Origin of the sequence: Rhizobium sp. CF142, from assembly GCF_000281145.1 — a bacterium.
Lineage (GTDB): Bacteria > Pseudomonadota > Alphaproteobacteria > Rhizobiales > Rhizobiaceae > Rhizobium.
In genome coordinates, this window is sequence record NZ_AJWE01000127.1 from 1 (window position 1) to 56,620 (window position 56,620).

Annotated in this window: 54 protein-coding genes (1 of these 54 cut by a window edge); 31 read left to right on the forward strand and 23 right to left on the reverse strand. The window is 59.6% G+C overall.

The genetic code is table 11. The features are described 5' to 3' along the window. The 4 genes from PMI11_RS31460 to PMI11_RS31475 form a co-directional block, all read left to right on the forward strand. A partial coding sequence (locus PMI11_RS31460) for a DUF763 domain-containing protein (protein ID WP_157179716.1) occupies positions 1 to 477 on the forward strand: 477 nt, incomplete at its 5' end. Positions 478 to 703: 226 nt separating this feature from the next. After that, positions 704 to 1,378 (forward strand): response regulator transcription factor, encoded by a 675-nt coding sequence (locus tag PMI11_RS31465; protein ID WP_007825569.1) that lies wholly within the window; start codon positions 704 to 706, stop codon positions 1,376 to 1,378. Beyond that, on the forward strand, positions 1,375 to 2,718 hold the full coding sequence (locus PMI11_RS31470) for a sensor histidine kinase (RefSeq protein ID WP_007825570.1): 1,344 nt from the start codon (positions 1,375 to 1,377) through the stop codon (positions 2,716 to 2,718). The genes PMI11_RS31465 and PMI11_RS31470 overlap by 4 nt, the downstream gene beginning before the upstream one ends. 298 nt (positions 2,719 to 3,016) lie before the next feature. Continuing rightward, on the forward strand, positions 3,017 to 3,583 hold the full coding sequence (locus PMI11_RS31475; RefSeq protein ID WP_085990575.1) for an outer membrane protein: 567 nt from the start codon (positions 3,017 to 3,019) through the stop codon (positions 3,581 to 3,583). Positions 3,584 to 3,825: 242 nt separating this feature from the next. On the opposite strand, the gene PMI11_RS31480 is transcribed toward PMI11_RS31475, so the two are convergent. Further along, entirely contained in the window at positions 3,826 to 4,383 is a 558-nt protein-coding gene (locus PMI11_RS31480; RefSeq protein WP_007825573.1) for a DsbA family protein, read from the reverse strand. A gap of 191 nt (positions 4,384 to 4,574) precedes the next feature. Between PMI11_RS31480 and PMI11_RS31485 the strand changes: the two genes are divergently transcribed. From PMI11_RS31485 to PMI11_RS31525, 9 genes are all read left to right on the forward strand, one after another. Next, positions 4,575 to 4,859 carry a hypothetical protein gene (locus tag PMI11_RS31485; protein WP_007825575.1) on the forward strand — a complete coding sequence of 95 codons (285 nt, stop codon included), beginning with the start codon at positions 4,575 to 4,577 and terminating at the stop codon, positions 4,857 to 4,859. Between the two features lie 150 nt (positions 4,860 to 5,009). Next, positions 5,010 to 5,651, forward strand: coding sequence for a Rieske 2Fe-2S domain-containing protein (locus tag PMI11_RS31490; RefSeq protein ID WP_007825578.1), 642 nt, complete (start codon positions 5,010 to 5,012; stop codon positions 5,649 to 5,651). Further along, positions 5,651 to 6,496: an aromatic ring-hydroxylating oxygenase subunit alpha gene (locus PMI11_RS31495; protein ID WP_037072561.1), complete on the forward strand. Its 846-nt coding sequence runs from the start codon at positions 5,651 to 5,653 to the stop codon at positions 6,494 to 6,496. The genes PMI11_RS31490 and PMI11_RS31495 overlap by 1 nt, the downstream gene beginning before the upstream one ends. Beyond that, positions 6,493 to 7,152 (forward strand): glutathione S-transferase family protein, encoded by a 660-nt coding sequence (locus PMI11_RS31500; protein ID WP_007825582.1) that lies wholly within the window; start codon positions 6,493 to 6,495, stop codon positions 7,150 to 7,152. The genes PMI11_RS31495 and PMI11_RS31500 overlap by 4 nt, the downstream gene beginning before the upstream one ends. 1 nt (position 7,153) lies before the next feature. Further along, entirely contained in the window at positions 7,154 to 8,533 is a 1,380-nt protein-coding gene (locus PMI11_RS31505; protein WP_007825584.1) for an amidohydrolase, read from the forward strand. A 23-nt stretch (positions 8,534 to 8,556) separates the two neighbouring features. Next, a complete protein-coding gene (locus tag PMI11_RS31510; RefSeq protein WP_007825586.1) occupies positions 8,557 to 9,657 on the forward strand; it encodes a BMP family ABC transporter substrate-binding protein in 1,101 nt (366 codons plus the stop codon). 3 nt (positions 9,658 to 9,660) lie between these two features. After that, the gene (locus PMI11_RS31515) at positions 9,661 to 11,184 is read left to right on the forward strand and encodes an ABC transporter ATP-binding protein (protein WP_007825590.1); all 1,524 of its coding nucleotides are present in this window, start codon (positions 9,661 to 9,663) and stop codon (positions 11,182 to 11,184) included. Continuing rightward, positions 11,181 to 12,281 (forward strand): ABC transporter permease, encoded by a 1,101-nt coding sequence (locus PMI11_RS31520; RefSeq protein ID WP_007825596.1) that lies wholly within the window; start codon positions 11,181 to 11,183, stop codon positions 12,279 to 12,281. The genes PMI11_RS31515 and PMI11_RS31520 overlap by 4 nt, the downstream gene beginning before the upstream one ends. Next, a complete protein-coding gene (locus tag PMI11_RS31525; protein WP_007825598.1) occupies positions 12,278 to 13,189 on the forward strand; it encodes an ABC transporter permease in 912 nt (303 codons plus the stop codon). Before PMI11_RS31520 ends, PMI11_RS31525 begins: the two co-directional genes overlap by 4 nt. Before the next feature lie 39 nt (positions 13,190 to 13,228). Here the strand turns inward: PMI11_RS31525 and PMI11_RS31530 are convergent, their stop codons facing one another. Together PMI11_RS31530 and PMI11_RS31535 are read right to left on the reverse strand one after the other, a co-directional pair. Next, complete coding sequence (locus PMI11_RS31530; protein ID WP_007825600.1) at positions 13,229 to 14,131, reverse strand: proline iminopeptidase-family hydrolase; 903 nt, start codon at positions 14,129 to 14,131, stop codon at positions 13,229 to 13,231. A 65-nt stretch (positions 14,132 to 14,196) separates the two neighbouring features. Further along, entirely contained in the window at positions 14,197 to 14,979 is a 783-nt protein-coding gene (locus PMI11_RS31535; RefSeq protein ID WP_007825602.1) for a helix-turn-helix transcriptional regulator, read from the reverse strand. Between the two features lie 125 nt (positions 14,980 to 15,104). Between PMI11_RS31535 and PMI11_RS31540 the strand changes: the two genes are divergently transcribed. The 5 genes from PMI11_RS31540 to PMI11_RS31560 are packed head-to-tail and all read left to right on the forward strand — an operon-like array spanning position 15,105 to position 21,073. Continuing rightward, the gene (locus PMI11_RS31540; RefSeq protein WP_007825604.1) at positions 15,105 to 15,995 is read left to right on the forward strand and encodes a proline iminopeptidase-family hydrolase; all 891 of its coding nucleotides are present in this window, start codon (positions 15,105 to 15,107) and stop codon (positions 15,993 to 15,995) included. 51 nt (positions 15,996 to 16,046) lie between these two features. Beyond that, a complete protein-coding gene (locus tag PMI11_RS31545; RefSeq protein ID WP_007825610.1) occupies positions 16,047 to 16,985 on the forward strand; it encodes an ABC transporter permease in 939 nt (312 codons plus the stop codon). Continuing rightward, positions 16,982 to 17,833, forward strand: a complete 852-nt coding sequence (locus tag PMI11_RS31550; protein ID WP_007825611.1) for an ABC transporter permease — start codon at positions 16,982 to 16,984, stop codon at positions 17,831 to 17,833. The genes PMI11_RS31545 and PMI11_RS31550 overlap by 4 nt, the downstream gene beginning before the upstream one ends. Next, positions 17,830 to 19,539 carry a dipeptide ABC transporter ATP-binding protein gene (locus PMI11_RS31555; protein ID WP_007825613.1) on the forward strand — a complete coding sequence of 570 codons (1,710 nt, stop codon included), beginning with the start codon at positions 17,830 to 17,832 and terminating at the stop codon, positions 19,537 to 19,539. Before PMI11_RS31550 ends, PMI11_RS31555 begins: the two co-directional genes overlap by 4 nt. A gap of 19 nt (positions 19,540 to 19,558) precedes the next feature. Beyond that, complete coding sequence (locus tag PMI11_RS31560; RefSeq protein WP_007825615.1) at positions 19,559 to 21,073, forward strand: ABC transporter substrate-binding protein; 1,515 nt, start codon at positions 19,559 to 19,561, stop codon at positions 21,071 to 21,073. 149 nt (positions 21,074 to 21,222) lie between these two features. On the opposite strand, the gene PMI11_RS31565 is transcribed toward PMI11_RS31560, so the two are convergent. The 9 genes from PMI11_RS31565 to PMI11_RS31605 form a co-directional block, all read right to left on the reverse strand. Next, entirely contained in the window at positions 21,223 to 21,753 is a 531-nt protein-coding gene (locus PMI11_RS31565; protein ID WP_007825617.1) for a winged helix DNA-binding protein, read from the reverse strand. A 24-nt stretch (positions 21,754 to 21,777) separates the two neighbouring features. Further along, the gene (locus tag PMI11_RS31570; RefSeq protein WP_007825620.1) at positions 21,778 to 25,404 is read right to left on the reverse strand and encodes a hydantoinase B/oxoprolinase family protein; all 3,627 of its coding nucleotides are present in this window, start codon (positions 25,402 to 25,404) and stop codon (positions 21,778 to 21,780) included. A 228-nt stretch (positions 25,405 to 25,632) separates the two neighbouring features. After that, a complete protein-coding gene (locus tag PMI11_RS31575; RefSeq protein WP_007825621.1) occupies positions 25,633 to 26,427 on the reverse strand; it encodes a transporter substrate-binding domain-containing protein in 795 nt (264 codons plus the stop codon). 110 nt (positions 26,428 to 26,537) lie between these two features. Next, positions 26,538 to 27,266 carry an amino acid ABC transporter ATP-binding protein gene (locus PMI11_RS31580; RefSeq protein ID WP_007825624.1) on the reverse strand — a complete coding sequence of 243 codons (729 nt, stop codon included), beginning with the start codon at positions 27,264 to 27,266 and terminating at the stop codon, positions 26,538 to 26,540. Next, positions 27,250 to 27,903 carry an amino acid ABC transporter permease gene (locus PMI11_RS31585; protein WP_007825626.1) on the reverse strand — a complete coding sequence of 218 codons (654 nt, stop codon included), beginning with the start codon at positions 27,901 to 27,903 and terminating at the stop codon, positions 27,250 to 27,252. The genes PMI11_RS31580 and PMI11_RS31585 overlap by 17 nt, the downstream gene beginning before the upstream one ends. 8 nt (positions 27,904 to 27,911) lie before the next feature. After that, a complete protein-coding gene (locus PMI11_RS31590) occupies positions 27,912 to 28,595 on the reverse strand; it encodes an amino acid ABC transporter permease (RefSeq protein WP_007825628.1) in 684 nt (227 codons plus the stop codon). Between the two features lie 87 nt (positions 28,596 to 28,682). After that, a complete protein-coding gene (gene kduD, locus PMI11_RS31595; RefSeq protein ID WP_007825630.1) occupies positions 28,683 to 29,438 on the reverse strand; it encodes a 2-dehydro-3-deoxy-D-gluconate 5-dehydrogenase KduD in 756 nt (251 codons plus the stop codon). 5 nt (positions 29,439 to 29,443) lie between these two features. Then, entirely contained in the window at positions 29,444 to 30,280 is an 837-nt protein-coding gene (gene kduI, locus PMI11_RS31600) for a 5-dehydro-4-deoxy-D-glucuronate isomerase (protein WP_007825633.1), read from the reverse strand. Continuing rightward, positions 30,270 to 31,058: a GntR family transcriptional regulator gene (locus PMI11_RS31605; protein WP_007825639.1), complete on the reverse strand. Its 789-nt coding sequence runs from the start codon at positions 31,056 to 31,058 to the stop codon at positions 30,270 to 30,272. The genes kduI and PMI11_RS31605 overlap by 11 nt, the downstream gene beginning before the upstream one ends. 490 nt (positions 31,059 to 31,548) lie before the next feature. Between PMI11_RS31605 and PMI11_RS31610 the strand changes: the two genes are divergently transcribed. The 4 genes from PMI11_RS31610 (at position 31,549) to PMI11_RS31625 (ending at position 34,894) form a co-directional block, all read left to right on the forward strand. Further along, positions 31,549 to 32,547 carry an ABC transporter substrate-binding protein gene (locus tag PMI11_RS31610; RefSeq protein ID WP_007825644.1) on the forward strand — a complete coding sequence of 333 codons (999 nt, stop codon included), beginning with the start codon at positions 31,549 to 31,551 and terminating at the stop codon, positions 32,545 to 32,547. Between the two features lie 105 nt (positions 32,548 to 32,652). Further along, a complete protein-coding gene (locus tag PMI11_RS31615; RefSeq protein ID WP_007825646.1) occupies positions 32,653 to 33,540 on the forward strand; it encodes an ABC transporter permease in 888 nt (295 codons plus the stop codon). After that, positions 33,533 to 34,552 carry a quaternary amine ABC transporter ATP-binding protein gene (locus tag PMI11_RS31620; RefSeq protein ID WP_007825648.1) on the forward strand — a complete coding sequence of 340 codons (1,020 nt, stop codon included), beginning with the start codon at positions 33,533 to 33,535 and terminating at the stop codon, positions 34,550 to 34,552. The genes PMI11_RS31615 and PMI11_RS31620 overlap by 8 nt, the downstream gene beginning before the upstream one ends. A 141-nt stretch (positions 34,553 to 34,693) precedes the next feature. Beyond that, on the forward strand, positions 34,694 to 34,894 hold the full coding sequence (locus PMI11_RS31625; RefSeq protein ID WP_007825650.1) for a hypothetical protein: 201 nt from the start codon (positions 34,694 to 34,696) through the stop codon (positions 34,892 to 34,894). Between the two features lie 25 nt (positions 34,895 to 34,919). On the opposite strand, the gene PMI11_RS31630 is transcribed toward PMI11_RS31625, so the two are convergent. After that, a complete protein-coding gene (locus PMI11_RS31630) occupies positions 34,920 to 36,725 on the reverse strand; it encodes a diguanylate cyclase (protein ID WP_007825651.1) in 1,806 nt (601 codons plus the stop codon). Positions 36,726 to 37,100: 375 nt separating this feature from the next. Further along, positions 37,101 to 39,284: a catalase/peroxidase HPI gene (katG, locus tag PMI11_RS31635; protein ID WP_007825653.1), complete on the reverse strand. Its 2,184-nt coding sequence runs from the start codon at positions 39,282 to 39,284 to the stop codon at positions 37,101 to 37,103. Between the two features lie 191 nt (positions 39,285 to 39,475). On the opposite strand from katG, the gene PMI11_RS31640 reads away from it, so the two are divergent. Further along, positions 39,476 to 40,390, forward strand: coding sequence for a hydrogen peroxide-inducible genes activator (locus tag PMI11_RS31640; RefSeq protein WP_037072564.1), 915 nt, complete (start codon positions 39,476 to 39,478; stop codon positions 40,388 to 40,390). A 128-nt stretch (positions 40,391 to 40,518) separates the two neighbouring features. Beyond that, entirely contained in the window at positions 40,519 to 40,821 is a 303-nt protein-coding gene (locus tag PMI11_RS38295; protein WP_037096958.1) for a hypothetical protein, read from the forward strand. Positions 40,822 to 40,930: 109 nt separating this feature from the next. Here the strand turns inward: PMI11_RS38295 and PMI11_RS31650 are convergent, their stop codons facing one another. From PMI11_RS31650 to PMI11_RS31660, 3 genes are all read right to left on the reverse strand, one after another. Beyond that, positions 40,931 to 41,410: a carboxymuconolactone decarboxylase family protein gene (locus PMI11_RS31650; protein WP_007825658.1), complete on the reverse strand. Its 480-nt coding sequence runs from the start codon at positions 41,408 to 41,410 to the stop codon at positions 40,931 to 40,933. A gap of 214 nt (positions 41,411 to 41,624) precedes the next feature. Further along, positions 41,625 to 42,521, reverse strand: coding sequence for a LysR family transcriptional regulator (locus PMI11_RS31655; RefSeq protein WP_007825660.1), 897 nt, complete (start codon positions 42,519 to 42,521; stop codon positions 41,625 to 41,627). Between the two features lie 68 nt (positions 42,522 to 42,589). Next, on the reverse strand, positions 42,590 to 43,876 hold the full coding sequence (locus PMI11_RS31660) for a cyclic nucleotide-binding domain-containing protein (protein WP_244430732.1): 1,287 nt from the start codon (positions 43,874 to 43,876) through the stop codon (positions 42,590 to 42,592). Positions 43,877 to 43,885: 9 nt separating this feature from the next. Here PMI11_RS31660 and PMI11_RS38300 point away from each other — a divergent pair, with 9 nt between their 5' ends. The 3 genes from PMI11_RS38300 (at position 43,886) to PMI11_RS31670 (ending at position 46,567) form a co-directional block, all read left to right on the forward strand. Then, entirely contained in the window at positions 43,886 to 44,290 is a 405-nt protein-coding gene (locus tag PMI11_RS38300; protein ID WP_244430734.1) for a hypothetical protein, read from the forward strand. Between the two features lie 581 nt (positions 44,291 to 44,871). After that, positions 44,872 to 45,243: a response regulator transcription factor gene (locus tag PMI11_RS31665; RefSeq protein ID WP_007825664.1), complete on the forward strand. Its 372-nt coding sequence runs from the start codon at positions 44,872 to 44,874 to the stop codon at positions 45,241 to 45,243. A gap of 142 nt (positions 45,244 to 45,385) precedes the next feature. After that, a complete protein-coding gene (locus tag PMI11_RS31670; RefSeq protein WP_007825666.1) occupies positions 45,386 to 46,567 on the forward strand; it encodes an adenylate/guanylate cyclase domain-containing protein in 1,182 nt (393 codons plus the stop codon). Between the two features lie 21 nt (positions 46,568 to 46,588). On the opposite strand, the gene PMI11_RS31675 is transcribed toward PMI11_RS31670, so the two are convergent. Then, complete coding sequence (locus PMI11_RS31675) at positions 46,589 to 47,314, reverse strand: winged helix-turn-helix domain-containing protein (protein ID WP_007825668.1); 726 nt, start codon at positions 47,312 to 47,314, stop codon at positions 46,589 to 46,591. Positions 47,315 to 47,818: 504 nt separating this feature from the next. Here PMI11_RS31675 and PMI11_RS31680 point away from each other — a divergent pair. Continuing rightward, a complete protein-coding gene (locus tag PMI11_RS31680) occupies positions 47,819 to 48,655 on the forward strand; it encodes an alpha/beta fold hydrolase (protein ID WP_037072574.1) in 837 nt (278 codons plus the stop codon). A 157-nt stretch (positions 48,656 to 48,812) separates the two neighbouring features. Here the strand turns inward: PMI11_RS31680 and PMI11_RS31685 are convergent, their stop codons facing one another. Both PMI11_RS31685 and PMI11_RS31690 read right to left on the reverse strand, forming a co-directional pair. Continuing rightward, positions 48,813 to 49,574: an SDR family oxidoreductase gene (locus tag PMI11_RS31685; RefSeq protein ID WP_007825672.1), complete on the reverse strand. Its 762-nt coding sequence runs from the start codon at positions 49,572 to 49,574 to the stop codon at positions 48,813 to 48,815. Positions 49,575 to 49,997: 423 nt separating this feature from the next. Continuing rightward, on the reverse strand, positions 49,998 to 50,636 hold the full coding sequence (locus PMI11_RS31690; RefSeq protein ID WP_007825674.1) for a response regulator transcription factor: 639 nt from the start codon (positions 50,634 to 50,636) through the stop codon (positions 49,998 to 50,000). Between the two features lie 546 nt (positions 50,637 to 51,182). Between PMI11_RS31690 and PMI11_RS31695 the strand changes: the two genes are divergently transcribed. Both PMI11_RS31695 and PMI11_RS31700 read left to right on the forward strand, forming a co-directional pair. After that, positions 51,183 to 51,557 (forward strand): hypothetical protein, encoded by a 375-nt coding sequence (locus PMI11_RS31695; protein WP_007825675.1) that lies wholly within the window; start codon positions 51,183 to 51,185, stop codon positions 51,555 to 51,557. Then, positions 51,554 to 52,309: an SDR family oxidoreductase gene (locus PMI11_RS31700; RefSeq protein WP_007825677.1), complete on the forward strand. Its 756-nt coding sequence runs from the start codon at positions 51,554 to 51,556 to the stop codon at positions 52,307 to 52,309. The genes PMI11_RS31695 and PMI11_RS31700 overlap by 4 nt, the downstream gene beginning before the upstream one ends. A gap of 84 nt (positions 52,310 to 52,393) precedes the next feature. Here the strand turns inward: PMI11_RS31700 and PMI11_RS31705 are convergent, their stop codons facing one another. From PMI11_RS31705 to PMI11_RS31715, 3 genes are all read right to left on the reverse strand, one after another. Then, complete coding sequence (locus tag PMI11_RS31705; protein ID WP_007825679.1) at positions 52,394 to 52,834, reverse strand: hypothetical protein; 441 nt, start codon at positions 52,832 to 52,834, stop codon at positions 52,394 to 52,396. 351 nt (positions 52,835 to 53,185) lie between these two features. Further along, positions 53,186 to 53,971: an alpha/beta fold hydrolase gene (locus PMI11_RS31710; protein WP_007825681.1), complete on the reverse strand. Its 786-nt coding sequence runs from the start codon at positions 53,969 to 53,971 to the stop codon at positions 53,186 to 53,188. Between the two features lie 308 nt (positions 53,972 to 54,279). After that, complete coding sequence (locus PMI11_RS31715; protein WP_007825683.1) at positions 54,280 to 55,026, reverse strand: SDR family NAD(P)-dependent oxidoreductase; 747 nt, start codon at positions 55,024 to 55,026, stop codon at positions 54,280 to 54,282. Positions 55,027 to 55,340: 314 nt separating this feature from the next. Here PMI11_RS31715 and PMI11_RS31720 point away from each other — a divergent pair, with 314 nt between their 5' ends. After that, positions 55,341 to 56,620, forward strand: partial view of a PAS domain-containing sensor histidine kinase gene (locus PMI11_RS31720; RefSeq protein WP_007825685.1) — the 5' portion only. It continues 256 nt past the right edge of the window; only the first 1,280 of its 1,536 coding nucleotides appear in the window; it begins with the start codon at positions 55,341 to 55,343; the stop codon falls past the right edge of the window.

Sequence of the window (56,620 nt, forward strand, 5' to 3'; positions counted from 1 at the left end):
CTGCACAGCAACCTTGCGGCAGCTGCCGATCGCGGACCCGTCGATTTCGAGGATCTGCTTCTCGTGCCTGGCGTCGGCGCCCGCACAGTCAAGGCGCTGGCGCTCGTTGCCGAAGTCGTGCATGGCGCGCCCTGCCGCTTTTCCGATCCCGCCCGCTTTTCGATCGCCCATGGCGGCAAGGACCGGCACCCCTTCCCCGTGCCGCTCAAGGTCTACGACGAAACGATCAATGTGATGAAATCGGCGGTCATGAAAGGCAAACTCGGCCGGGAAGAGGAGCTGCAGGCTCTGCGCCGGCTCGACGACCAGTCGCGCAGCATGGAGCGCTACGTCACCGGCCCCGACCTCAAGGAAATCGTCGCCGGCGAATTCCGGCGATCCTCGACCTTCGGCGGCCGAAGCGTCTTTGGCTGGGAGCCGCCAACGGAAGATATGCCAGTGGACGGAACAGCGCGACCCCCCACAAGCCGCCGCTGATTGCGAGCGTTCCCACCGGTATCGAGCATTTCGACGCGGTGGCCTTGCTCCCGCAGATTCATCTCGAAGCGATGAGGAGTTGCCGCGAGCGGAGCATTGCGGCTCCATTGGCCTCCTCTGAAATTGCGCTGCCGAGGGGATAGCAACCGACTTGCATGGACCGTAATGCTCACGCAACAGTCGCAATCAAGATGCTGGGGAGAGTATTGCCGAGGGGATCTTGATTATGCGCCTTCTTCTAGTGGAGGACGAACCGCAGATGGCGGACGCGCTGACGACGGCGCTTTCGCGTTACGACATTGTCATCGATCATGCCGCTACGCTCGATCTGGCGGAAAATGCCGTCGCGAACCGCGTCCACGATATCGTCGTTCTCGACCGGCAGCTGCCTGACGGGGACGGTCTGGCGCTCATCCCGTATCTGCGATCGCTTCGCTCTGCCATCCCGGTCATCGTGCTGACGGCGCGTGGCGCGCTTGCCGACCGCGTCAGCGGTCTCGACATCGGCGCCGACGACTATCTCGGCAAACCCTTTGCGGTCGAGGAATTGCTGGCGCGGATTCGCGCTCTGCTGCGACGACCGGCAACCATGGCACCGGTTTTCTCGCGGCTCGGCAAATTGGAATTCAGCCTCGACAACAGGCAGGCCCGCATCGCCGGTGTGCCTCTCGACCTGCCACGACGCGAGCTTCTGGTTTTAGAAGCATTGGTCAGGCGGCAGGGGCGAACCGTGCTGCGCTCGGCATTGGAAGAGGCCGTCTACGGTTTCGATGACGAGATACAGTCGAATGCGCTTGATTCACACGTCTCCCGACTTCGCAGGAAGCTGAGCGATGCAGACGCCGGGGTAGAGATCCACGGCATCAGGGGCATCGGATATCTCCTGAGACAGGCATCATGAAATCGCCCAAGCCGCGCTCATTGAAACGGCGGCTGATCACGCAGCTGCTGCTGTTCCAGGTTGGTATCCTCTTTCTCTTCGGCCTGTCCTTCGTCGCCTACCTCGTGCGCGCCGACGAAGGCGGCGTGTTCGTCGATCCCGAGGTCGCCAGAGTTGCCGCGCACGCCATCGAGCGGGATGCGGATGGCCGCCTAATCCTGAAGGAGACGGCAGAGCTCGCATCGCTACGGGCCGTCGTGCCGGATTTCTGGTTTGTCGCCCTGAACGATAGCGGCGAGAGCATCCAGAGCGGTATCGTCCCCGATGTCTACAAGCCGATTAGTCGAAATCTCGACCGGATCAGCTTCGCCGATATTCGCGATACGGTCCGGCCCTATCTCTATTCAGCGGTTATCCGCCGGGAATCCGGGCCGGCAGGCGATTTTACCGTGCTTGGCGAGGGGCGGCTGTTCAGCGCCACCTTTGTCGTTCTTTTCCTCTCCAATCTCTTGATGATCCCGATCCTCGCGCTGCTCGTCATCATCACGGTCATCGCTATTCCCCTAATCGTGAGGCGGGCGCTCTCAGGGCTTTCGGAAGTCGCAGACCAGGCCGAACATATCGATATCGGCAGGCGGGGATTCCGCCTTCCGGAGACGGGCATTCCGGGCGAAGTCCGGCCGCTCGTGAAGGCCGTCAACGGCGCGCTTCAACGGCTCGATGAGGGCTACGAGCGCCATCAGCGCTTCATCCTGGATGCCGCTCATGAATTGCGGACCCCGATTGCCATTCTGCAGACGCGCGTTGAAACAATCGAGCAGAGTCCGATCAGGGGCCGGCTGCTCGCCGACACCAGCCGAATTGCCGCGCTGGCGGAACAATTACTCGACCTCCAGCGGCTCGATCAGAGCGGTGCAACCTTTGTTCGCCTCGATCTGGTTGCCCTCTGCCGGCACGTGGTCGCCGATCTTGCGCCGCTTGCCATCGCGCAAGGCTATGAGATTTCCTTCGGGAGTACCCTGCCGAGCGAGCACGTATTAGGTGATGCCGCAGCACTCGAACGGGCGCTGATCAACATCATCCAAAACGCCATAGAGCATGGTGGTCGGAAAGGTGCGATTGCGGTCCACGCGGAGCGCGGCGGCGTCGTGGAAGTCTCCGACGAAGGGGCGGGCATTCCGCCACATGAGCGCGATCGCATCTTCGAGCCGTTCCATCGCCTCCAGCCGCGTGATCACGGTGCCGGGCTCGGGCTCAACCTCGTCAGGGAAATTCTCAATCGGCACGGCGGGCATGTGTCCGTCGTCGACTCCGTATCCGGTGGCGCCTGTTTCCGCATGACGCTGCCGACGGCTTCATAAAGTTAAAATAACCTTAAAGAGAATTCGGCAATCAATTGAAATTATGCCGTAAATTTCGCTCCCGCTCGAAAGCCGCAATGCGCCCGCAACCCTCGCATCAAGAATGACGCTCATCCCCGCAGCCAAAGTAATGGCAACGGGGCGATCCGGAAAATCCACGGACGACCGGAATCGGCATTCGGAAACCTTCCGCCGTCGGATCGTCCGGGACGGAAATGTTCAACGGAGTAAAAGAGTGATCATCGGAACGAAGAAATTCTGGCTGGCCCTCACGGCGGCATTCATCCCGGCAGCCGCAATGGCGGCTGACCTGACGCCTTACGCGCCGCCTCAGCCCGCTTACGAAGAACCGCCCGCCTTCAAATGGGACGGCGCCTATCTCGGCGCACATGGCGGGCTTTCGTCACGCCGACTGAACCCGTTCGCCAGCGGCAAGGGCCTCGCTGCCGGCGTTCAGGCCGGCTACAACTTCCAAGTCGGGCCGGGCATCGTCGGCGCGGAAATCGAGGGCTCTTATCTCGGCGACAGCGAGCAGCATGTCGAGGGCGGCAAACTTGAGGAAAAATGGCGTGCCGCTGCCAAGGCCAAGGCCGGGCTGAGCTTCGACCGCACGCTGGTTTACGGAACAGCGGGCGTCGCCCTGACCGATTTCGAAAAAGGCAAGAACGTCACGAGCGGCGGCGGCTGGAAGACCGGCTACCTCTTCGGCGGCGGGATCGAGCAGGGCTTTGGCGGCGGCCTTTCCGCGAAGGTCGAATATAATTACGTCCTGACACCCGATGTCAAAACGACAACATCTGCCGGCACCTCCAAGGACGACCTTGGCAGCCATGTGATCAAGGCCGGCCTCAACTTCCGCTTCTAGAGCAATTCCAGCAAAAGTGGGAACCGGTTTTGCGTCCGGAATTGCAGAGAAAACAATAAGCTAGAGCATTGAAGGCGACTCCGTTTTCGCCGGAAATGCTCTAGCGAAACGGACATGCTCCTCAGGATGGGGGCTAACAAACGAAGGTGCTCGTCGCCGACCCCATGACGCACCTTCGGGAGAGAGCGATTGACAGAAACGTCCCAGTCCTGAGGTCGCTCTCTCCACTTTTTCCGAAACGGCTAGCCGATCAGCAGCTTGACCCAGGCCTCAACATCATCGCCGCTGCTCATGTCAGGGCGTACCAACCCGTCGATCATGAATGTCGGCGAGACATGAATACCGTTCTGACGGGCATATTTGCAGTGCCATTTGATCTCCCGGTCGAGATCGGGAATGGCGAAGGCTTCCTTCAGTGCAACACCGCTATAGCGCTCGAGGCGCTCGATGATCTGATTCGGCGTCACATCCATGTTCGGGCCGCCGGCGTGCCGTTCGAACTCGAATTCCTCGCGATGGGCGGCAACGGCCGCCATGACCTTCTTCGCAGTCTCCTTGCCGCCTTCCAGCGTCGATGCCGCCAGAATAGAGCGTACGATCACGCCGGAGTAGAGATGCCATGGCTGCGACTGCAGCCGGATCTTCACTGTGATCTTGTCCGCACCGGCTTGCTCCAGAAGCGTATCCAGCTTCTTGAACGTCCTGACGGAGTACGGGCAGGTCGGCTCCAGAAAGGCCTCGAAAACCCGTGGTCCAGAACCCCAAACGAGCGGGTCTGCCTGCCAGGAAGTGGTCGTCATATTCATGTCCTCTTGTCCTGCTGAACGATCTTGCCGGCCACCATAATCAACGGTGTAGCCGGCGTCGCTGATGATAAGGTTGTTTCCCGTTCTATTTATTCACGGTGTCATGAAAGGCATAAGACCGTTTGGCCTGTCATGCCCCTTTCACAAATGCATCGAGCCGCTATGCTGTCGTCACGGATAAAATGATGGGTAAATCAGTGATGCAGGTATGTCAGGGCGAATTGCGCGAGCGAATGACGATCATCGGCGATATCAATGCCGCCTCGTTCATCCCGTGGATCCGCCGCCATGCCGACAAGCTTGGACTTTCCCAGGATTTTTTTCACACCGGCGCCGACCGAATCGAACTTGAGATCGCGGGGCCGGTAGAGCTGATCGACATGCTGGAAATGGGATGTTCGCTTGGCCCGATCGACGTCTGGGTGGATGAGATTCAGCGCAGGATTGTAGATCCCGCCGACACACCGTAGCGCAGGCCGCATTGATCCCCTGCCCTTTATTTAATCATTGTTGCCAATGCGATTTTTTTATGCAAGCCTCTGACAACTGAGGCTGCGAGTTCGGCAACAGTGCGCGGCCAACAGCGCTAAAGCCTTGGTAAAATTGGGGAATTATAGGTTATGCCATCTGCTACGGCCGGCTCCTGGACGCCTGTCGCCCTTTCTGCTGATCTGCCGCCGGCGACCGTGATGCCGGCCTGGACACCGGCAGGATCGATCGCTCTCTGGCGCAGTCAGTCCGGACACGCATCGGCATCGTCGGATCGCTGTCCCCATCGCGGGATGCGATTGTCCCATGGCTTCGTGCGCGGCGAGGCGCTCTCCTGTATCTACCATGGCTGGAGCTATTCTCCGGCGGGAGGATGCATTCGCATCCCCGCCCACCCCGATCTCGTGCCGCCGGAAACGATCCGTGTCGCGGTCCACAAGGTCGAGGAATCGAATGGTGTCATCTGGGTGGCTGTCGGAGAGCCGGCGGCCCAGCCACCACGCTTTGACGATCTCGTGCCGTTGCGCTCGCTGACTGTGGAGTCGAATATCGGAGCACTCGAAGACGCCGCTGGCGCCAAAGTCGATTCGGACGGGCTTATCCGCGTCGCCGAGCTTCCCTGGGTCCGGCTGCTGCCGGCTGAGCAGGTCGATCGCACGCTCATTCACGTCATGATCGAGAAGGATCGCAGACCATCAGATCCGGTTGCGGCATCGCGCATCGCCGAAGCCGTGCGCCGCCAGGCGGAAGCGCGGCGCAAGGAGGTCGCATGATGAAGGCTGGCGCGATGATCGACGAGTGGTATCCGGTCGGCCTCTTCTCCCAACTGACAGAGACAGGGACAAAAACCGCTCTGATGGGCGAGCCCATCGAAGTGGCGCGCACACCCGATGGCAATGCGCGGGTGATATCGTCCGATGGGCGCAGCCTTCCGGTTCGTGTCCGCTACGGCCATGTCTGGTCTTCCCTCGGCATCCCCGCCAAGGAGCTTTTTGCCATTCCCGAGGCGGATCAGCCCGGCCGCCGCTTCGTCGATGTCGGCGTGGTGCGGGTGCGCTGCTCGCCGCTACGGGCGGTCGAGAATTTTCTCGACATCGCCCATTTCCCTTTCGTCCACACCGATATTCTCGGCGCCGAGCCACATACGGAAGTCGAGAATTACAAGGTTGAGATCCGCGAAGACGAGGATGAGGTCTGGGCGACGCAGGTGAAATTCTACCAGCCGCAAGCCGCCAAATCGGCAAGCGGCGGAATCACCACCGAATATATGTACCGCGTGCCGGCACCGACCTGCTCGGTGCTCTACAAGACCTGCCCTCCCCGGCCGGGCGAATGGGATGTCATTACCCTCTTCGTCCAGCCACTTGCGGAAGACCTTTGCGACGTATGGCCATGGATGGCCCTCTTTGATGACGTGACACCCATGACAGACCTTATCCATTTTCAGCAGATGATCTTCCTGCAGGATCGGTCGATCCTTGAAAACCAGATCCCTTCCCTGCTGCCGCTCGATCCCGGCATGGAAATTCCGACCAGGGCCGATCTGACGTCAATCGCCTATCGGCGCTGGCTCAAGCGCCATAACTATACCTACGGCGCACAGTTGGTCGCGCAATGAAGCTCTACGACTACATTCTCTCGCCGAGCTGCTACAAGATCCGCCTGATGGCCGCGATGCTCGGCATCAAGCTGGACATCCGGCCGGTCGATTTCCACCCCGGCGGCGAGCATCGCGGACCGGAACTCCTGGCGCTCAATCCTGCAGGTTCTATCCCGATCCTCCAGGATGGCGATCTTGTGCTGACGGAATCCTCGGCCATTCTCGCCTATCTCGCCGCTAAAAGCGCACCGGAATGGCTGGGCACCAGCACGCCTGAGGAGACGGCGCGGGTTCAGCAGTGGCTCTCCTTCTCGCACCGGCTGACGGCGAACCTCGGCGGCGCGCGGCTACACGAGATGCTGCTGCGCCCAGGCAATATCGAGACCCTACAGACACAGGGGATCGCAGCATTGCGCGAGCTGGAAGCCGGTCTCTTCGAACAGCAGCTTCGTGGCATGCGCTTCCTGGCATCGAACCACGCCACAATCGCCGACATTGCCTGCTTCCCCTATGTGGCGCTGGCACCTGATGGCGGCATCTCGCTCGATCCCTACCCAACGATCCGGCTCTGGCTGCGTGCCATCCGCAGCATTAGCGGCTTCATCGAAATGCCCGGCATCCACCGACTGCACGAGCTAAAGCCCGATCCCCATCCTGCGAAGGAGGAGAGCTGATATGGCTGGCTACCTCCTGAAAAACTGCGAAGCTGTCATCGTCAACGAGGGCAATGGACCAGTCGTGCGCCGGAACGTGGACGTGCTGACCAATGGTTCGGCGATCCAGGCAATTGGCGCGAACCTGCCGCAGGAGCCCCTGCCTTCCGGCACGATCATCCAGGATGCCACTGGCTGGTTCGTCTATCCAGGCCTCATCAACACACATCATCATTTCTTCCAGTGCTTCGTACGCAATCGGGCCGATCTCGACTGGACGAAACTGTCGGTCATCGAATGGCTGGACCGGATCTACCCGATTTTCTCGCGGCTAAACGAGGATTGCTTCTACCATTCCTCCGTCACGGCCATGGCCGAGATGATCAAGCATGGCTGCACAACGGCATTCGACCATCAATACTGCTTCCCCCGCCATGCCGGAAAACGTCTCATCGACCGCCAGTTCGAAGCGGCCGAGCTTCTCGGCATGCGCTTCCATGCAGGCCGCGGCGGCAACACGCTGCCGAAATCCGAGGGGTCGACGATCCCGGATGCCATGCTGGAAACGACAGATGAATTCATCGCCGATTGCGCCCGGCTGATCGACAGTTACCACGATGGCGGTCCCTTCAGCATGCGGCAGGTGGTCATTGCTCCCTGCCAGCCGGTCAACTGCTACCGCGAGACTTTCGTTGAATCCGTAGCACTTGCCCGAGACCGTGGGGTGTTTCTGCATACGCATGTCGGCGAAGGCGAAAGCCCTGTCATCGAGGCGCGGCACGGCATGCGCACCGTCGATTACTGCGCTGAACTCGGCTTTGCCGGCCCCGACACTTTCTACGCTCATTGCTGGGAACTGACGCATGATGAATTGCGCAAGATGGCGGCAAGCGGCACCGGCGTCTCCCATTGCCCCGAGCCTGTCTATCTCGTCGGCGCCGAGGTCACCGACATTCCCGCAATGTCAGCCTTTGGCCTTCGCGTCGGGCTCGGCTGCGATGGGGCTGCCTCGAACGACAATTCCAACCTCATGCACTGCATTCACTCCGCCTATATGCTGCAATGCCTAGCGGCATCGACGCGTGCCCATCCGGTTCCGCCGCCGGTCGACTTCCTGAGCTACGCAACGACCGGCGGCGCAAACCTGCTTGGCCGCCGCGATATCGGCCGTCTTGCGCCGGGCATGGCGGCGGACCTTTTCGCGATCGATACGCGGCGGATGGATTATGTCGGCACGCGCCACGATCCGCTGAGCCTGATCGCCAAGGTCGGGATCGGCATGCCGACCGACCTCACCATGATCAACGGACGCATCGTCTGGCAGGCTGGCGAATTCACCGGCCTCGACGAATTCAAGCTTTTTGCCGACGCCGAAGCGGCGCTCGCGACAGTGGAATTTTGAAAAACCAAAAGAGGGGAACTGACATGTCCAACAATCTGACCCGCAGAACGCTCATGAAGAGCGCGGCCGCTGCCGGCCTCGCCACCGCCTTTGCCGGCCGCTCCGCACTGGCTGCCGACGAACCGCTCGGCATCGCCCTCGTCGTGCCCTCGCCGATCGGCGATGTCGGCTGGGGCCATGCACTTGCCGCCGGCATCGATCCGATCAAGGCCGCCTATGGCGACAAGGTGAAGGTCACCGTTATCGAGAACATCGCCGAAGGCCCGGATGCCGACCGCATCATGAACAAGACAGTCGCCGACGGTAACCATTTCCTGATCGCCGGCTCCTTCGGCTATCAGAATGGTGCGCTGCAGATCGCTCGCCGCAATCCCAAGGTGACCGTGTTGCATGCCTCGGGCTTCCAGGTCGCGCCGAACTTCTCACCCTTCGCCGCCAAATATTTCCAGGGCACCTATCTGCTCGGCATGGCGGCGGCGGCCGTTTCCAAGACCGGCAAACTCGGCTCGGTTTCGGCGTTTGCCATTCCCGAACTGATCACCTCCATCAATGCCTTCACGCTCGGCGCACAATCCGTCAAGCCTGACATCGAAGTCTCCGTTGTCTGGGTCAACTCGTGGTTCGATCCAGCCAAGGAGCAGGAGGCCGCCAAGGCGCTGATCTCGCAGGGCTGCGACGTCATCTTCTCGAATGCGCAGGATACGCCCTCGGTTATCTCGGCCTGCGAAGAGGCCGGCATCTATGCCTTCAACCTGAACTCCTCGATGAAGAAATATGCCGAAAAGACCTATCTCGGCTGCGTTGCTACCGACTGGTCGCCCTTCTTCAAGGCGTCTGTCGACGCCCATCTTGCCGGTACCTTCAAGGGTGCCAACACCTTCCTCGGCGTTGCCGACAAGGTGGTCGAAGTTGTCGATTGGAACCCGGCAATCCCGGCCGATACGATGAGCAAGATCAAGGCGATCGAGGCAAAGATCGCCGACGGCAGCTTCTCGCCCTTCACCGGTCCGATCACCAAGGCCGATGGCAGCGAAGGTGCTGCTTCGGGTGCGACGCTGACGGACGCGCAGATCGTCGCGATGGACTGGCACGTCAAGGGTGTCAAGACGCCACTGCCGAAGTAAGCCATGGTAAGCCCGCTCCTGTCGCTGCGCGGCATTTCCAAGAGCTACGGCCAGGTCCATGCCAACCAGCAGATCGACCTCGACGTCGCTCCCCGCTCGATCCACGCCATCCTCGGAGAAAACGGGGCCGGCAAATCGACCTTGATGAAGCTGATCTATGGCGTCGAGCAGCCGGTCAGCGGGACCGTTGCCTGGAACGGGCACCCCCTCAGCCTTGCCTCTCCAGCAGAGGCAAGGCGTGCCGGCATCGGCATGGTCTTTCAGCATTTCTCGCTATTCGAAAGCCTGACGGTGGTCGAGAACATCAGGCTTATCGTGGCCGGCAAAAAGCTCGAGCTGGCTGAGCGCATCCGCAAGCTCGGGCACGAGTTCGGCCTCGAGGTCGATCCGATCGCCGATGTGCATTCGCTCTCCGTCGGCGAGCGGCAGCGGGTGGAGATCATCCGCTGCCTGATGACCGATCCGAAACTTTTGATCCTCGACGAGCCGACATCGGTCCTGCCGCCGCAGGCCGTGGAGAAGCTGTTTGAGACCTTGCGCCGACTGCGAGACGGCGGCGTTTCCATCCTTTTCATTTCCCACAAGCTGGAGGAGATCCAGTCGCTCTGTGACCGTGCGACGATCCTGCGCGGTGGGCGCGTGACCGGCCATGTCGATCCGCGCGAGCATGACGCCCATGACCTTGCCCGCATGATGATCGGTCGCGACATGCCGGAACCCATGCCGGCGCTGCCGCTTGCCGAAGGCGAGAAACGGCTGGAATTGATCGGCCTTGATTACAGGCCGGACGATCCTTTCGCAGTGCCGCTCTCCCAGGTCAGCCTGGCCGTGCGTGCCGGCGAGATCCTCGGCATCGCCGGTATTTCTGGCAATGGCCAGAGCGAGCTTGCCGCGCTGATCTCCGGCGAGACGATCCTGCCGCGGGAACAACGCGATCAGGTCTTCATGATGGGCAAGGATGTCGGCGCGCTCGACCCGGCGGCCCGCCGGCAGCTCGGATTTGCCTTCGTACCGGAGGATCGGCTTGGCCGGGGCGCCGTCCCCGAAATGTCGCTCACCCTCAACAGTCTGCTCACTGCCCATCCCTTGAACCTCGTCAGACGCGGCCTGCTCGACAAGGCGCAGGCGACCGCCTTCACTAATGAGTGCATCCGCGACTACGACGTGCGCACGCGCGGCCCCGAGGCCGAAGCCGGCTCACTCTCCGGCGGTAATTTGCAAAAGTTCATCGTCGGCCGAGAAATCATGCTGGCGCCGAAACTGCTCTTCCTTGCCCAGCCCACGTGGGGCGTCGATATCGGCGCAGCCGCGGCAATCCGCAAGCGGCTGATCACGCTGCGCAACGAAGGCATGGCGATCCTTGTCATCTCCGAGGAGCTGGAAGAATTGTTCGAACTTAGCGACTTCATCCAGGTCCTGCACCACGGCACGCTGAGCCCGCCGCTCGTCACGCGCGACACCAAACCCGAAGAGATCGGCCGATACATGATCGGCGTCCAGTCGCAGCGCGAGAAAGCGACCGCATGAGCAGACCCTTGTTTGCCGCCCTGCCAACCCTCGTCCGCCGGGAGCGCGCCTCGCTTGCCGCCACCCTGCTTGCCCCGCCCATCGCGCTTGTCATCACGATCATCCTCAATCTCGGCCTTTATGTCGTCATGGGGCGTGATCCGGCTGCGGTCATCTATGCAATGCTGATCGAGCCTTTCTACTCCTGGGCATCCTTCTCCGAAGTGCTCCTGAAGACCGGACCGCTGCTGCTGATCGCGCAGGGGTTGGCGATCGGCTTCCGCGCCAAGGTGTTCAACATCGGTGCCGAAGGGCAATTCGTGCTCGGTGCAATCTTTGCCTCCGCCATTCCGATCTGGTGGCCCGATGCCACCGGCCAATGGATCTGGCCGGCAATGCTGCTGCTCGGCCTGATTGGCGGCGCGCTCTGGGCATCATTGACTGCCTTCTGGCGTGTCCGGCTGAACGCTAACGAAATCCTGGTCTCGCTGATGTTGAGTTTCGTTGCGGTGCAGCTTCTCAATTATCTGCTGCTCGGCCCCTGGAAAGATCCGAATGGCTTCAACTTCCCGCAGTCGGTCATGTTTCAGTATGACGCGATGGTGCCGGTCCTGATCGAGGGAACGCGCGTCAATGTCTCTCTGATCCTTGCCGTTCTGCTGTCCGTCGCTGCATGGATCTTCATGCAGAAGAGCTTCATCGGCTACAAATTGCAGGTCGGCGGACTGGCGCCAGGGGCCGCAAGCTATGCCGGCTTCAAAGAGGGCTGGGCAATTTGGCTGTCGCTCCTGATCGGTGGCGCAGCCGCCGGTCTTGCTGGCGCAGCCGAAGTTGCCGGCCCGCTCGGCCAGCTACAGCGCTCGATCTCGACCGGTTATGGCTATGCTGCCATCATCGTCGCCTATCTCGGCGGGCTGCATCCGATCGGCATCGTCATATCGTCGGTCGTCATGGCGGCCCTCTACATTGGCGGCGACAATGCCATGGTCTCCGCCAATTTGCCGATCGCAGCCGTCCGCGTTTTCCAGGGCAGCCTGCTGCTCGCCTATCTGATCGCCGTCGCCTTCGTCCGCTACCGCCTTGCCTGGCGCCCTGTCGCTATCAGGAGCCCATCATGAATGCCATCGAGTTTATCCTGGCCGGCATGCTGGCGGCAGCAACGCCCTTTTTGCTGGCGGCGCTTGGCGAGCTTGTGGTCGAGCGCGCGGGCGTGCTCAATCTCGGCGTCGAAGGGCTAATGGCGTTCGGCGCCGTCATCGCATTCATCGTCGTCTATCACGGCGGCGGCCACTTTCTTGCTTTTCTTGCAGCCGGCATCGGCGGCATCCTGCTCTCGCTTGTCTTTGCCGGGATCATCCTTGGCTTCAACGCAAACCAGGTCGCGACGGGGCTGGCCATCGGCATTCTCGGCCAGGGCCTGTCGGCGCTGTTCGGCAAGAGCTATGAGAGCCTCACCGTCAAGGCATTGCCGAAGATTACCATTCCCGGCCTTTCTGACATCCCTGTCATTGGCGGGTTGTTCACCCAGGATATCGTCGTTTGGCTTTCGCTTCTGGTGACACTCGCGATCTGGGCGGCGTTTGCCTATAGCAAGGTGGGTCTCGTCATTCGCGCCGTCGGCGAAAACCCGAAAGCCGCTCACGCCATCGGCTATTCCGTCATCGCCGTGCGCTTCGCCGCTGTCGCATTCGGCGGCATGATGGCGGGCTTTGCCGGCGCCTACGCGTCGACGATCTATACGCCGCTCTGGGCTGACGGCATGATCGCCGGCCGCGGCTGGATCGCCATTGCGCTCGTCGTCTTCGGAACCTGGCTGACGGGGCGGATCTTCCTCGGGGCTTGCCTCTTCGGTGCCGTATCGCTGATGGGGCTTGCCGCGCAGGCAACCGGGCTCGACGTGCCCTCGCAGCTTTTGGCTTGCCTGCCCTATCTCGTGACGATCATCGTGCTCGGCATCATCTCGGCAGACCGCCGCCTGCTGAAGCTCAATGGCGTCGCCTCGCTCGGCGAGCCATTCGAGCGATAGCAGAGCGGCCTGCACGACGGCGCAGGCCGCTGACTGAGATCAATCATGTCTGGTGAGAAAGGCTGAGACAACGTCGAGGCAAAGCTCTCTTTCCTCGACATGCGGCATGTGGCTGGAGTTCTCGAAGAGAACCCACTCGCAACCCTTCACACAATCGACATAGGGTTTGACGACGAGCGGGGTCGCCTCGTCATATTTGCCGGAGATCAAAAGCGTCGGCGCCTGAATGAGCGGCAGACGATCCTCGATCGTCCAGTCCTTCATCGTGCCGATGACGTGGAATTCGGTCGGGCCATTCATGTTGCGGTAGACGGTGTTGTCTTCGTCCATGATCGCGAAGGTGCGCGCAACTTCCGGCGGCCATGGGGAAACGCGGCAGACATGCCGGTCGTAGAAGACGCGCGAGGCCGCGATATAGTCCGGATCGGTGATCGTGCCAGCTTCCTCGTGCTTCAGCAGCGTATCCTGCACCTCCTGCGGCAGCTCTTCACGCAGTCGGTTTGCCTCAGCCACCCAAGTATGCATGTTGGCTGGCGAATTGGCGATGACGAGCGCCTTCAATCCCTTCGGCTGGCGTACTGCATGTTCGGCGCCCAGCATACCGCCCCAGGACTGACCGAGGAAGGCGTAGCGATCCTGAATGCCGAGATGCTTGAGTAGCGCATCGAGTTCTTCGAGGAAGAGCGCCGGCGTCCAGAAATCCGGCCCCTTCTCGGGTAACCGGGTCGAGTTGCCGTTGCCGAGCTGATCGTAATGGATGACGACGCGGCCATCGAGCTCCGAGATACCCTTGAAGGAATCGACATAATCATGCGTGCAGCCGGGGCCACCATGGGCGACGACAAGCGGCAGTTTTCCGGAATCAAGCGAACCGGTGATGCGATACCATGTCTGGTATTCGCGAAACGGCAGAAAGGCTTCCTTCGTCGAAACTGCGGTCACAAGCGTCTCCATCTTCAGGGGCAATGATGGAGACCATAGCGTGGCCGAAAAGGCGAAGGCAGCTATCAGAAGTTATAGGATGGGCGATCTTCCAGCAGTCGGTAATGCGTGGCCCGCACGACGGCCTGCGTGCGGTTGCGGGCGCCCAGCTTCTTGGCAGCCGCATTGAGATGCATGACGACGGTCGGCACCGAACGGTCGATGATGCGCGAGATTTCCTTGGCCGAGAGGCCCTCTGCCGAATGGCGCAAACATTCGCGCTCCCGTTCCGTCAGGCGGATCTTGCCGACGCTCAGCGCCTTGGCATCGAAAAGCGAATAGGCGGCCTCGTGGAAGACATGGGCCAACAGGTTGAAATCGGCGATGTAGCGCAGCGCATGCTGCTCGAAATCGCTGTTGGCGCCGAAACGGATGCCGGTCACCGTCGCGTAGTCGCCTCGGGGCATATGAACGGGAACGGTGACACCGGTCGACATGTCACGTTCGCTGAGATAGCGCGTCACCGGCGCGGTGTCGTCGCTCATGAAGCGATTGATAAGCGTGTCGGCATCCCGGTCGTAATTCCAGAAGAAAGGAGCGGAGGTGCGCAGCGCCACCTGCTGAACGGGATCGATGCGGAAGTAGCCGCGGTCGAACCAGTATTCCCGCATGTCCTCGGAAATATTGCGCAGCTTCAACAGTGAAGGGATCATGATCGCGCCGTCGATGTCATAGGGCACGGGCGTGTAGTCGTAGATCAGGGCCTCGAAGCCGATCTCCTGCATCGCCGCGAAAACCTGATCGATACGCCCGTCCAGCGTCTCATGGGCTGAGAATTGCCGGCGGATCGTTCCGATTTCATCAAGCATGGCAGGCTCCCGGTCGGTGGTTCCCCACCCTATCACTTCTTATAGCTGGCAAAGACTGTGGTTTGCGGTAAAAATTTAGCCATGCCCAATTATTGAGCAAGCGAAATCTTCTGCCGGAGCGGTCAATGTGGCGTGAAATCGAGCCTGAGGCGCGACATGAGATCGAAGTCGACGGTTACAAGGTGGTCGCCTACAGTTTCGGGAGCGGCAACGAGACCGTCTTCTGCCTGAATGGCGGCCCGGGTCTGCCCTGCGATTATCTGCGCGAGGCCCATTCCTGTCTCATCGACAAAGGCTATCGCGTGGTGGCCTTCGATCAGCTCGGCACCGGCGCCTCCGACAGGCCGACCGACGCATCGCTCTGGACCATCGGCCGTTATGTCGAGGAGACCGAGACGGTGCGCAAGGCGCTCGGCCTCGGCAAGGTGCATATGCTCGGCCACTCCTGGGGCGGCTGGCTGGCGATCGACTATGCGCTCACTTATCCGGAAAACCTGCAGACGCTGATCCTGGAAGATACTGTCGCCGACATGCCGCACCTGATTTCCGAACTGGAGCGGCTGCGCGCCGCCCTCGGTCCTGAGACGGTGGCGATGATGCAGAAGCATGAGGCGCAGGGCACTTACAATCATCCGGAATATCAGGCGGCCGTGACGATCCTGAACTATCGCCATGTCTGCCGCCTGCCGGAATGGCCGGCTCCCGTGCGCCGCTCGCTCGACGACTGGAACATGGGTCCCTATGAGACCATGCAGGGTCCGAACGAATTCCTCTATATCGGCAATCTGAAGGACTGGAACCGTATCCCCGATCTGTCACGCGTGACGACGCCGGTGCTGATCACCACGGGCGAATATGACGAACTGACGCCGGCCTGTGCGCTTCGCATGAAGCTTGCCTTGCCGAATGCCGAGCTCAAGGTCTTTACCAATGCCAGCCACATGCCATTTTATGAAAACCCGCATGATTATTATCCCGCGCTGATCGATTTTCTGTCGCGGCGTAGGGCAAGCTGATGCAGGATCAGGTGATCGGAACCCGCCGAAGACAAGGGGGCGAGCGCCGCCATGCATCGTTATAAATTCATACTGACCCGGCCGGTCCAGTTCCTGCCCGTTATCTTCGGCATCAGCGTCATCACCTTCATCCTGGTGCGATTGATCCCCGGCGATCCCGCCCGCAATATTCTCGGCACGCGCGCGACACCGACGGCCCTTGCCAATATCCGCGCCCAATACGGCCTCGATCAGCCGATGTGGCTGCAATATTTCTACTTTCTCAAGAACCTCGCGAATGGCGAAATGGGCAAGTCGATCCTCTACAAGATCGACGTATTTCCGCTGATCGCCACGCGCATCGAGCCGACGATCGCGCTGGTACTGACAAGCGTCATCCTGTCGATCCTGATCGCCGTGCCGATGTCGGCGATTGCCGCTCGCAACGCTGGCCGGGCGCCTGATCATGCAGTACGCGTCATCTCCACATTCGGGATCGGCTTTCCGCCTTTCTGGCTCGGCCTGATGCTGATCATTCTTTTCAGCGTCGAACTCGGCGTCCTGCCCGTCTCCGGCTACGGCACGACACTGGCCGACAAGCTCTCCCATCTCATCTTGCCGGCGTTGACCGTTGCATTGTCACTGTCGACGGTGCTGACCCGCAGCCTGCGCTCCGCGATGATCGAATCCCTGAAATCGGATGTAGCGACAGCCGCTCGCGCCCGCGGCATGCCTGAGAGCATCGTCTTCTGGCGCCACGTCCTGCCGAATTCGCTGGTACCGACAATCAATCTTCTGGCCGTCAACATTGGCTGGCTGATCGGCGGCACTGTCGTCGTGGAAAGCGTCTTTGCCCTGCCCGGCATGGGCCAATTGCTGGTGCGCGCCATCTTCTCGCGCGACTATATGGTCGTCCAGGGCGTGGCCATGACCTTTGCCTGCGCCACCGTGCTGGTCAATTTCATTGCCGATATCGTCACCGTCGCTGTCGATCCGAGGGTGAAGCTATGAGCGTCGATGCCTTTACTCCCTCTCCCGTCGCCTGGCGCCGTTTCCTCGGCCACCGGCTGACACTCGTCATCGGCGCCGGCATTCTTCTGTTCTTTCTGCTTCTGGCAATCGCCGCTCCGCTGGTCGCACCCTATGATCCGATCCTGCAGAATGCCGATGTGCGGCTGCAGTCACCCTCCTTCGCCCATCTCTTCGGCACGGACAATTTCGGCCGCGACATACTTTCTCGCGTCATATGGGGCGCCCGCATCGATCTGCAGATTGCCGTCATCGGCGTGATCTTCCCGTTCCTGATCGGCACGACCGTTGGCACCATCGCCGGCTTCTTCGGCGGCATCGTCGATGCGGTTTTCATGCGCCTCGTCGATATCATCCTCGCCTTTCCCTTCCTTGTCCTGATGCTGTCGATCATCGCCATCCTCGGGCCGGGCCTCAGCAGCTTCTATATTGCCATGGCGCTGGTCGGCTGGGTCTCCTATGCGCGCCTTATCCGCGCGCAGATGCTGGTGCTGAAAAGCAGCGATTACGCAGTTGCAGCCGTCAGCCTCGGCTTCAGTCGTTTCAGGATCATGTTCCGTCACCTTCTGCCGAATGCGATTGCCGGCTCCATCGTCTTTTCCATGTCGGATGCCACACTGGTGCTGCTCAGCGGCGTAGCGGTCAGCTATCTCGGCCTCGGTGTGCAGCCGCCGCTCGCCGAATGGGGCGTCATGGTCGCCGAAGGCCAAAGTTTCATCACCACGGCCTGGTGGATCACGCTTTTCCCCGGCCTGTCGATCGTCTGTCTTGCCTTCGGTTTCAGCATGCTGGGTGATGCGCTCGGCGAACTTCTCGGAATTCACGAATGAGCGCTTCGGTCCTTTCCGTCCGCGACCTGACGGTCAAGGTTCATCTCGATGGCGGCGTACGAACGCTGATCGACCATGTTTCCCTTGATCTCGCCAAGGGCGAAATTCTCGGCCTCGTCGGCGAAAGTGGCTCGGGCAAGAGCCTGCTCTGCCGCTCGCTCGTCCGGCTGCTGCCCTCCTCGCTGATCAAGATCGAGGGCGGCACCGTCCTGCTCGAGGGGCGCGATCTGACGACGGCAAGCGATGCCGAGATTCTGGAAGTGCGCGGCGGCGAGATCGGCATGATCTTCCAGAACCCGACGAGCCATCTCGATCCGGTCATGCGCATCGGCGACCAGATTTCCGAGGGCATCCGCTATCATCAGGAGCTCAGCGCCAAGGAAGCACGGGCGGCAGCCATCGATATCCTGACGCAGGTCGGCTTTCCCGATCCCGTTCGCCAATATGACAGCTATCCGCACGAGTTTTCCGGTGGCATGCGCCAGCGTGCCATGATCGGCGTGGCACTCTCCTGCAACCCGAAGATCCTGATCGCCGACGAGCCGACGACCGCGCTCGACGTGACGATCCAGGCGCAGATCCTGAAACTTTTGCTGGAGATCCGAGAAAAGCGTGGCCTGTCGATCATCCTCATCACCCACGATCTCGGCATCGTCGCCCAGACCTGCGACCGCATCGCCGTCATGCGCAACGGCAAGCTGCTTGAACAGGGGCCGAAACGCACGATCCTCTCCCGGCCGCAGGATCCCTATACGATCAACCTGATCAACAGCCATCCCTCCATGCCGGACGAGGCGCCAATGCCGGAGCCGCAGGTCGTGTCTTCGGCCGCATCGACCAAGCCGCTTCTTGAAATCGACGACCTGCATGTGCGTTTCAAGGTTGGCGGCAGCCTGTTCAAGGGCAGCGCCAAGACGGTGAGCGCCGTTTCAGGCGTCAGCCTGCAGGTCATGCCGGGCGAAACCATCGGCATCGTCGGCGAATCCGGCAGCGGCAAGAGCACACTCGCACGCGCCGTGCTGGGGCTGACGCCGATCTCCTCAGGCCATGTGTCCTTCGAAGGGATCGATCTCGCGCAGCGGCGGGCTACCGGACTCGCAAAGCTGCGGCGTGAGACGGCCATGGTCTTTCAGGACCCTTATAACGCACTCAATCCGCGCCTCACGATCGGGCAGATGCTTGCCGAGGTGCTGAAGGTGCAGGGCAAGGTGCCGACATCTGCCATTCCGGAGAGGATCGGCGAATTACTCGATCTTGTCGGGCTGGAGCGGGAGTTTGCAAATCGCAAGCCCCGCAGCATGAGCGGTGGTCAGTGCCAGCGCGCCGGGATTGCCCGGGCGCTCGCTGTCGATCCGAAGCTCATTATTGCTGACGAATGTGTTGCGGCCCTCGACGTCACGATCCAGGCACAGATCATCGCGCTTTTCCGCGAACTGACCGCAAAGATGAACCTGACGCTGATGTTCATCGCCCATGACCTGGCGATCGTGCGCAACCTCTGCGAACGCGTGGTCGTCATGTATCGTGGCGAGATCGTCGAGGAAGGCTTCTCGGAAGAGGTCTTCGCGCGGCCGAAACATCCCTATACCGCGGCGCTGATTGCCGCCATTCCCGACATCGACCCGGACAAGCCGCTTCTGAGCAGCGCCAGCTTGGAAGACGAGCTGCAATCGATGCCGGCACTACCCGTCAAACGCATGCCTTAACAACGAAGGGAACGAACGCATGATCACCAGATGGAAATCAATCGGGCTTGCAGCGCTTCTTGCGGGCCTGACGCTCAGTGCATCCTACGCCGAAGCCGCCGGCGTGCTCACCATCGGCCGCCGAGAAGATTCGACGACATTCGATCCGATCAAGACGGCGCAGAACATCGACAACTGGGTCTTCTCCAACGTCTATGACGTACTGATCCGCGTCGACAAGACCGGCACCAAGCTGGAGCCCGGCCTTGCCGAAAGCTGGACCGTCTCCGACGATGGCCTGACCTATGTCTTCAAGATCCGCGACGCGAAATTCTCTGACAGTTCTCCGCTGACGGCAGAAGATGCCGCCTTCAGCCTGTTGCGTATCCGCGATGACGCAGGCTCGCTCTGGAGCGACTCCTACAAGGTAATCGACACCGCCGTCGCGACCGATCCGCACACGCTGACGATCAAGCTCAAGAATCCGTCGGCGCCCTTCCTGTCGACGCTGGCGCTGCCAAACGCATCCGTCATCTCCAAGGCCGGCATCGAATCCATGGGCGCGGACGCTTACGCGGAAAAGCCGATCGCCTCCGGCGCCTTTGTGGTCGACGAATGGCGGCGCGGCGACCGTGTCATCCTGAAGAAGAACCCGAATTTCTGGCAGGCCGATCGCGTCAAGCTCGACGGCGTCGAATGGATCTCGGTGCCCGACGACAATACCCGCATGCTGAACGTGCAGGCAGGCCAGCTCGATGCGGCCATCTTCGTGCCCTTCTCGCGCGTCGAGGAGTTGAAGAAGGATGCAGGCCTCAACGTGCTGATCGACCCGTCGACGCGCGAAGATCATCTGCTGATCAACCATGCGCATGGCGATCTCGGCAAGAAGGAAGTGCGCCAGGCGCTCGATCTCGCAATCGACAAGAAGGCGATCGTCGATACCGTCACTTTCGGTCAGGGGACAGTCGCCAATTCCTATATTCCGAAGGGCGCTCTCTATTATTACGCCGACAACCTGAAGCGCCCCTACGATCCGGAAAAGGCCAAGAAGTTGCTGGCCGATGCCGGCGTCTCCAACCTGACGCTGAATTACCTGATCCGCGCCGGCGACGAGGTGGATGAGCAGACGGCTGTGCTGGTGCAGCAGCAGCTCGCCAAGGCAGGCATCACTGCCAACCTGCAGAAGGTCGACCCCAGCCAGGAATGGGACATGACGGTTGCGGGCGACTACGACATCTCGGTCAACTACTGGACCAACGACATTCTCGACCCGGACCAGAAGACGACTTTCGTGCTCGGTCACGATTCCAACAACAACTACTTGACCAACTACAAGAATGAAGCGGTGAAGGAACTGGTCGCCAAGGCCCGCCTGGAACTCGATCCCAAGAAGCGCGAGCAGATGTATATCGACCTCCAGAAGACGGCGAAGGACGACGTCAACTGGATCGATCTCTACTACAGCCCGTATATCAACGTGGCGCGCAAGAACATCGACAACTTCTACCAGAACCCGCTCGGCCGCTTCTTCCTGGAAGACACGGTCAAGAACTGAGCCCGAACCTCGGTATCATCCTCCGCCGCCCTGAAAGCGGCGGAGTATTGTTTTCAGGAGCAATCGGGAATGACGACGGATAAAAAATCGCATTCATAGGGGTGGCCGAGATTGGGCTAGCCTATGGAAGCGGCTCTCGACGGTTCCAGTCATAAGGTTGCTGCTGATCTCGCCGCCTGCTCGTAATAGCCCGATAAGGCTCTCAAATGAGAGGCGATACTAGAAAGATCATCCTGCGACAGGCCCGACACCTTCGTCGCTTCGACCAGCAGCCGCTCACGGATCTCAGAATAACGCGTCAGCGCTTCCAGACCCTTGTCGGTAACCTGGATGACTTTCTCCTTGCCAGATTTTCCGGTTTTGACCAGTCCTGCGGCATCAAGCTTCTTTACCGCGTAATTGGCGACATGGGTGTCTTCGATATCGAGCACGAGGCAGAGGTCGGACAGTGTCTTCGGCCGGTCGCGATGGCGGACCGAGTGAATGATGAGGATCTCCACCGGCGACAAGCTAGGCACCCCGGCGGCGGCCATACAGCGCACCATCCAGCGATTAAAGGCGTGAGAAAAGAGGACCGATCCGTATTCGAGCTCCGAGAGAGCCGGCGAGCTGCCGAGCGCCAGATGGGCCGACGAGACGATCAGGTCGCGGGGAGCCTTTTGGTCTTTCGATTTTTCCATTGAACGCCCTTTCATCTCAAATGCTCAGGCATCTCTCGGTCCGTATCCGCCGCCTGTTGGCGTCACGACCGTAAAGGCTTCGCCCGCTTCCAGCACCGTGTGGGCAGCACCGATCAGTTCATCGATCGTGCCGTCATTGCGGCGAACATAGTTGCGGCCGGTCTGCCCGTCTTCGCCACCCTTCAGACCGAAGGGTGCGACGCGACGATGGCCGGAGAGAACGGCAAATTCCAGTTTCTCGCGCGTACGGATCGTGCGCTGCGTGCCATTGCCGGCATGCCACTGACCGCGGCCCCCGGAATTCGGTCGGATATGGAAATCCTCCAGCACGACAGGAAAACGGCTCTCCAGAATTTCCGGATCGGTGAGGCGCGAATTGGTCATGTGCGTATGCACGGCATCCGCACCGTTGAAGCCGGGGCCGGCCGGTGCACCAGAGCAGATGGTTTCGTAATATTGGTACTTGTCGTTGCCGAAGGTCAGGTTGTTCATCGTGCCTTGTGCCGCGGCCATGGCGCCGACGGCGCCGATCAGGCAGTTGGTCACGGCCTGACTGACTTCGACATTGCCGGCGACGACGGCCGCCGGATAGGCCGGCGTCAGCATCGTGCCATCGGGAATAACGATATGGATCGGCCGCAGGCAGCCGGCATTCATCGGAATATCCGCCTCGACCAGCACGCGGAAAACATAGAGCACGGCCGCGCGCGTCACCGGCGCCGGCGCATTGAAATTGTCGGGGCGCTGGGCCGACGTGCCGGTAAAATCGACTGTCGCTTCTCGCTTTTCCCGATCGATGGAAATCTTGACGACGATCTTGCAGCCCTGATCCATCTCATAGGAAAATTCGCCGTCCGGCAGCCGGTCGAGCACGCGGCGGACACTTTCGGCGGCGTTGTCCTGCACATGGCCCATATAGGCGTCGACCACGTCTTCGCTGAAAAGCGCAATCATCTTCTTCAGTTCCGCCACGCCCTTTTCATTGGCGGCAACCTGCGCCTTCAGGTCGTTGACGTTCTGCGCCAGCGTGCGCACGGGATAACGCGCACCGGTCAAGAGATCGGCAAGGGCATCCTCACGGAATTTGCCGCGATCGAGAAGCTTGAAATTATCGATGTAAACGCCTTCCTCCTCGATATGCGTCGCGAGCGGCGACATCGAGCCAGGCGAGATGCCGCCGATATCAGCGTGATGCCCGCGGCTTGCCACCCAGAAGCGGATGCGCGTGCCGGCATCGTCGAAGACCGGCGTGCAGACGGTGAGGTCAGGCAGATGCGTGCCGCCATTATAGGGCGCATTGATCAGGAAGACGTCGCCCGGATGAATGACGGGATTTTCGCGGATGGCGGTCGCGACGGATGCATCCATGGAGCCGAGATGCACTGGCATATGCGGCGCGTTGGCGACGAGATTACCGTCCGCATCGAAGACCGCGCAGGAAAAATCGAGCCGTTCTTTGATGTTGACGGAGTAGGCGGTGTTCTGCAGCGTCACACCCATCTGCTCAGCAATCGACATGAAGAGATTGTTGAAGATCTCCAGCATGACCGGATCGGCTTTGGTGCCGATCGCCGTGCGCTCGGGCAGCGCCTTGATGCGGGTGAGCACGACATGATCGCGCGCCGTCAGCTTCGCCTGCCAGCCATCTTCCACGATGATGGTCTGGTTCGGCTCGATGATGATGGCCGGCCCGGTCACGGTCTGGCCGGGAAGGATGTGATCGCGCAGGACGACCGCCGCATCATGGCTTTCACCCTGCGAATGGAACTGGGTTCGCCGGATGGCCGAAACCTCGCCATCACCGGCCTCGCCGCGATCGACGTCGATTTCGGCGGCCGCACCGCCGATGCATTCGACCTCGACTGCTTCCACGACCAGCGGCTTGTCCTCGGCGACGAAGCCGAAGCGACGCTTGTGCAGGATCTCGAACTCCCTGCGAAGGCGCGTCTCGTTATCAGCCTGCGGGAACAGTGCCTCGACCGCCAGCAGCGTATCGGTGCCGGCATAGCGAATATGAGCGCGCAGCACCGTCTTGATCTTGCCGGCCGCGACGCCCTGCGCCACCAGTTCCGGCTGACACTCGCCCTGCAATTCCCTGCCAAGCGCGGTCATCGCTGCGGGAGCAGCCGCATCGAGCGGCACACCGAGCGCCTTTTGACGCGTGGAGCGGATATCGGCGAGACCCATGCCATAGGCAGACAGAAGACCGGACATCGGATGCAGGAGGATACTCTTCATCCCGAGCGCATCAGCGACAAGGCAGGCATGCTGACCGCCAGCGCCACCAAAGCAGTTGAGCGCATAACGCGTCACGTCATAACCGCGCTGGACGGAAATCCTCTTGATCGCCTCGACCATATTGGCAACGGCAATGCGGATGAATCCGTCAGCCACTTCTTCGGGGCTACGCCCGTCACCGATCTCGGCTGCCAGCGCGGCGAACTTCTGCCGCACCGCCTCGACATCGAGCGGCTGATCCTGGTTCGGGCCGAAGATCGCCGGGAAGAAATCGGGCAGCAGTTTGCCAGCCATGACATTGGCATCGGTCACCGCGAGCGGGCCGCCATTGCGATAGCAGGCGGGGCCTGGGAAAGCGCCGGCGGAATCAGGCCCAACTCGGAAGCGGCCGCTCTCGAAATGCAGGATCGAACCGCCGCCGGCAGCCACCGTATGGATCAGCATCATCGGCGCGCGAACACGTACGCCGGCGACTTCCGTTTCGAAGGCCCGCTCATATTCACCGTCGAAATGCGCCACGTCAGTCGAGGTGCCGCCCATATCGAAGCCGATCACATGGCCGAAACCCGCCTGCTCGCCGGTCTTGGCAAGACCAACCACGCCGCCGGCCGGGCCGGACAGGATCGCGTCCTTGCCCTGAAACATATCGGCTGCCGTCAGGCCGCCCGAGGACATCATGAACATCACGCGCGCGCCGGTGCGCGCCACGTCAAGTTCGTCCGAGACCTGACTGACATAGCGGCCGAGCACTGGCGAAAGATAAGCGTCGACAACGGTCGTATCGCCACGGCCGACCAGCTTGATCAGCGGCGAGACTTCGTGACTGACGGAAACCTGTTCGAAACCGATGGCGCGAGCAATGCGCGCGGCGATTGCCTCATGCTCCGGATATTTATAGGCATGCATGAAGACGATCGCGACGGCGCGGTAACCCTTGGCGCGCAGGTCGCGCAACGCTGCTTCCGTTGCCGCCTCGTCGAGCTTTATCTCGACAGTACCGTCAGCGAGTACACGCTCATCCAGCTCGACCACATCCTGATAGAGCGCTTCCGGTTTGACGATCTCGGTTGCAAAGATCTTCTTGCGCTCCTGATAGCCGATGCGGAGGGCGTCGCGGAAACCCTTCGTCGTCACCAGCGCCAGACGTTCGCCCTTGCGCTCGAGGAGCGCATTGGTGGCGACGGTGGTGCCCATACGCACCTCGCCGATCAGCCCGACCGGGATCGCTTCACCGGTGGTCAGGCCGAGATGCAGACGGATCCCGTGGACAGCGGCATCACGATAGGCGTCCGGATTTTCGGACAGCACCTTTCGGGCGTGCAGGGCACCGGACGGGTCGCGTCCGACGATATCCGTGAAGGTACCTCCACGATCGATCCAGAAGTCCCAGCTACCAGCCGTAGTGCCCAACAAAATCGCCTCCACCGTTCGTTTCGGATTTCACTAAGAAATTATCGACAAATCGTCAACGTTTTATAGAAGAGAAAGCCGCCGAAAGTATCGATGGGTGGAGGGCGTAGGATCGGCCCGACATTCAGGCGCATAGAATCGAACGCCGCGGCCCGAGGGCCGCGGCGACAAGGTTGGGATGAATGACGGATTCTTGAGGGCCAGCCCTCAAACGCCGCCCTTCCCGTTTGATCAACGCGAGGTCAGATCGTCGGGCAGTTCGGCATTATGGTATTTGCGATAGATATCGCGCAGCACCTTGTTGTCGAAATTGGTCTTCACCCACTGGTCGAGCCAGGTCTTGAGGCCGGTTTCGCCCTTCGGAATGCCGATACCGAGGTTGGTTTCCTTCTGCGTGAACTTCACCTGCAGCGGATGGTCGGCCATCTTCTTGTTGATGCCATTGATGACGGCCGACTGGCTGGAAACGGTGTCAACCTGCCCGGACACGACCGAGGTGATCAGCGTTGCGTCATCCTCGAAGCGGACGATATTGGCGCCCTTCGCATTGGCGGTGATGTCCTGATCATTGGTGGTGGCGCGGGTAACACCGATGCGCTTGCCGTCGAGATCGGCATAATTCTTGATCTCAACGTTCGGTTGGGCAGCAACGACGAGCGCGAGCGTCGCATAGGGAACGGAATAATCGATCGCCTTCTTGCGCTCTTCGGTGATGCCGAGCGAGGAGACGACCATGTCGGCCTTGCCGGTCTGAACCGAGGGAACGCGGGCGGCGTTGGTGATTTCCACCAGTTCGAGCTGGACGCCGAGATCCTTGGCGATCAACTTCGCAGTTTCGATGTCAGAGCCCGACGGCTGCAGGCTCTCATCGACGAAAGAATACTCCGGAATACCCATCGCGACCGCGATGCGAACCTTGCCGGCCTTCTTGATATTGTCGAGCACATCGGCATGAGCAACGCTTGCCAGCGCCAGCAGGCCCGCGCCCGCCAAAAGTGCCAGTTTCGAAATCATTGTCTTCGGCATACTCCAAGTCTCCTCTACCTGATTGCCTCTGCCCGCTCTCTGTCGGGCCTCCTCTCAAACCTGCGCCGGCTCATCCGGGGGCAGGCAATTTCCTACCGCACTGACGAGGTCTAAAGTTCCGCGGCCATAAATTCCTTGAGTTCCGGCGTCTGCGGATTGCTCAGGATGTCCGCGCCACCCATCTCCCAGACCTTGCCGGTATGCATGTAGATGACGCGGTTGGCGGCGCGCTTGGCAAAGCCCATTTCGTGCGTGACGACGATCATCGTCATGCCGCCGCGGGCAAGATCTTCCATCACGCGCAACACTTCGCCCGTCAGCTTCGGGTCGAGCGCCGAGGTCACCTCGTCGAACAGCATCACCTTCGGCTGCATGGCGAGCGAGCGGGCGATTGCCACGCGCTGCTGCTGGCCACCGGACAGTTGCTCCGGATAGGCATCGATCTTTTCCGAGAGGCCGACCTTGGCGAGCACCTGCCTGGCGATCTCGAAGGCTTGGTCCTTGCGCATGCCCTTCACGCAGCGCAGCGCCAGCATGATGTTTTCGGCGACCGTCATATGCGGGAAGAGATTGTAGCTCTGGAACACCATGCCGATGTCGCGACGTAATGTCCTGAGATCGAGCTTCGGATCTTCGACGTGATGGCCGCAGACCTCGATCGAGCCGTCCTGGATCGTCTCCAGCCGGTTGATGCAGCGCAACGCCGTGCTCTTGCCGGAGCCGGACTGGCCGATCAGAGCCACCACTTCGCCGGCATCGATCTCGAAGGAGACGCCCTTCAGCACTTCCAGCGCGCCGAAGCGCTTGACCACATTGGTGAGTTTAACGGCGACCGACATTGAGCTTCCTCTCGAGAGAGCGGCTCCAGACCGACAGCGGATAGCAGACAGCGAAATAGAGAAGCGCTGCGATACCGAAGACCAGGAAGGGCTGGAACAGGGAGTTGTTGATGACCTGCGCCGCACGCGTCAGCTCCAGGAAGCCGACGACCGAGGCGAGCGAGGTGTTCTTGACGAGCTGGACGAGGAAACCGACCGTCGGCGGCGTGGCGATCCGAAGCGCCTGCGGCAGGATCACATCCCGCAGCGCCTGCCAGCGTGTCAAGCCGAGGCATTCGGCCGCCTCGAATTGCGTGCGTGAAATGGATTCGACCGAGCCGCGCCAGATCTCGCCGAGATAGGAGCTCGAATAGATCATCATGCCGAGGCCGGCCGCTACAAGCGGCGGCACGGAGATATTGATCACCCCGAGGCCGAAATAGAGGATAAACATCTGGATCAGCAGCGGCGTACCCTGAACGATCTGGATGTAGATGAGGGCTGCCCGCCTTACCCAAAGGAAGCGGGAGATGCGGCACAGCATGACGAAGAAGCCAGCAATGCCGCCGAGCAGGAAGGCAAGCGCTGACAGCACCACTGTCCAGAGAAGCCCGTCCAGCAGGTAGATTAGATGATTGAAGGAAAACCCACCGAGCATAGCGACCTCTAGAGCGACGTACCGAGCCGGCGGCGGCGCGGAAAGGCGATGAGACCGAGGCCGTAGAAGCCTGCCCGCATCAGATAGGTGATGGCGATGTAGAGGACCGCAACGACCATATAGGTTTCCAGCGATCGGAACGTATTCGACTGGATATTGTTGGCGACCCCCGTCAACTCTTCGGCGGAGATCTGTGATGCGATCGAGGTCGACAGCATCATCAGGATGAACTGGCTGGAAAGTGCGGGATAGACACGCTCGATTGCGGGCAGAAGAATGATATCCCGGTAGATTTGCAGCTTCGACAGGCCCAGCGCCTCAGCGGCCTCGATCTGGCTAGGATGGATGGAATCCATGCCGGCTCGCACGATCTCGGCCGTGTAGGCGCCGACATTGATGACCATGGCAAAGACGGCGGCCGCAATGATTGGCAGGCGGATGCCGACGGAGGACAGGCCGAAGAAGATGAAGAAGATCTGCACGATGAAGGGTGTGTTGCGCACGGTCTCGACATAGATGCTGACGAGGGCACGCAGCGGCCCGATAGTCGAGCGGCGGGCAATCGCGCAGGCAACGCCGATCGCCAGACCGATGATCACCGAAAAGACGGTAATCTCGATCGTGACAAGCGCGCCCGACAGGAAATCGCTCCAATAGGGCAGCAAGGCCGAAAAATCGAACTGGTACTGCATATCCTCCTCCATTCCGGCCACGCCAACTCCACCGACGCAGCCTCGCGTTCCCAAAGGAAGGCGTCATGTCTCCTCCCGGCTGTCGCGTCAGCGCGCCAGCCAGCCTCCATCGACCGGCAGAACCGTGCCATGCACATAGTCGGATGCTGCTGACGCCAGGAAGACCGCGGCACCACCGATATCGTCGGGCTCACCCCAGCGACCGGCCGGAATGCGGGCCAGGATGCCGGCATTGCGATCGGCATCCTCGCGCAGCGCCGTCGTGTTGTTGGTCACGAAATAGCCGGGGGCGATGGCATTGACGTTCACGCCCTTGCCCGCCCATTCGCAGGCGAGCAGCCGTGTCAAACCTGCAAGGCCGCTCTTCGAGGCCGTGTAGGACGGGATACGGATGCCGCCCTGAAAGGAGAGCAGCGAGGCGATGTTGATGATCTTGCCGCGCCCCTTTTCGAGCATGTGGCGGGCAGCAGCCTGAGACAGGAAAAAGGCCGTCTTCAGGTTGACGTTCATCACCGCGTCCCAGTCTTCCTCGGTGAAGTCGATCGCGTCGGCACGACGGATGATGCCGGCATTGTTGACGAGGATATCGAGCGCTCCAAAGCGCTCCAGCGCCTCCGCAACGATCGGCTTGACCGGCTCGATCGTACCGAGGTCGGCCTTGATGACGTGGAACTTCGAACCCGCCTCCGCGACCAAAGCTTCGGTCTCATCCATCGACGAACGGCCGACGGCGACGATCGAAGCACCAGCCTCTGCCAGCGCGACGGCGATACCCTGCCCGATGCCGGTATTGGCACCAGTAACAACGGCAGTTTTTCCTGAAAGGTTGAAAAGAGCCTGCATCGCCATCACCTCAGATCGCCGATGGCGATATGATCCATGTCGGTGAAGCTCTTGTTGTCGCCGGCCATGGCCCAGATGAAGCTGTAATTCTTGGTGCCGGCGCCGGAATGGATCGACCAGGGCGGCGAGATGATCGCCTGTTCGTTGGCGACAAGCATGTGACGCGTTTCCTGCGGCTCGCCCATGAAATGGAAGACGCGCTGGTCGGCATCGAGGTCGAAATAGAGATAGGCCTCCATGCGCCGGTCATGCGTGTGGCTCGGCATGGTGTTCCAGATGCTGCCTGTCTCCAGGCTCGTGAAGCCCATGGTCAGCTGGCAGGACTGGCAAACCTCTGGATGGATATACTGATAGATCGAACGCTTGTTGGCGGTGGCCGCCTCGCCCGGCGTCAGATGTCGCGCCTTGTCGCGCGTCAGAAGCACGGTCGGGTGGCTGGCGTGGGCCGGCGTCGAGACCAGATAGAATTTTGCCGGATTGGCAGCCTCGGCACTTTCGAAACTGATATCGATGGCGCTCCTGCCGACATAGAGGCAGTCATATTTCGCCAGAGTGTAGGTCGTGCCATCGACGACCACGCGGCCGGAATTGCCGACATTCAGCACGCCGAGCTCACGCTCCGCCAGAAACGTGTCCTGACCGATCGCCTTCGGCGCCGTGAGCACGAGAGCCGTGCCGAGCGGTGCGGCGCCGCCAATGACCATCCGGTCGTAATGCGAATAGGTCAGCCTGATTTCGCCAGGCACAAAAACCGTCTCGACCAGGAAGTGACGCCGTAGCGTTTCCGTATCGAAGCCCCTGATAGCTTCGGGGTGGGAGGCGTGTCGTACGTCAATCTGCATTGGAATTGTCCTTCTCTCCTCCGGATGCCGCCATCTGTGGGGCATCCTCAATGAAATAGGCTGGGTCGAGCATCTCGGCTTTCTCGACTTCGTGCAGCAGCTTGCCGAGATGGAACTCCATGGCGGCCTTCGCCCCATCCTTGTCGCCGGTTCGCATGCAATCGATGACCGCGGCATGCTCCTCGATGACGCGCGCCAGGCGGCCCTGCTGCGGTAGCGTCAGCAGGCGGTAGCGGTCGCTGTGAACCTTGACCTGCTGGATGATCGCCCAGATGCCGGGAAAGCCGGCGATATTGCTGATGAGCTGGTGGAAATCATTGTCGATGACGTGGAAGGCCGCGACATCGCCTTCGCGATGGCAGGCATCCAGATCAGCGAGATTGCGCTCCAGCGCACGCAGGCCTGCCGGCGTCATCTTCTCGACCGCGATCGAAATCGTCGTGTCCTCCAGCGCCTTGCGCACGAGGATCGCTTCGTAGAGCGCGCGGCGCGGAATGCGGGAGACGAAAGTGCCGGATTGCGGAAAGACATCGACGAGGCCGTCATCAGCAAGTCGGATGATAGCTTCACGGATCGGCGTCCGGCTGACGCCGAACTGCGCCTCCAGCTCCTTCTCGTTCAGCAGCTCCATCGGCTTGCGACGCAGCGAAACGATGTCGTCGAGAAGCGCATTGTAGACGAGGGTCGCTGCCCGCGGCGCAGCCGCCCGCTGATGCGAAAGCACCGTGACCCCCTGTAGGGAGCGCTTCTTGCGCACGATTCCGGAGGGCGAATTCATCGCATTCCTTCCAAGAAGCAGATCAGCAATCGAGTGTTTGAAATCATCAAGGACCGCCTCCACTCGATCTCATGAAGAAGTAATATATTAGTATCCAACTTCTGACAAGCGCGTCGATGAGCCGTTTTTGCGGTTGTGGAAAACGAAGCCGAGGTGGGAAATCTGCCAAGTGCACAGCGGACAAGAATGTTGACGCGATCTGTTCGAAGCGATTTTGGCGAACCATCTGTCGCAATTGAATGGTGGTCCGAGCTCCTAGCCGACGGACTGTTCGAACGAAATGCGCAACCGAGGCGCGACTGCGCCACGCCATCATTCCGTCAGCGACGCCGTATTTGAGACAGCCTTGAAAGAAGGCTTTAATACGCCATTTTCTGGCGCAACCAGAATGGCCGTTGCGGTCCTAAAGCAGGCTCAATGCAAGGGTCGGCGCACGCGGTGCCGCCGGCGCCCGGGTTAAGGATGCACCGCGACCAGAGGGAACAAAAAAATGAAAGTACTTTTGGCATCCACCATCTTTGCAGCCGGCACGATGCTCGCGAGCGGCAGCGTTTTTGCAGCCGATTGCGGCAATGTCACGATCGCGAGCATGAACTGGCAGTCCGCGGAAGTGGCTGCAAGCCTCGACAAGATCATCCTTGAGGAAGGGTACGGCTGCACGGCCGAAATCGTCACTGGCGATACCGTCCCCACCCTGACCTCCATGGCAGAAAAAGGCGAGCCGGATATCGCTCCGGAAGCCTGGGTCAGCCTTCAGCCGGAACTGGTGAAGCGTGGCCTTGAAGGCGGCAAGGTCGTCGAAGGCGCCAAGATTCTCTCCGATGGCGCAATCCAGGGCTGGTGGATCCCCAAATACATCGCCGACGCCCATCCCGACGTTAAGACCATCCCCGACCTTCTGAAGCATCCTGAACTCTTCCCGGCACCGGAAGACAAGAGCAAGGGCGCGGTCTTCAATGGCCCTCAGGGCTGGGGCGGCACTGTCGTCACCGCCCAACTCTTCAAGGCCTATGGCGCTGAAAAAGCCGGCTTTACGCTTGTCGACACCGGTTCGGCCGCAGGCCTAGATGGCTCGATCGCCAAGGCCTATGAAGGCAAGCAGCCCTGGGTCGGCTATTATTGGGCACCGACCTCCTTGCTCGGCAAATATGAGATGGTCAAGCTCGGCTACGGCACGGAATATGACGCGGCCGAATGGAAGCGTTGCACCTCGATTGCCGATTGTGCCGATCCCAAGCCGAATGCCTGGCCGGCCGATGACGTGAAGACGCTGATCAGCAAGAGTTTTGCAGATCGCGGCGGCCCTGCCATCGATTATCTGAAGAAGCGGGCCTGGACCAATGATACCGTCAACAAGCTGATCGCCTGGATGACCGACAATCAGGCAACCGGAGAAGACGGCGCCAAATACTTCCTGAAGAATAATGAGCCCCTCTGGAAGGACTGGGTCTCGCCGGAAGCCGCCGAAAAGATCAAGGCTTCGCTCTAATCACTCAGACATGACATGGGCAGCCTTGCCGCTGCCCAGACAATCCTTCGGCGCGACGGCCAAAACAACAATCGGCCGCCGCCGCTATCTATTTTGGGAACGGCTATGGATTGGCTCTGGAAATTTCCGACAATGAATGACGACGTGCTGCGCGAGCTGAAGAAGAGCGTCGATGAAGGATTTCGTGCCTTCACACGCGCCTATGGCGACAGCATCGAAGCAGCCTTCAGCCCGCTGCAGAGTTTTCTTATCTGGGCCGAACGGCTGCTGACCGGCACACCCTGGCCGATCATTCTGATTGTTTTTGCCGCCATTGCCTGGTTTGCCAGCCGCAGCTGGAAGGTCGTTATCGGCTGCGTTCTGACGCTTCTCGTCATCGGCTATTTCGACATGTGGCAGGATACGATGAAGACCGTGTCGATGATCTTCGTCTGTACCGTGCTCTCGATCGTGATCGGCCTGCCGCTCGGCATCCTGATGGCACGGTCGAATACGATGCAGAAGATCGTCAATCCGATCCTCGATGTCATGCAGACCATGCCGAGCTTCGTCTACCTGATCCCCGTCGTCATGCTTCTCGGCATCGGTCGCGTGCCTGGTGTCATTGCCGTCGTCATCTACGCCCTGCCGCCGATGATCCGCCTCACCAATCTCGGCATCCGCATGGTGGACGAGAATGTGCTGGAGGCAGCCGATGCCTTCGGTTCGTCGAGCTGGCAGAAGCTTCGCAACGTCCAGCTGCCGCTGGCGCTGCCGACCATCATGGCCGGCATCAACCAGACAATCATGATGGCGCTCGCCATGGTGGTCATCGCCTCCATGATCGGCGTTCAAGGGCTTGGCCAGCCGGTTCTCAAGGCTATCTCCAACCAGTATTTCACCCTCGGCGTCTTCAACGGTCTCGCAATCGTCGGCATTGCCATCATTTTCGACCGGATCAGCCAAGCCTATGGCCTACGTCTCCAGAAGCACCGGGAGATCGTGCATGGCTAGTAATTCGATCGAGATCCGAAGCCTCTTCAAGATCTTCGGCCCGCGCGGCCGCGACTATGTGGAAGCCGTCAGCAAGGGCATGTCGAAGACCGAGCTCAACAAAGTGCATGGTCATGTGCTGGGGCTGAAAGACATCAACATCACCATCCCCGGCGGCAAGATCACCGTCATCATGGGTCTTTCCGGCTCCGGCAAATCGACGCTGATCCGCCACATCAACCGGCTGATCGACCCGACTTCGGGCGAAGTCCTCTGTGGCGGCGAGGATGTCTGCCGCATGGATGCGTCGCAGCTTCGCGAATTCCGCCGCCGGAAGACCGCCATGGTCTTCCAGCGTTTCGGACTCCTGCCGCATCGCAACGTGCTGCAGAACACCGTCTACGGTCTGGAAATCCAGGGTGTCGCCAAGGCGGAGCGTGAGGAACGGGCCAATACCTGGATCAAGCGCGTCGGCCTGGAGGGCTTTCATGGGCACTATCCGAACCAGCTCTCCGGCGGTATGCAGCAGCGCGTTGGCCTGGCGCGAGCACTCACCAATGATGCCGAAATCCTGCTGATGGACGAGGCCTATTCGGCGCTCGATCCGCTGATCCGCGTCGACATGCAGACCGTCCTCCTCGAGCTGCAGAAGGATCTGAAGAAAACGGTGGTTTTCATCACCCACGATCTCGATGAAGCTCTCCGGCTCGGAGAGAAAATCGCCATCCTTCGCGACGGTGAGGTCATCCAGCAGGGTTCGGCGGCTGAAATCGTCCTCAATCCCGCCAATGATTACATTGCCGCCTTCGTCAAGGAGGTCAATCGCGGTCGGGTCATCAAGACTGGTGCCGTCGCGAAGCAAATCCCGGTCGAAAGCCAGCTGCAGTTTTCCGAAGATATGGATATCGAAGGAGCATTGCGCGAAATGTCTCGCGCTAACGTCTCCTCTGCCGCTGTCATGTCACAGGAGGGGCGGCCGCTGGGCGGCGTTTCGCTGCAGCAGTTGCTGGCGCTGCTTTTGCATCAGGCATGAAAATCTTAAGCAATCAGGCAGCATGCGGCCAAACACATGCCGTTTGTTTAAACATGGTTAATTTTTTCATTATAATCATCTTGGAGAAGGAACCGAACGACACGTCCGGATGTTGATAGCACGCTGTGGAGGACCTCGAAGATGTTCAAATTTTTCTCGATCAAGCCGTCGACTGAAGAATTCGACGCCGATACCGGCACCTATGCTGATGGCATGACCGACCGCTATTATCGTGATCTGACTGGCCGCACCGAAAATCGCTTCCGCTCCGCCCACGAGCGCGATTATGGCGCGGCCCGCGAGATCGCCGAACATGCGCCGCATGGCGTCACCGGCAACTGACCAGCAGTCTCCCTCTTTGCTGATATCAGGCGCGTAGCGTTTCCGGCGGTCGCCTGCTCAAATTGCTTGCAAGAACAGTTTTATTGCGGCCCTTGGCCTTGGCGTCGAGAAGGGCCGCGTCGGCGCGACTGACCAGAGTATCGACCGCGCCCTCTGCAGGTGACACTGCCACACCGATTGATACCGTCACTGCGCCAATGATCTGACCTGAGTATGAAAGTGCCGCGCCGCCGATCTGCGCGCGCAATTTTTCGGCGAATTCGAAACCACGCTCTTCGCTACAGTCCGGCAGCAGTATGGTAAACTCCTCCCCGCCAAAACGGAATGCATTGCCGATATCGGCGACAGCGCTGCGCAGGACCTGCCCGACATATTGCATGACCATGTCGCCGGCATCGTGACCGAACTGGTCGTTGAAACGCTTGAAGTGATCGATGTCGATCATCAGGCAGGCGAGTTGCTCTTCGCCATTGTCGCGCCCACGTCGATGCAGCATATCGTCGAGGAAACGGCGGTTGAAGAGCGCGGTCAACGGGTCGCGGATAGCAAGATCAGTCAGCTTTTCACGAAACTGCAGATTGGCGACCGCCAACCCGACATTCTCGGCGATCAGCTCCAGATAGAGGCGGACATTGTCCAGCACTGGCGTCTGCGCGTGACGCTCCTCGAGATAGAGGAGACCGATCATATCACCCTGTGCCGTCAACGGGAAACAGGAGGCCGCAACACCACTCCCCTCGACATGCTGACAGGGCACATCGCCGTCACCAGTGCCGCTCCTATGCGGGCGGCCGCGTCGCAGAGCCCAGCAGGCATTGGCCGGAAAGGCCGCCTGCGCGTTGACAGGCTCCAGCCACGTGCCGGCTTGCGCGAGAGCGGACTTATCCTCGTTGAGGATATAAAGACTTCCGGCAATGCCTGGAAAGATCTGCGGCGCGAAGCGCGCAACGACATCGGCCAGCTCATGTTGATTTTCACAAGCCTGAAGGCGATGCATCATCTGCAGGATGAGGTCCTTGGTATGCTGGTCAGCCCGCCGCTCCGCATCCAGGCGTTCACGCTCAAGCCCGTTTTCGCGAAAGATCTGGATGGCCTCGTTCATCTCGCCTATTTCATCGCGGCGGTGGTCGTCAGGGACCTCGACCGCGTAATCCTGCCTCGCGAGTCGGGTAACGATGCCGGTCATACGCACCAGAGGCATGGCCACGCGGCGCCGCAGGATGAAGTAGAGCACCGCTAGGAAGAGCAGGCCGGTCATCGTCAGCATGATCTTGGCGACAAGGCTCCATTGGTCGCTGCGCCGACGTGCATCGTCGAGTGCCGCTCCAGTGCGTGTCGCCGTGATATCGCGCAGATGCCCGGCCGACTCCATGAGAGCCGTTTGCAACCGCTCGTGCTCCGCCCCGAAAAGTGTTTGCTGCGCTGCCTGTCTGTCCCCCCTCTGGAAAGTATCGACAGCGGCGGCTTCCACCGCGTCAAGTGCCTCAGCCTGCTTGTCCATGCCCTCGAGAATATTCCGCTCGACAACAGATATGTCCCTTGCCGCAATCTGCTCGGCCGCCGTTTCGCGCCGCCGTTCGGTCTCCTCGTCCGCCTTGAAGGCATCGAGGTGGCGCTGTTCGCCGCGCATGACGTAGAGCCTTGCTTCATCGCTGGAGACTTCCGCACCCGTCTCAAGCTGTTCGGTCAGCGTATCGAGAGCGAGATGTTCCTCAACCGCACGCCGCTCGTCGTCGGCGCTGCGCGACGACATGATGAAAGCAACAGCCGAAAGTGCCGTGAGGATCACGGTTATACCGTAGGCCCAGTTGGTGATGGTGCTTATTCTCATATGGCCATGATAGCGAAATCGGATTGAAGGGGAATTAAAGAAACCCCTAACATAATATTGTTGCAGTATACGGTTCGCGAAAAGGCGCGAGAATCTGCATCGAGCAATAGCTGCAGAATGGCGTAGCGGCGGGCATGGCTCTTGGCACTCGCAGCGCGGTGCGGGTCGATATCGAAGGGTCTCAATCAATCAGTTTTGTGTAACTGACCCGGCCTGTGGCCGCCCTCTACCGGATTTGTTTCAAGAGGTAATTGTAATGAGCCTAGCTGGGCCAGTTGCAACGGACCATTGAGTGCGCAACAAGCGAACAGCGATGTTCACCTGTATTTGACGTCTGGACGCGGCGGAGACGCCGCGTCCAGACCGGTTTTTCAATCAGACGAGATCGAAACGATCCGCGTTCATGACCTTGTTCCACGCGGCAACGAAGTCCTTGACGAACTTCGCCTTGGCATCGGACTGGCCGTAGACTTCCGCAAGCGCACGCAGCTGCGAATGCGAACCGAAGATCAGATCGACGCGGGTACCGGTCCACTTGGAGGCACCGGTCTTGCGGTCGCGGCCCTCATAAACGCCGGTCTTGCCGGCGACCGGAGCCCAGACGGTGCCCATGTCGAGCAAGTTGACGAAAAAGTCGTTCGTCAGCACTTCCGGACGCGTGGTGAAGACGCCGTGCTCCGGCTTGCCAGCCGTTAGCACGCGCAGGCCGCCGATCAGAACGGTCATTTCAGGCGCGGTCAGCGTCAGTAGCTGGGCGCGGTCAACGAGGGCTTCTTCCGCCTTCAGGAACTGCAGACGCTTGTCGTTAACATAGTTGCGGAAAGCGTCGGCACGCGGCTCCAGGGCTGCGAAGGAAGCGGCATCGGTCTGTTCCTGCGATGCGTCCATACGGCCCGGCGTGAACGGCACGACGATGTCCTGTCCGCCGGCCTTGGCAGCCTTTTCGACACCGGCTGCACCGGCAAGCACGATCAGGTCGGCGAGAGACACCTTCTTGCCACCGGTCTGGGCCGCGTTGAAGTCCTTCTGGATGCCTTCGAGAGTGCCGAGAACCTTGGCGAGCTGCGCCGGCTCGTTGACCTCCCAGTCCTTCTGCGGAGCAAGGCGGATGCGTGCGCCATTGGCGCCGCCCCGCTTGTCGGAGCCACGGAAGCTCGAAGCCGACGCCCACGCGGTCGAGACGATTTCCTGGACGGTGAGGCCGGAGGCACCGACCTTGACCTTGAGGTCAGCAATGTCCTTGTCGTCGATGAGGGGATGATCGACGGCCGGGATGACATCCTGCCAGATCAAGTCTTCCGCCGGAACTTCCTTACCGAGATAGCGGACCTTCGGGCCCATGTCGCGATGGGTGAGCTTGAACCAGGCGCGAGCAAAGGCGTCTGCGAACTGATCCGGGTTTTCGAGGAAGCGGCGTGAGATCGCCTCGTAGACCGGATCGACGCGCAGTGCGAGGTCGGAGGTGAGCATTCGCGGCAGGTGCTTCTTCGAAGAATCGAACGCATCCGGAATGGTGGCACCAGCGCCCTTTGCGACCCACTGATGGGCACCGCCCGGGCTCTTTTCCAGCTCCCATTCATAGCCGAACAGGTTCCAGAAGAAGTTATTGCTCCACCTGGTCGGGGTCGTCGTCCAGGTAACTTCCAGACCGCTGCCGATGGCATCGCGGCCGACACCGCTGTTGAACTTGCTCGTCCAGCCGAGCCCCTGCGCCTCGATCTCTCCGCCTTCAGGATCGACGCCGACAAACGAGGGGTCGCCAGCACCATGGGTCTTGCCGAAGGTATGGCCGCCGGCGATCAGCGCCACGGTCTCTTCGTCATTCATCGCCATGCGGGCGAAGGTCTCGCGAATGTCGCGAGCGGATGCGAGCGGATCGGGAGTGCCGTTCGGGCCTTCCGGGTTGACATAGATGAGGCCCATCTGCACGGCGCCGAGAGGTTCTGCCAGCTCGCGTTCGCCGCTGTAGCGCTCGTCGCCCAACCATGTGCCTTCCGGACCCCAGTAGAGCTCTTCCGGTTCCCAGACGTCGGCACGGCCGCCGGCGAAGCCGAAGGTCTTGAAACCCATGGATTCGAGCGCGACGTTGCCGGTGAGGATCAGCAGGTCGGCCCAGGAAATGCTGTTGCCGTATTTCTGCTTGATCGGCCAGAGCAGGCGGCGAGCCTTGTCGAGGTTGACGTTGTCAGGCCAGCTGTTGAGCGGTGCAAAACGCTGCTGGCCCTGACCGGCGCCCCCGCGGCCGTCGGTGATGCGGTAGGTGCCGGCGCTGTGCCAGGCCATGCGGATGAACAGACCGCCGTAGTGACCGAAGTCCGCCGGCCACCAATCCTGCGAATCCGTCATCAACGCATGAAGATCCTTCTTCACTGCATCGAGATCGAGCTTCTTGAACTCTTCCGCATAGTCGAAATCCTTGCCCAGCGGATCCGAAAGGCCGGAATGATGGTGAAGCATCTGCAGGTCGAGTTGGTTCGGCCACCAGTCGCGATTGCCTCTGCGACTTGCTCCCGAATGATCAACGGGACATTTACCCGCGCTGTCAGGTTTCTGGTCCATAGTTTTCTCCTGTTGCTCCAGGCGACCATTCGACAGCCGCCTTGTCCGTTAAACTATTGGGCCTGATTGCGTGCCTGCATCTCACCCGGGTTCGATCGGAGTCGGCACGCATCCTCCCTCTCATTTCTTTTTATCGGAAGCGTATGATAATTTTAAGTTGGATTTACTGATGAGCGCGATAAGTTCACCTTATGACCAACGTTACACTGAAACAGCTTCGTTATTTTGAAGCCCTGGCACGTCACGGCCGCTTTCGGCATGCGGCTGATGCCTGCGCTATCTCGCAACCCGCTTTATCCATGCAGATCAAAGAGCTGGAAGAAGAGCTCGGCGGAGATCTCTTCGAACGCGGCGCGCGCGAGGTACGGCTGACCTCCTTCGGACAGCTCTTTTCGCTGCGTGTACGCGACATTCTTCGGGCGGTTGACGAGCTCGGGGATCTGGCGCGCGCATCACAGGACAGGCTGCTGACGCGGCTTAGGATCGGGATAATCCCAACCATTGCACCCTATCTGTTGCCAACGATCATCAGCGACCTGAACAAAACCTTCGACAACATTGAAATCCAGGTGCGCGAGACACTGACGACACGGCTGGTTCACGAAGTGGCACAAGGCGAACTCGATCTGGCCGTCGTGGCACTGCCGGTATCGCAACCGTCGCTCACCGAGATCAAATTGTTCGACGAAGAATTCCTGTTGGTCCGACGGCGCGAAGATGAAGGCAAGCCGGTGCCGGAACCAGAGGCTCTGCGCGAAATGCGCCTGCTTCTGCTTGAGGAAGGGCACTGCTTTCGCGATCAGGCCCTGTCATTCTGCGGCATACAATCGGCACGCCCTCGGGAAATCATGGAAGGCAGTTCTCTTTCGACGCTGGTGCAGATGGTCAGCGCCGGCATTGGTATAACCCTGATCCCCGAAATGGCGGTGCCGGTTGAGACGCGTTCGGCAGATGTCTCCATCTCCCGGTTCCGCACGCCCCAGCCCTTGCGAACGATTGGAATCATCTGGCGCAATTCGACGCCTTTGACCAAGCAACTGCTCCAGATTTCCGAAGTCATCCGCCATTCGGCTGGAAGCCTGCGCCGTCAGGTCTCAGCAGAGTGAGCCTAATCCTGTATCCGCCGATTTCACGACCGGTTTTGCTGCTCGCCATCGTAACCATTCCCGCCGTCCTGATCCTTTCCCCACCGAAGCAGGTTGATTAGTGGATATCAGGTTAACAGAGAGGCGCGGTGGCAATACCGGCCCACGCCGAAATGGAGAACATTGAAGAGGACGCGGGTATGGGCCGGATCGACGATGTAGCGACCTGCGGCAATATTTTGCGGATTGGGATCGACGGCAAATGTGGCAGCGTCAGCGGCAGACCCAAGCAGTCTCCCATGTTGGGCAAAAGCGAATATTCCGGCGCCGGGATCGGAACGAAGCTCGCTGACGGCGTCTTCGCGCTGATCAGGAAAACGGCCAGAAGGTCGTCCCGCAATGCGAGTTCATGGCGCGGTATGCCGCAAGGCACCCCGAGTACAATGATCTGATCACCGGCTGATATTTTCGCCTTTTGCCACGAAAAGACGCCGGCAGCAGTCACACGGGATCAAGTCCGCAGCGGCCGCATTCCCACGCGACCGCGATATCGATCGATTTTTATACCAGCCCGGCCTTGTCCAGACCGTAAAGCTTGTCTGCAGAACCCGGCACGGCCTTGACGGCAACACTGATCCGGTTCCATGCGTTGATCGCCATGACCTGGAAGGTCAGGTCGGAAACTTCCTTCTCAGAAAGCTGGCCGCGGACCTTCTCGTAGAGTTCGTCCGGAACGCCGGTGTCGGAGAGCTTGGTGACCGCTTCGGTCCAGGCAAGCGCTGCACGTTCGCGCGGGCTGAACAGCGTTGATTCACGCCAGGCGGCGACATGATAGAGACGGAGTTCGCGCTCACCGTGGATCTTTGCTTCCTTGGAATGCATGTCCACGCAGAAGCTGCAGCCATTGATCTGGGACGCGCGGATTTCGACCAAATCCCTGATCGTCTGCTCAATAGAGCTCTCTTTCAGCTCCATGGTAAAGGCGGTGAACTTTTTTACGAGTTCCGGCGAAAGTTGGGCGTAATTCAGTCTTTGCGTCATATCATCCTCGTCCTTCAAAATTGCTGATTTGGCGGGCCAACCGCAAAGGCAAGCGCCTGCATGCGGTCATAGAATGAGTAGCAAGCACGACGAGAAGCGGTAGCTAACCATCGGTTGGGGGATGAGCCCGACATAGGGGCGGCCCTGTCAGTTGCGGTGGCTGACCGAGATTTCCAGCGGGACTGCCGCATCTGCGGCGGTCCCGCGAGCTTGTTTACCGCAATGCATGCTTTCGTATTTCGGTCTCGATGAAATCCGAAAAGAGGCGCAGCCGGTAGGTCGGCATTCGACCGAAAGCGTGGACAGCCTGGAACGGCATCGTCTCCAGCTTGAGATCGGGCAGAAGCTGGATCAATTCTCCTCGATCCAGCTCCTCCTGAACGATGCATTTCATCAGATAAGCAACACCTGCCCCACTCAATGCCGCAATTCGGATCGCCGTCGCCGTGTCGAGGTCCACCCGGCCCGTCGGTATCATCGTCGCGCCATCGGCAAAGTGAATGGGATATGGGTGGCCGTCGATCGCATATCGCGCGAAAGGAATTTCGCGCAGCCTCTCCACCGAGCTCACCCGTCCCCGCGTTTCGACAAAGGCAGGAGATGCAACCAGCGCCATTTCCAGATGCACCAGCGTTCGCATCATCAGGTCGCTTCCCGCGACCTTGCCGACGCGAAAGACGATGTCGTAGTTTTCGCGGATCAGGTCGACGTGGCGATCCGTCGTCCCGAGATCGAGCGTAATGCCGGGATGCTGCGGCAGGAAACGCGTGAAGATGGGCGGCATGAGCAGCCTCGCAAGCTCGCTTGGCAGGCTTACACGCAAATGGCCGGTCGCGCCGCGATCCGCCTGAAAGACATCCGAAGATTCCTCGATCTGCCGGAGAAGTGGCGCAATATTTCCGAAGAAAGTTTCTCCGTCAGGCGTCAGCGTCAGGATACGTGTCGAACGACGAAAAAGCTTCACCCCCAGCAGGCTCTCCAACCGGGAAACACTTTTCGATACGCCCGAGGGTGTTGTCTGCAGGCTGCGCGCCGCAGCACTGAAGGATCCCGTCTCCACGGTTCGGGCAAAAGCTACCAACCCCGCGGTTTCGCCCAGCAAATTGCCCATCTCGCCTCCACGAATTTAACCTGCAGATAGGCAGCAACGCCCGGATATCGGCTGCGGCACCACAATGGTCACCCATGTGCATGGTTGCGGAATACGGATCGGATGGCTTGCAGCAGATAGGACCGCCTGCGGTCATGCTGCATGGCGTGATCGCCGATATTCTCGCTCAATGCCTCCCGATAGGCGAGATTTGCTGCAAGGTCTTCTGCGAGTTCGGAGCGCTCGTATAGGAGCGGTGCAAAAGCCTCCTTGCCGATTTCATAGACGGTCACCCGTGTTACCGCTTGAAGCGCATGGCTCTCGCCAATCCCGGCAAGAAAGCCCCCTTCGCCAAAAAAATCGCCAGGCGCCAGGCGCGCCGTCTCTTTGCCGTTCCGCCGCATCGAAACGATGCCTGCCCGGATGATCATGAGGCTGGCAAGAGAGCCTCCTTCTTTCGCGATCTCGTCACCGGGAGCAAAGGTGCGCTTGGCCGCAGATGCCGCAAGCGTCATTATCTCGTCGGCTGTGAGCACAGAGAAAACGGGGATTGCTTCGATGAGACTTTGCGCCGGGCCTGCGCTGGAGACCAGTGCATTCAGTGCGGAGGACTCGTCTGACGTGATGACCTTGCTGAGCGGCATCGCAAGCTGAAGTCCGCTGGACTTGCAGTGACGATATACAAGGTCGATGACCTCACTGCGCGCGAGGCCTCGCCGCAGCGGACTGGTCACTTGAAAATAGAGTTCGATATAAACCGCACTGGCATCGATGCCGACAAGTGAAACGGCTGGTGGCGGATCCTTGATGATGGAATTGCAGCTATCCAGCACCGTTTGCATGACGCCGAGGATGATGTGCGGCATGCGTGTCGGAACAATCCGTATTGGTAGCGTAATCAGGTGGTTTTCATCCGGTTGGCTGATATTGGTCAGCCCAAGTTTGGCAAGCACGCTGTTCGGCAAGACGACGATATTATGAGCGGCCGTCAGCAGATGCGTCGAGCGCCAGTTGCTGGCGACGATCCGCCCTTCCGTGCCGTCGCTGAGCAAAATCCAATCGCCGATGACATAGGGACGTCCAAGCGTCAGAGCGATCCCGGAGAACACGTCTCCCAACGTATTCTGCAAGGCAAGACCAAGGATGACGGCGATGACGCCTGACGTCGCGAGCAACGTGCCGATCGGAACCCCGAAGACGAAAGCCATGACCGACAGGGCGACACCGAGATAAACCACCGCAATCAAGAGGTCCTGAATGAGTCTTGCTTCTCGCGGCCTACCATCCAGCACGATGTAGATGCGCAGGAAGCCGATGACCGCCCAGGAGAGATGCACCCACCAGAGGATCTTGGCAGAGACAAAAAGTGCGCTCATGCTTTCTAGATGCGGCGGGTCAAACCGAAACGGAACAATCCCTGCCAGCAGGAGGACGATCGTCATCGCGGCAAAGAAGGCGATCTGCACAATCAGGCGCGCATTTGGCCGGGAACGCCCCTGCAGATGCCATACGACGATGCCCGCTATGCCGAGGACATTCAGCACGACGACGAACGAAACGATTTCCTGCGGCATCCGGTTTTCTCATCGACAATAATTACAGGGAAACACGCCAGCCGTCGTCTGGAAGTGCAGCAACCGGCCAGTTGGAATGAGATAGCTTCTGAGCTCGCTCCTGTCGGGCTATGCCCGACACCGGGTTCCCGGAAAGCCGGCTGGCGGCGTCTTGGTTTCACCCGCGTCGAGATCGAGACTTCTGAGTTCGAGCAGCAATTTCAGCCGATTGAGTAGAATACGGATTTTCCACGCGCTTCCGGAAAATTGACTGTTATAAAGGCGAAGCATGATCGGGCCTTTGGCAATAAGTGCACGACGCGCAGCATAATCGCTCGCCAGCCTGCCTGACCACTAAAACAAGAGTGGGCTTGACACCAAGCCTGCCATCCATTGTTCGACAGCCTTAAGTGCGAATCCATCGGGCCATCGCCACGGATCGGTCAAGCAATATTTGTCGATACTATCACGGTTGAAAACCTGGCTGATATCGTCGCGGATTTTCAAATTACGCTTCCGGCGTCAGAGCATGAGAACCTTTGATCGAGCCGCCTGGACCGAATTTCTGGGTCGGAGACAAACTTCTGTTTAGTTGAAAGGCGACCAATGTCGATTACCATAGGATGCAGGATGAGGGCAGCCTCATGGGGAACCAGATAGTCGCTAAAGCTTCCATTGGCATCAACGATGTCTGGGGCCTGGCGAGCAGATCCATACCATCTTGAAAGACCATGTGTTCCACTGATGCCAGCGATTTATAAGGCGTACCAATATTCTCAAAATGCCGGATGAACCGGCTCAATGTTGTCAGAGGTCTTATGCAATCCGGGAAAAAAACGCCGATCGCAATCATTGACGACGATCAGTTTCTGTTGGAATCGCTGAAGGATCTGTTCGAAGCGACTGGCATTGAAAGCCGGACCTACGCGTCCGCGGACGCCTTCCTCGATTCCGGCGACATGCATCACGTGAATTGCATATTGGCGGACGTGAGAATGCCCGGAACCAGCGGCCTTGACCTGCTCTCAGCCGTGGTCCGGGATGGCGGTCCGCCGGTTTGCATAATGACCTCTTTTGCCGACAACCGCACGGAAGCAGCCGCAAGATCATCGGGCGCAGCTGCGTTTCTGGAAAAACCGCTGAGCTCCAAAGACCTGATGGAATTCGCAGCCTCCGCTGCAAAGCGTTGATCCCGGCCACGCCATATATCCAAATCAATTTCGCTCGGGACTGCGAAACCGTTCGTCACTATGCTCACCATCTGCGCGACGGCAACATCAGGGCTTCGAGCTTCGGCCCCGGCAGGAGCGCTGGTGATGAACGAGGAGCAAAATGCATAAGCTTGACAGCGCCAACCGCCATTCCCTCGTGAACTGGCTGATATCAGGCGTAAGAGACGAGCTGCAGATCGAGCCCATATTTCTGCAACTCTGTGATCGTCTTGTTGCTTGTGGCGTCGCCCTCAGCCGCGCCAGTCTCCATCTTCGGGTTCATCATCCCCAGTGGCTCGGAACGCGCGTGGTCTGGATCAAGGATCACGGGCAAGCGGATATCATGACGATCGGCTACGATGTCGAGGCGACCGACGCCTTCCTCCGAAGTCCGTTTCGTGTCGTCATCAAAAGCGGTGTGGAAATCCGGCAGCGGCTTCAGATCCACGGACCGCATCAATTTCCCGTCTTCGAAGAACTGAAGGAGGAAGGCCATACCGATTACCTCGCTTGGCCTCTTGACCATACCCAGGGCAAGAGACACCTCGCGACGTTTTCGACGAGCGAGCTCGGCGGATTCACGGACGAGGAAATAGCGTTCTTTCGGGAAATCCTTCCGCTGTTTTCACTGGTCAGCGAAATTCGCCTCAAGAACCAGCTGGCGCTGACGCTGCTGCAAACCTATGTCGGCCCTCACGCCGGGGAACAGATTCTGGACGGCGCAACGACACGCGGAAGCGGCGTTTCGATAAATGCAGCGATCATGATCTGCGATCTCAGAAGCTTCACGAAGCTCTCCGATCGTCGGCCACGCGACGAGGTTATTTCCATCCTGAACCAGTATTTCGATGCTGTCGCCGATCCGATCGAAAGGCATGGCGGCGAAATCCTCAAGTTCATGGGGGATGGATTGCTGGCCATCTTTCCCCTTGAGCAGGCTGACGCCTGTACCGATCTCCTGCGGGCCGTCTTTGAGGCGCAAGAGGCGATCAAGGGGCTCCAGGGAACGGCTCTCGGACACGAGGTCCGCTACGGCACGGGCATTCATCTTGGAGAGGTGATGTATGGCAATATCGGCTCCAAAAAGAGACTGGATTTTACCGTGATCGGTCCCGCCGTGAACATTGCCTCCCGTCTTGAAGCTCTGACGAAAGAACTGCAGCGCCCCGTCCTGATATCAGCAGACTTCGTGCGGATCGCGGGCTGCGCGGATCAGACGGAATGCCTGGGTACCTATAACCTCAGAGGCTTCGAACAGCCGGTCGAGGTTCATGCGCTCCGCCTTCCGCCGACCGGGCTCTGACATCCGATGGCGAAGTCTCGTTTATTTCTTGAGCCTCGGGCGCTCGTCCACCGTCACGCTGCAATCCAGAATATAGCCGGTTCCGCGTGCCGTCCTGATGAGTCTCGGGTTTGACGGTTCCGTTTCCAGCTTGCGTCGCAGGCGAAGAACCAGCGCATCGATGCTTCGATCGAATATCTCCTCCGAATGGACGCGGCTCGCCGCAAGCAACTTTTCGCGGGACAGGACCTGTTCTGGCGCGTTCAGGAATGCGACCAGGAGATTGAATTCGGCGGCCGTCAGCTTCGTCTCGCCGAATTCCGGCCGTGTAAGTGTCCGCTGGCGCATGGAGAGCGTCCAGTCGCCAAACATATAGGTCCGACGCTCCCTGCCGGTCTCGGGCGCGGGCCTCACCCGCATGGCCGCCTTTAGTCGTGCCAGGAATTCTCGCAGACCGAAAGGCTTGGTGATGTAGTCGCTTGCGCCAAGTTCGAATCCCAGAACCTTGTCGGCTTCCTCGATGCGGTCGGCACTGGTGATGACGATGGGCGCCGTCAAGAGTGTCGCCAACTGCCGCACGATCTCCAGGGCGTCCTCTCCTTTGAGATTCAGATCGATGACGAATGCATCGATCATATCCGTCGAGAGCACGCTCTGGAGTTCATCACCACTGCTAACGGCAGTGACGCGAAACGCCTGCTGCACGAGAAAATCACTGATGAGACTGCGCGCAGAGCGATCGTCATCGACAACGAGGATATGCTGCATGGGCTTCTCCGTCCGACTAAGCGACGGGGCACAGCTCGGCCATATATAACAATGGCTTGCGATGAGTTTGTCGTTAATGGCGCCCCTCTCCGTTCATAGTCGAAGAGCGCCCTCCGGACGATCAAACGTCCGTTTAGGTTTCACCGGAAAATCTGCAGGTTTACCGTGTTCCTGAAAGGCCGCCTTCAAACCCCTTCACGCCCAAGCCTGATATTCAGGCGTACAGACCGCAGTGAATGAAACGGAAGTATAGCTACTCACAGGCCATATAAAGGATAGCGTTATCAGGCCTGAATCGACGGCAATATTCCTCCCAAAACAACCATTTCGCGACGCCTATCAAGCATCTCGGAATAAGGAGACTATATGGATCCGCAACATTTTCGGCCAACGCGCCGAGATACGATGACGGGAGCGATTACACTTGCAGTCGCTGCCGCAACATTCAAATTTTCCCCACCAGCAATGGCCGATGAGCCGAAGAAATCGAAGGAAGAACATGCCATGAGCAATGAATACGTCACCACGAAAGACAGCGTCCAGATCTTCTACAAGGACTGGGGTCCGAAGGACGCTCAGCCGATCGTTTTCCACCATGGCTGGCCCCTCAGCGCCGACGACTGGGATAACCAGATGCTTTTCTTCCTCGGCAAGGGTTATCGCGTCATTGCGCATGACCGCCGTGGTCACGGCCGCTCCAGCCAAGTCAGCGACGGTCACGACATGGACCATTATGCCGCCGACGCCGCAGCCGTCGTCCAGCATCTCGACCTCCGCAATGCGATCCATGTCGGCCATTCAACCGGCGGCGGCGAGGCAACCCATTATGTCGCGCGTCACGGCAAGGGTCGGGTCGCCAAGCTCGTCCTCATCGGCGCCGTCCCACCGATCATGGTCAAGACGCCGGCCAATCCGGGCGGTCTGCCGATCGAAGTATTTGACGGCTTGCGCACAGCGCTCGCGGCAAACAGGTCGCAGTTCTACATCGACCTGGCCAGCGGCCCGTTCTACAGCTTCAATCGCCCGGGCGCCCAGGTCTCGCAGGCAATTGTCCAGAATTGGTGGCGTCAGGGCATGGTCGGCGGTGCCAAGGCTCACTACGACGGCATCAAGGCATTTTCGGAAACGGACTTTACCGAAGACCTCAAGTCGATCGAAGTCCCGACCCTCGTTATGCACGGCGACGATGACCAGATTGTCCCGATTGCCGATTCCGCGCCGCTTTCCGCAAAACTGCTGAAGAATGCCACGCTGAAGATCTACGAGGGCCTGCCGCACGGCATGGCGACGACGCATGCCGACGTCGTCAATGCGGATCTGCTGAGCTTCTTCAAGGCCTGATGATTTGGGGCGCCGTCGAGGCGCCCCCTTTCAGACTGCATGGCGATGAGCTTCAATTCTGCTCGTCCGAAAACAGTCGACCGGCAATGCACTCACCCAAAACGATCAAAGCCCCTTTCGGGGCTTTGACTATTTCTATGCGGATTTTGATGGCCGATCAGTGACCCGGAGGCGGCGTAGCCGTCTTGACCCACTCGGAGTAGCGCGTCCTTCCGATCCGCACCTGGCTACCGGGCATAAGGGAGTCCTGCTTCAGCAAAGCGCCGAAATAGCGGGTCTGATCATCGGCGATGACCTCACGCTTGTCGCCGATCTGCCGCATATAACGGGTGACGGCATCGGCAATCTTGATCGGTTCCGGACCGGCAATTTCGATGGTGGCGTTCAGCGGATTGCCGAGAACGACATCGACGAGTGCGTCAGCAACGTCGTCCGAGAAGATCGGCTGCATCATGGCTGGCGAAAGGTGAACCTTGTCTCCCTGCACGCCGGATTGAGCGATACCGAACATGAATTCGAAAAACTGCGTCGAGTGAACCAGGGAATAAGGAATCCCAGATTCCTTGATGATCTTTTCCTGGGCAAGCTTAGCGCGCATGTATCCGCTCTCCGGAAGGCGCTCCGTGCCGACAACGGACAGAGCGACATGGTGCTTCACACCGGCAGCCGCTTCAGCGGACGCGATGTTGCGACCCGCAGTCTGGAAAAATTCCATTACTGCCTTGTCTTCGAAAGACGGAGAGTTGGAGAGGTCGACCACGACCTGCGCTCCCTTCAGAACATCCGCAAGCCCCTCGCCGGTAATCGTATTGACGCCGGATGCGGGAGAGGCGGCAATAGTCTCGTGGCCCTTGGCCTGGAGGCGCTTGACGAGCTTCGAACCGATCAACCCGGTTCCGCCGATAACGACGATTTTCATAATCTGCTCCTTTTTGCTGTATCAAAGAGTTGAAAGAACGCTCCGTCGCGCAAGCGAGGCGGGGCGGTTGTTAGTTCAGACCAGCTTTGTCCGGACCGGGCGCTGTGTCAGCAGCCACAAAACCCATGACCACCTTGAGAAGCTCAGGCGATTTCTCCGTAGAATGAATAGGTTGCGTCATCGCCTCGGTCCTGGATTCTTGTGGGATAAATGGCTGCCTTGGATCGGCGACCTGGATCTAAACCTAAGCGATTGTGGCCTGACGCATACCCAAACATACGTTGGGGATCTGCCAGCAGCCCATGCGATTGACCGGAAATTCAGCAGGAAATACCTAGCCAAGCAGGCGGCGCGATGCGGCCTTTCCGGGATTCCCAAAGGATCGAGCTTTCACTCGAATGGCCGATTGCTTCGAGCGCGGCTTCAGCCCCGCTGAAGCTGCTCGACCTTGCGCACCAGATCCGCCAGGGAGCGGCACTGCATCTTGCGCATGAGGCTCATACGGTGAAGCTTGACCGTCATTTCGCTGATACCGAGCTGATAGGCGACCTGCTTGTTCATCAGCCCGCTCGCCACCGCATGCATGACCTCCTGCTCCCTCGGTGTCAGGCTATCGGCAAGCGCTTGGACGCGTTTCAATTCTTCGTTCGACTTGCGACGTTCATCATCTATCCTGATGGCGTGATCGACAGCGTCGAGGAGAACCTGGTTGATGAAGGGTTTTGTGATGAAATCGGTAGCGCCTGCCTTCATTGCCCTGACGCTCGTTGGAACATCCGCGTGGGCTGTCAGGAATATGAGCGGCAGCTTGCTGCCGAGTGCCAGAAGCTGGCTTTGAAGGTCCAGACCCGAGCCGCCTGGCATTCGCATGTCGACGACGATGCAGCCGGGTGCGTTTACATCGGCCCATTTGAGAAATTCGAGGCCGTTTGGAAAGGCCGATGCGCGCTTGTTCGTGACCGTGAAGAGATCCACGAGGGCGCTGCGCATCTCCGCATCATCGTCGATGACGTAAACGACCGGCTCGGCGCTCTTGTCCGTCTTTACCTGAGCGTTTTGCATCGAATTACCTCTTGGTATCTGAGAGATCCCGGCCTTGCACACGCCTGTATCCCTCTGTTCTACCCTTTGTCGGCACTCGGTCACCAAACCATGCCAGCAGCTAGATCAAGAAAAACCTTGGCGCCGACCTGGATGGTGCCTGCCTGCTCAATGAGACGCCAATCGATACCATAGGATACGCGCCGGCGGACGGTACACCTTGGTTTACCATCGCCCAACCACCCGTTCCGCGGTCTCCATGGTCGTCAAAACTGAACAGGACCGGCAGCGTCTGCTGCCGGTCCTGCCTGCTCGACGACGTAAGCCGGATGGGTTGGACGCTCGACTGCCACTTCGTTGGCCGCAGGAAGAAACCGGAAAAAGCCCTGCGTTCATCATCTCCATCGTGCCCGGTTAACACGGCCCACGGATGCTCAGATACTGGCCGATGCAGCGCCTGGCATCCCTAACATTGGTTTGCCAAACCTTGGTTTGCGTTGACCCTATCCTGCTGAAAGTCCAGCCTTTTCACCCGAGCAGATATCGAGGAAGAAGCCCCTGGCGGACATGAAACCTGTCGAGCAGAACGATGGCGCGGAATATGCGATCGTTCGTGAAGCGAACTGGGATTTTACGCTGGAGAAATTTGCCAAGGGCGAGGCGGTGTCCGGCGGTTTTCCGACGCGGTTTGAGGCCATTGAGGACTGGCTTCGCTTCCTGAGGAAAGAGCGCGAGCCGCTTGACGCAGCGATTGCGCGCGCCAACGAAATCCGGGTCGTCGAGCTTGAGAACTCCCACGGGCATAACCCCTGGGACAGGAGGTGTGAGCGAACGCACGCTGCCCCTGCTTCGGGTCAACCCAAAACTTCGTTTTATCGATCCGTCCTCGGAAACAGCTATCCTTTCGGCATTAAAGACAATCTCCTCGGAGGCGTGAGATGAAAATTGCGGTTGTTGGTGCGAGCGGGATGATGGGATCCAAGATCGTTCGCGAACTGGAACGAGGGGGTCAAACCGTCAGTGGAGTGTCGACCAGCACCGGCGTCGATGCCTATACCGGCGAAGGGCTGCCGGCGGCGCTTGCCGATGCGGAGGTGGTGATCGATGTCACCAATTCCGGCTCATTCGGCGATTCAAACGCGCTCGGCTTCTTCAAGCAGGCAGGAAAGAACCTGCTGGCAGCAGCGAAGGATGCCGGCGTCAGGCACTACCTTGCCCTGTCCGTCGTCGCGACCGACAGACTGGTGGAAAACGACTACTTCCGCGCAAAGATGGTGCAGGAAAATCTTATAAGGGCCTCAGGGCTGCCCTATACCATAATCAGGTCCGCCCAATTCTTCGAATTCTTCAACGGCATCATCGATTTGGCAGCCGACGGTAATGGCTTCCGGCTGTCGCCCTCCCTGGTGAGACCGATTGCGGCGGATGAAGCGTCAACTTTGATATCCAGGATCATCGTCGATGCACCCCGCAATGACATCGTTGAAATCGCCGGCCCTGAACCCGTCCAGCTGGACCAGTTGGCGCGAGAGATTCTGACGGCGAGCGAAGATCCGCGCTCGATTGCGATCGATCCCGAAGCACCATTCTTCGGTGTGGAGCTTGCGAAAACCACGCTCCTTCCCGGAGCTGATGCTCTTGTCGGAACCGTGACATTCCACGACTGGCTTTCCCGATCGATGATAGCCGCTTAGCGACAATGTTTCTGCATATGTTGCGGCTGAAAACAAAAGGAGACGCAGAAGCGCCTCCTTTCCGCTTTGGCTAACGCATCCGCGTTACACGCGAATTCCTGCAACTGCCTGCCGGCTCGAGGAGGCAATGGTCTGTTGAATTGCCCAGAGCGTCGCGAGTATCCCGAAGATCGCGGGCAGGCTTATCGCCGGGAAATCCCGCAGGATCACCGACGAAGAGCAGATGCCGACAGCGACCTCCCAAAGATGGAAGGTGGCATGCGCGATCAGCCAGAGCGTCGCACCGGCCCAGAGCTCGACCCGTCGGCTCGGCTTCCAGGCGCCAAAGGCAAATGCAAGCGCGATGAAGCCCTGGATGATGCCGATATCGCGAATGAAATGCTGGTTGTACATCCCGGTATCCGTGACGCCCGGGACAAAATAATACCAGCTTTCGGGATCGTAGAGCATGTAAATGGCCAGCCAGCCGGCAAGTAATATGTTGAAACCGACCATAACGTAGACAATGAATTTCGTGACCTGCATCGCAACCTCCTTGGATAAGCGGGCCTGAAATTAACATCCAAGGCTAAGGCTTACTTCCCAAACCAAGGTTAGGGAGCCGAAGGTGATAGGCCGCTGAAACGCAGAGGAAAGCGGCTGGAAGTCGGCGGCCGGCATCCTCGAGGCAGGACCGAAGCGCGCCATCGATCGGCGTGCCGGGAACGACCGCTGGTGCATTCGCAACACGGCCGACACTTTCTATGTATCTGCACAAAAACGCTGCAGTGGCATCAAACTAAACAATTTCAGATTGTTTACCGCTTCGGCCACACCGACAACAGCATTTGGGCTCCGCCAACGAGGACGGAGCCCATTCAAGAACAAGATGAAGTTTTAGCGTTGCTTGGCGGAAGCCGCGTCCTCGATGATCTTCGTAACCTTGTCGGGATGAGAAACCATTACGACGTGGGAGGCACCCTTGACCACAACGGTCTCCTTGGAGCGAGCGCGCTCTGCCATCCAGCCGAGGGCCTTGGCAGGGATGTTCTTGTCTGCATCACCATAGATGAACCAGGAAGGAATGGTCTGCCACGCCGCACCGGGCGCTCCCTCGGTCAAGGCCGCTTCGGTGATCGGACGCTGGGTTGCGGCCATCAGCTTTGCGGTCTTTGCCGGCACATCAGCAGCAAATTGCTCATGAAACTTGTCCTGCTGGATGTACAGATCCTTTCCGCCATTTTCCAATGCCACTGGCTCTGCAAGCGTCGGCGCCAGAGTGCTGCCGGGGAACTTGCCCGAGAGGTCGGCGGCGGACTCGCCCTTGTCAGGGGCAAAGGCAGCGACATAGACCAGTGCTTCGACATTCTTCGTCTCCGCAGCAGCCTCGCTGATGACTGAACCGCCATAGGAATGGCCAACGAGAACGACCGGGGTCTTTATACCGGCGACTATGCGGCCGACATAATCACCATCGGACTTTACACTGCGCAGCGGATTGGCAACGGCGACAACCGGATAACCATCCTTTTCCAGACGAGCGATGACATCATTCCAGCTCGATGCATCGGCAAAGGCGCCATGCACGAGCACCACCGTCGGCTTTGCAGATTCAGCGGCTGCAGGGGCGGCAAGAACTGCCAGTGCGCCGAGTGCGAATACGGATTTCAAGATTCTATGCATCGGTTGGTCTCCTTTATTGAATTGCGCACAATTTAAGATGACGCAATTCATATGCCGAGTCACTTTTTGTTCAACTGGTGACGAGCAGCTGGATGAAGGACGTTTCGGACGTCAGGCCAGATACCGCGATCGCCAATGTGAGCAGCCATATCGTTGTATTGGCGAGCGTTCTGCAACAACCCAAACCTCCGTTCTAAGACTTTCCGATCAGTACCGACACAGGACTCCGCCCACGGGCCATCTTCGGGACAAGAGATTGCTGCGGCCGGCATACGAGCCGGCCGCGCGAAAATCTGACGACCCTTGCGTCAGGCCACGCACATGCCCCCGTCGACGTGGAGCTCGATTCCGTTCACGAAAGTGCCCGCCGACGCAAGGAAGAGCGCGGCCTGAGCCAGTTCTTCGGGGCGCCCGAGACGTCCCGCCGGTATAAGATCCGCCATCTGCTGCTCGAACTGCGGGCGGTTGCTTTCGCTGACGCCGAGTTTTCCCAGAATCTCGGTCTCGACAGGACCGGGGCTGAGAATATTGACGCGGATCCGGCGCGATTTGAATTCGATCGCCCAATTGCGGGCAAATGCGGCGAGCGCAGCCTTGGTACCGGCATAAACAGTGTGGTTCGGCAAAACCTTCGTCCCGGCCAGAGAACTCGTGACGATGATGTTTCCGCCATCGCGCATATGCGGAGCGATGGTCTGAACACCGAAGAAGACACCACGCGTATTCACCGCAAAATGCTGGTCGTATTCGACCTCACTGACCGTTTCTGACGCCGCGAGATTGATGATGCCGGCATTGGTCATATAGACATCAATGGTGCCAAAGCGCTCCGTCACCTCAGCCGCGAGCCGGCGATGGTAATCGATGCTGGCGACGTCGCCGCAAATTCCGATTGCCCCATTGCCGATCTCCCGAACCGCTTCATCGACGACATCCTGGCGGCGTCCGGTGATGACGACCTTCGCCCCCTCCTCGGCGAAAAGCCGCGCCGTCGCTTTTCCTATCCCGCTATTGCCACCGGTGATGATGGCCACCTTGTCCTTTAGGCTTGGCATCTGAATTCTCCTTGTTGACGCGCAGGAGATAAACAGTTGCATCGGCCTCTATTAGCGGGGTCCAAGGACAAGGAACTTTGCCTGGAACAGACAAATGAGCGGGCGCGGCCGATCGTCTATCACGAAACCCATCTTGCGGATGAACACATCCAGTTCGTCATCCGGCGCGACGACCTCCAGGCAGATCGGCAGCGACTGGCAGCCAAGACGCGTCGTTCCCGTATGAATTGCTTTCGTTTTCCGCTGTATCGTAGGATAAATCCTGCTGCAGGCATTTCAGCCTGTTGAGACGCAAGTGTCATCAGGAGCAGGGGATGATCGTCAGCCGGAGCGTCAAGGCATTGCGCAAACGGGAACGGGCGCTCGCCGAACTCGTCGATAGGGTGCCGTCTCACATCTGGCGGCTGACAGCAGACGGCGAGCCGATTTTCTTCAACGAACAGATGATCGATTACCTCGGTCGGGATATTGCCGATTTACGGTTACCGGGCATGAGCCGGCTGGATGCAATGATCGAGATGGCGATCCATCCAGATGATGCCGCGGGCTTCAGGGGCGCGCTCCATCATTGCTTCGCCACCGGCGAAAGCTTTTCCACACGATACCGGCTGCGTCGCTACGACGGCGTCTATCGCTGGATGTCGAGCCGCGCAGATTCGATACACGACCGGCATGGACGCATCAGCCAGTGGTATGGCCTCTGCCACGATATCGACGATCAGGTCCACGCCGAAGAGGCGCTGCAACGCAGCGAACGGCACCTTCAGCGGCTTATCGATGCCTTGCCGGTGCACATCTGCAGCTGGACACCGGCGGGCGAGCTCTCCTACGTCAGCAGGCGCTATATGCAGGAACTGGGCCTTTCCAAAGCGAATTTCGAGGAATTTGCACGGGCAGCGCAGGAACTTGTCCATCCCGAGGATAGCCCTGAGGTGCAGCGCAGGGCCGCGCATTGCATCCGGGCGGGCGAGCCTTTCACGATGCGATACAGACGGCGCGGACCGAACGGTATGTTCCACTGGACAGAAGGCCGGTTCGAGCCACTTCGCGATAGAAACGGTGCGATCGTGGAATGGTACGGCCTGTCCATCGATGTCGAGGATCAGGTTCGCGTCCAGGAGGCTTTGAGCCTCGCCCAGCAGAACTTCGCGCGTGCAAGCCAGGCGGCGAGCCTTGCCGAGCTTTCCGCCTCGATCGCCCATGAGATCAGTCAGCCGCTCGCGGCCGTCATATCAAGCTCGGATGTCAGCCTGCGCTGGCTTTCGGCCGAACCGCCCAATATCGAACGGGCGCAGAAAGCAGTTGAGCGCATCTCGGCAAGCGCCCATTCGGCCGTCGAAGTCGTCGGCCGCATCCGCGCTTTGTTCAAACGCTCCGAAGCGTCAAGAGATTACGCCGCGCTCGACAGCGTGGTCAGAGAAGCGCGCGACCTCATGGCCGAGGAAGCGATGCGGCGGCGCGTGCGCATGGATATCGAGCTCGAGCGCGACCTTCCGCCGATCGCCTTCGATCGGGTCCAGGTCCAACAGGTCCTGATCAATCTTATCCGCAATGGCCTGGAGGCCATGGATTCTGCTGGTGATGACCGCGTTCT

Bases quoted from the DNA above. Each gene is read 5' to 3' on its own strand.
- PMI11_RS31465 (WP_007825569.1), top strand. From the start codon at position 704: ATGCGCCTTCTTCTAGTGGAGGACGAACCGCAGATGGCGGACGCGCTG.
- PMI11_RS31470 (WP_007825570.1), top strand. From the start codon at position 1,375: ATGAAATCGCCCAAGCCGCGCTCATTGAAACGGCGGCTGATCACGCAG.
- PMI11_RS31475 (WP_085990575.1), top strand. From the start codon at position 3,017: ATGGCGGCTGACCTGACGCCTTACGCGCCGCCTCAGCCCGCTTACGAA.
- PMI11_RS31480 (WP_007825573.1), bottom strand. From the start codon at position 4,383: ATGACGACCACTTCCTGGCAGGCAGACCCGCTCGTTTGGGGTTCTGGA.
- PMI11_RS31485 (WP_007825575.1), top strand. From the start codon at position 4,575: ATGGGTAAATCAGTGATGCAGGTATGTCAGGGCGAATTGCGCGAGCGA.
- PMI11_RS31490 (WP_007825578.1), top strand. From the start codon at position 5,010: ATGCCATCTGCTACGGCCGGCTCCTGGACGCCTGTCGCCCTTTCTGCT.
- PMI11_RS31495 (WP_037072561.1), top strand. From the start codon at position 5,651: ATGAAGGCTGGCGCGATGATCGACGAGTGGTATCCGGTCGGCCTCTTC.
- PMI11_RS31500 (WP_007825582.1), top strand. From the start codon at position 6,493: ATGAAGCTCTACGACTACATTCTCTCGCCGAGCTGCTACAAGATCCGC.
- PMI11_RS31505 (WP_007825584.1), top strand. From the start codon at position 7,154: ATGGCTGGCTACCTCCTGAAAAACTGCGAAGCTGTCATCGTCAACGAG.
- PMI11_RS31510 (WP_007825586.1), top strand. From the start codon at position 8,557: ATGTCCAACAATCTGACCCGCAGAACGCTCATGAAGAGCGCGGCCGCT.
- PMI11_RS31515 (WP_007825590.1), top strand. From the start codon at position 9,661: ATGGTAAGCCCGCTCCTGTCGCTGCGCGGCATTTCCAAGAGCTACGGC.
- PMI11_RS31520 (WP_007825596.1), top strand. From the start codon at position 11,181: ATGAGCAGACCCTTGTTTGCCGCCCTGCCAACCCTCGTCCGCCGGGAG.
- PMI11_RS31525 (WP_007825598.1), top strand. From the start codon at position 12,278: ATGAATGCCATCGAGTTTATCCTGGCCGGCATGCTGGCGGCAGCAACG.
- PMI11_RS31535 (WP_007825602.1), bottom strand. From the start codon at position 14,979: ATGCTTGATGAAATCGGAACGATCCGCCGGCAATTCTCAGCCCATGAG.
- PMI11_RS31540 (WP_007825604.1), top strand. From the start codon at position 15,105: ATGTGGCGTGAAATCGAGCCTGAGGCGCGACATGAGATCGAAGTCGAC.
- PMI11_RS31545 (WP_007825610.1), top strand. From the start codon at position 16,047: ATGCATCGTTATAAATTCATACTGACCCGGCCGGTCCAGTTCCTGCCC.
- PMI11_RS31550 (WP_007825611.1), top strand. From the start codon at position 16,982: ATGAGCGTCGATGCCTTTACTCCCTCTCCCGTCGCCTGGCGCCGTTTC.
- PMI11_RS31555 (WP_007825613.1), top strand. From the start codon at position 17,830: ATGAGCGCTTCGGTCCTTTCCGTCCGCGACCTGACGGTCAAGGTTCAT.
- PMI11_RS31560 (WP_007825615.1), top strand. From the start codon at position 19,559: ATGATCACCAGATGGAAATCAATCGGGCTTGCAGCGCTTCTTGCGGGC.
- PMI11_RS31565 (WP_007825617.1), bottom strand. From the start codon at position 21,753: ATGGAAAAATCGAAAGACCAAAAGGCTCCCCGCGACCTGATCGTCTCG.
- PMI11_RS31575 (WP_007825621.1), bottom strand. From the start codon at position 26,427: ATGCCGAAGACAATGATTTCGAAACTGGCACTTTTGGCGGGCGCGGGC.
- PMI11_RS31580 (WP_007825624.1), bottom strand. From the start codon at position 27,266: ATGTCGGTCGCCGTTAAACTCACCAATGTGGTCAAGCGCTTCGGCGCG.
- PMI11_RS31585 (WP_007825626.1), bottom strand. From the start codon at position 27,903: ATGCTCGGTGGGTTTTCCTTCAATCATCTAATCTACCTGCTGGACGGG.
- PMI11_RS31590 (WP_007825628.1), bottom strand. From the start codon at position 28,595: ATGCAGTACCAGTTCGATTTTTCGGCCTTGCTGCCCTATTGGAGCGAT.
- kduD (WP_007825630.1), bottom strand. From the start codon at position 29,438: ATGCAGGCTCTTTTCAACCTTTCAGGAAAAACTGCCGTTGTTACTGGT.
- kduI (WP_007825633.1), bottom strand. From the start codon at position 30,280: ATGCAGATTGACGTACGACACGCCTCCCACCCCGAAGCTATCAGGGGC.
- PMI11_RS31605 (WP_007825639.1), bottom strand. From the start codon at position 31,058: ATGAATTCGCCCTCCGGAATCGTGCGCAAGAAGCGCTCCCTACAGGGG.
- PMI11_RS31610 (WP_007825644.1), top strand. From the start codon at position 31,549: ATGAAAGTACTTTTGGCATCCACCATCTTTGCAGCCGGCACGATGCTC.
- PMI11_RS31615 (WP_007825646.1), top strand. From the start codon at position 32,653: ATGGATTGGCTCTGGAAATTTCCGACAATGAATGACGACGTGCTGCGC.
- PMI11_RS31620 (WP_007825648.1), top strand. From the start codon at position 33,533: ATGGCTAGTAATTCGATCGAGATCCGAAGCCTCTTCAAGATCTTCGGC.
- PMI11_RS31625 (WP_007825650.1), top strand. From the start codon at position 34,694: ATGTTCAAATTTTTCTCGATCAAGCCGTCGACTGAAGAATTCGACGCC.
- PMI11_RS31630 (WP_007825651.1), bottom strand. From the start codon at position 36,725: ATGAGAATAAGCACCATCACCAACTGGGCCTACGGTATAACCGTGATC.
- katG (WP_007825653.1), bottom strand. From the start codon at position 39,284: ATGGACCAGAAACCTGACAGCGCGGGTAAATGTCCCGTTGATCATTCG.
- PMI11_RS31640 (WP_037072564.1), top strand. From the start codon at position 39,476: ATGACCAACGTTACACTGAAACAGCTTCGTTATTTTGAAGCCCTGGCA.
- PMI11_RS31650 (WP_007825658.1), bottom strand. From the start codon at position 41,410: ATGACGCAAAGACTGAATTACGCCCAACTTTCGCCGGAACTCGTAAAA.
- PMI11_RS31655 (WP_007825660.1), bottom strand. From the start codon at position 42,521: ATGGGCAATTTGCTGGGCGAAACCGCGGGGTTGGTAGCTTTTGCCCGA.
- PMI11_RS31660 (WP_244430732.1), bottom strand. From the start codon at position 43,876: ATGAGCGCACTTTTTGTCTCTGCCAAGATCCTCTGGTGGGTGCATCTC.
- PMI11_RS38300 (WP_244430734.1), top strand. From the start codon at position 43,886: ATGCGGCGGGTCAAACCGAAACGGAACAATCCCTGCCAGCAGGAGGAC.
- PMI11_RS31665 (WP_007825664.1), top strand. From the start codon at position 44,872: ATGCAATCCGGGAAAAAAACGCCGATCGCAATCATTGACGACGATCAG.
- PMI11_RS31670 (WP_007825666.1), top strand. From the start codon at position 45,386: ATGCATAAGCTTGACAGCGCCAACCGCCATTCCCTCGTGAACTGGCTG.
- PMI11_RS31675 (WP_007825668.1), bottom strand. From the start codon at position 47,314: ATGCAGCATATCCTCGTTGTCGATGACGATCGCTCTGCGCGCAGTCTC.
- PMI11_RS31680 (WP_037072574.1), top strand. From the start codon at position 47,819: ATGAGCAATGAATACGTCACCACGAAAGACAGCGTCCAGATCTTCTAC.
- PMI11_RS31685 (WP_007825672.1), bottom strand. From the start codon at position 49,574: ATGAAAATCGTCGTTATCGGCGGAACCGGGTTGATCGGTTCGAAGCTC.
- PMI11_RS31690 (WP_007825674.1), bottom strand. From the start codon at position 50,636: ATGCAAAACGCTCAGGTAAAGACGGACAAGAGCGCCGAGCCGGTCGTT.
- PMI11_RS31695 (WP_007825675.1), top strand. From the start codon at position 51,183: ATGAAACCTGTCGAGCAGAACGATGGCGCGGAATATGCGATCGTTCGT.
- PMI11_RS31700 (WP_007825677.1), top strand. From the start codon at position 51,554: ATGAAAATTGCGGTTGTTGGTGCGAGCGGGATGATGGGATCCAAGATC.
- PMI11_RS31705 (WP_007825679.1), bottom strand. From the start codon at position 52,834: ATGCAGGTCACGAAATTCATTGTCTACGTTATGGTCGGTTTCAACATA.
- PMI11_RS31710 (WP_007825681.1), bottom strand. From the start codon at position 53,971: ATGCATAGAATCTTGAAATCCGTATTCGCACTCGGCGCACTGGCAGTT.
- PMI11_RS31715 (WP_007825683.1), bottom strand. From the start codon at position 55,026: ATGCCAAGCCTAAAGGACAAGGTGGCCATCATCACCGGTGGCAATAGC.